Source organism: Candidatus Frankia nodulisporulans, from assembly GCF_902806475.1.
In the GTDB taxonomy this organism is placed as follows: Bacteria; Actinomycetota; Actinomycetes; order Frankiales; family Frankiaceae; genus Frankia; species Frankia umida.
The window spans coordinates 1-57,671 of the sequence record NZ_CADCWS010000003.1; the positions used below are offsets into that span (position 1 = coordinate 1).

At 71.8% G+C, this 57,671-nt stretch carries 47 protein-coding genes and 3 pseudogenes (1 of these 50 running past the window's edge); 18 read left to right on the plus strand and 32 right to left on the minus strand.

What is annotated here, in order from left to right; translation table 11 throughout:
- The 7 genes from G6R24_RS00700 to hisD all read right to left on the minus strand — a co-directional run.
- The coding region (locus G6R24_RS00700) for an ATP-binding cassette domain-containing protein (RefSeq protein ID WP_338084398.1) at positions 1–1,686 on the minus strand (1,686 nt) is incomplete at its 3' end.
- 248 nt (positions 1,687–1,934) lie between these two features.
- Entirely contained in the window at positions 1,935–2,699 is a 765-nt protein-coding gene (gene hisF, locus G6R24_RS00705; protein ID WP_163547211.1) for an imidazole glycerol phosphate synthase subunit HisF, read from the minus strand.
- A complete protein-coding gene (gene priA, locus G6R24_RS00710) occupies positions 2,696–3,493 on the minus strand; it encodes a bifunctional 1-(5-phosphoribosyl)-5-((5-phosphoribosylamino)methylideneamino)imidazole-4-carboxamide isomerase/phosphoribosylanthranilate isomerase PriA (RefSeq protein WP_225437931.1) in 798 nt (265 codons plus the stop codon). Before priA ends, hisF begins: the two co-directional genes overlap by 4 nt.
- A gap of 89 nt (positions 3,494–3,582) precedes the next feature.
- On the minus strand, positions 3,583–4,182 hold the full coding sequence (gene hisH / locus G6R24_RS00715) for an imidazole glycerol phosphate synthase subunit HisH (RefSeq protein ID WP_163547262.1): 600 nt from the start codon (positions 4,180–4,182) through the stop codon (positions 3,583–3,585).
- Between the two features lie 5 nt (positions 4,183–4,187).
- Positions 4,188–4,775: an imidazoleglycerol-phosphate dehydratase HisB gene (gene hisB, locus G6R24_RS00720; RefSeq protein WP_163547213.1), complete on the minus strand. Its 588-nt coding sequence runs from the start codon at positions 4,773–4,775 to the stop codon at positions 4,188–4,190.
- A 33-nt stretch (positions 4,776–4,808) separates the two neighbouring features.
- Positions 4,809–6,035, minus strand: a complete 1,227-nt coding sequence (locus G6R24_RS00725) for a histidinol-phosphate transaminase (protein ID WP_163547215.1) — start codon at positions 6,033–6,035, stop codon at positions 4,809–4,811.
- Positions 6,032–7,327: a histidinol dehydrogenase gene (hisD, locus tag G6R24_RS00730; protein WP_163547217.1), complete on the minus strand. Its 1,296-nt coding sequence runs from the start codon at positions 7,325–7,327 to the stop codon at positions 6,032–6,034. Before hisD ends, G6R24_RS00725 begins: the two co-directional genes overlap by 4 nt.
- 70 nt (positions 7,328–7,397) lie before the next feature.
- Here hisD and G6R24_RS00735 point away from each other — a divergent pair, with 70 nt between their 5' ends.
- The 3 genes from G6R24_RS00735 to G6R24_RS00745 all read left to right on the plus strand — a co-directional run bounded on the left by G6R24_RS00735 (position 7,398) and on the right by G6R24_RS00745 (position 11,463).
- Positions 7,398–9,410, plus strand: coding sequence for a bis-aminopropyl spermidine synthase family protein (locus tag G6R24_RS00735; RefSeq protein ID WP_225437933.1), 2,013 nt, complete (start codon positions 7,398–7,400; stop codon positions 9,408–9,410).
- Positions 9,411–9,563: 153 nt separating this feature from the next.
- The gene (locus G6R24_RS00740; RefSeq protein WP_163547219.1) at positions 9,564–10,007 is read left to right on the plus strand and encodes a carboxymuconolactone decarboxylase family protein; all 444 of its coding nucleotides are present in this window, start codon (positions 9,564–9,566) and stop codon (positions 10,005–10,007) included.
- Between the two features lie 268 nt (positions 10,008–10,275).
- Positions 10,276–11,463, plus strand: a complete 1,188-nt coding sequence (locus tag G6R24_RS00745; RefSeq protein WP_163547221.1) for a globin domain-containing protein — start codon at positions 10,276–10,278, stop codon at positions 11,461–11,463.
- Positions 11,464–11,648: 185 nt separating this feature from the next.
- Here the strand turns inward: G6R24_RS00745 and G6R24_RS00750 are convergent, their stop codons facing one another.
- The gene (locus tag G6R24_RS00750; protein WP_163547223.1) at positions 11,649–12,707 is read right to left on the minus strand and encodes an aldo/keto reductase; all 1,059 of its coding nucleotides are present in this window, start codon (positions 12,705–12,707) and stop codon (positions 11,649–11,651) included.
- Positions 12,708–12,953: 246 nt separating this feature from the next.
- Here G6R24_RS00750 and G6R24_RS00755 point away from each other — a divergent pair, with 246 nt between their 5' ends.
- Entirely contained in the window at positions 12,954–13,655 is a 702-nt protein-coding gene (locus tag G6R24_RS00755; RefSeq protein ID WP_163547264.1) for a TetR/AcrR family transcriptional regulator, read from the plus strand.
- Positions 13,656–13,683: 28 nt separating this feature from the next.
- Positions 13,684–14,397, plus strand: coding sequence for a VIT1/CCC1 transporter family protein (locus G6R24_RS00760; protein ID WP_225437936.1), 714 nt, complete (start codon positions 13,684–13,686; stop codon positions 14,395–14,397).
- Positions 14,398–14,426: 29 nt separating this feature from the next.
- Here the strand turns inward: G6R24_RS00760 and G6R24_RS00765 are convergent, their stop codons facing one another.
- From G6R24_RS00765 to G6R24_RS00775, 3 genes and pseudogenes are all read right to left on the minus strand, one after another.
- Entirely contained in the window at positions 14,427–16,112 is a 1,686-nt protein-coding gene (locus G6R24_RS00765) for a thiolase C-terminal domain-containing protein (RefSeq protein ID WP_163547225.1), read from the minus strand.
- 1 nt (position 16,113) lies between these two features.
- Positions 16,114–17,321, minus strand: a pseudogene (locus tag G6R24_RS00770) (thiolase family protein).
- Positions 17,322–17,409: 88 nt separating this feature from the next.
- On the minus strand, positions 17,410–17,805 hold the full coding sequence (locus G6R24_RS00775; protein WP_163547227.1) for a Zn-ribbon domain-containing OB-fold protein: 396 nt from the start codon (positions 17,803–17,805) through the stop codon (positions 17,410–17,412).
- 447 nt (positions 17,806–18,252) lie between these two features.
- On the opposite strand from G6R24_RS00775, the gene G6R24_RS00780 reads away from it, so the two are divergent.
- A complete protein-coding gene (locus G6R24_RS00780) occupies positions 18,253–19,452 on the plus strand; it encodes a cytochrome P450 (protein WP_163547229.1) in 1,200 nt (399 codons plus the stop codon).
- A gap of 348 nt (positions 19,453–19,800) precedes the next feature.
- Complete coding sequence (locus G6R24_RS00785) at positions 19,801–20,487, plus strand: TetR/AcrR family transcriptional regulator (protein ID WP_163547230.1); 687 nt, start codon at positions 19,801–19,803, stop codon at positions 20,485–20,487.
- A 38-nt stretch (positions 20,488–20,525) separates the two neighbouring features.
- Here G6R24_RS00785 and G6R24_RS00790 read toward each other — a convergent pair whose 3' ends face one another.
- From G6R24_RS00790 to G6R24_RS00810, 5 genes are all read right to left on the minus strand, one after another.
- Complete coding sequence (locus tag G6R24_RS00790) at positions 20,526–21,164, minus strand: TetR/AcrR family transcriptional regulator (protein WP_163547232.1); 639 nt, start codon at positions 21,162–21,164, stop codon at positions 20,526–20,528.
- Between the two features lie 5 nt (positions 21,165–21,169).
- On the minus strand, positions 21,170–21,589 hold the full coding sequence (locus G6R24_RS00795) for a nuclear transport factor 2 family protein (protein ID WP_163547266.1): 420 nt from the start codon (positions 21,587–21,589) through the stop codon (positions 21,170–21,172).
- 82 nt (positions 21,590–21,671) lie between these two features.
- Positions 21,672–22,067, minus strand: coding sequence for a nuclear transport factor 2 family protein (locus G6R24_RS00800; protein WP_163547233.1), 396 nt, complete (start codon positions 22,065–22,067; stop codon positions 21,672–21,674).
- Between the two features lie 210 nt (positions 22,068–22,277).
- Positions 22,278–23,561 carry an acyl-CoA dehydrogenase family protein gene (locus G6R24_RS00805; RefSeq protein ID WP_163547234.1) on the minus strand — a complete coding sequence of 428 codons (1,284 nt, stop codon included), beginning with the start codon at positions 23,559–23,561 and terminating at the stop codon, positions 22,278–22,280.
- Entirely contained in the window at positions 23,558–24,709 is a 1,152-nt protein-coding gene (locus G6R24_RS00810) for an acyl-CoA dehydrogenase family protein (protein WP_163547235.1), read from the minus strand. Before G6R24_RS00810 ends, G6R24_RS00805 begins: the two co-directional genes overlap by 4 nt.
- Before the next feature lie 440 nt (positions 24,710–25,149).
- On the opposite strand from G6R24_RS00810, the gene G6R24_RS00815 reads away from it, so the two are divergent.
- The gene (locus G6R24_RS00815; protein ID WP_163547236.1) at positions 25,150–26,364 is read left to right on the plus strand and encodes a CaiB/BaiF CoA transferase family protein; all 1,215 of its coding nucleotides are present in this window, start codon (positions 25,150–25,152) and stop codon (positions 26,362–26,364) included.
- 73 nt (positions 26,365–26,437) lie between these two features.
- Complete coding sequence (locus G6R24_RS00820) at positions 26,438–27,919, plus strand: aldehyde dehydrogenase family protein (RefSeq protein WP_163547237.1); 1,482 nt, start codon at positions 26,438–26,440, stop codon at positions 27,917–27,919.
- A gap of 150 nt (positions 27,920–28,069) precedes the next feature.
- Here G6R24_RS00820 and G6R24_RS00825 read toward each other — a convergent pair whose 3' ends face one another.
- On the minus strand, positions 28,070–29,269 hold the full coding sequence (locus G6R24_RS00825) for an amidohydrolase family protein (protein WP_225437938.1): 1,200 nt from the start codon (positions 29,267–29,269) through the stop codon (positions 28,070–28,072).
- A gap of 100 nt (positions 29,270–29,369) precedes the next feature.
- Here G6R24_RS00825 and G6R24_RS00830 point away from each other — a divergent pair, with 100 nt between their 5' ends.
- Entirely contained in the window at positions 29,370–30,578 is a 1,209-nt protein-coding gene (locus G6R24_RS00830) for an acyl-CoA dehydrogenase family protein (RefSeq protein ID WP_163547239.1), read from the plus strand.
- On the plus strand, positions 30,568–31,776 hold the full coding sequence (locus G6R24_RS00835) for an acyl-CoA dehydrogenase family protein (protein ID WP_163547240.1): 1,209 nt from the start codon (positions 30,568–30,570) through the stop codon (positions 31,774–31,776). Before G6R24_RS00830 ends, G6R24_RS00835 begins: the two co-directional genes overlap by 11 nt.
- Before the next feature lie 37 nt (positions 31,777–31,813).
- Here G6R24_RS00835 and G6R24_RS00840 read toward each other — a convergent pair whose 3' ends face one another.
- Together G6R24_RS00840 and G6R24_RS00845 are read right to left on the minus strand one after the other, a co-directional pair.
- Entirely contained in the window at positions 31,814–32,914 is a 1,101-nt protein-coding gene (locus tag G6R24_RS00840) for a TIGR03857 family LLM class F420-dependent oxidoreductase (protein ID WP_163547241.1), read from the minus strand.
- Between the two features lie 49 nt (positions 32,915–32,963).
- Positions 32,964–34,532, minus strand: a pseudogene (locus tag G6R24_RS00845) (acyl-CoA synthetase); the annotation flags it as partial.
- 306 nt (positions 34,533–34,838) lie between these two features.
- Here G6R24_RS00845 and G6R24_RS00850 point away from each other — a divergent pair.
- The 3 genes from G6R24_RS00850 to G6R24_RS00860 are packed head-to-tail and all read left to right on the plus strand — an operon-like array spanning position 34,839 to position 38,140.
- Positions 34,839–35,747, plus strand: a complete 909-nt coding sequence (locus G6R24_RS00850; protein WP_163547242.1) for an amidohydrolase family protein — start codon at positions 34,839–34,841, stop codon at positions 35,745–35,747.
- Positions 35,748–35,757: 10 nt separating this feature from the next.
- On the plus strand, positions 35,758–36,888 hold the full coding sequence (locus G6R24_RS00855; protein WP_163547243.1) for an acyl-CoA dehydrogenase family protein: 1,131 nt from the start codon (positions 35,758–35,760) through the stop codon (positions 36,886–36,888).
- A 43-nt stretch (positions 36,889–36,931) separates the two neighbouring features.
- Positions 36,932–38,140, plus strand: a complete 1,209-nt coding sequence (locus G6R24_RS00860; RefSeq protein WP_163547244.1) for an acyl-CoA dehydrogenase family protein — start codon at positions 36,932–36,934, stop codon at positions 38,138–38,140.
- Positions 38,141–38,248: 108 nt separating this feature from the next.
- On the opposite strand, the gene G6R24_RS00865 is transcribed toward G6R24_RS00860, so the two are convergent.
- The 3 genes from G6R24_RS00865 to G6R24_RS00875 all read right to left on the minus strand — a co-directional run bounded on the left by G6R24_RS00865 (position 38,249) and on the right by G6R24_RS00875 (position 42,142).
- Positions 38,249–39,133 carry a TIGR03620 family F420-dependent LLM class oxidoreductase gene (locus tag G6R24_RS00865; RefSeq protein ID WP_163547245.1) on the minus strand — a complete coding sequence of 295 codons (885 nt, stop codon included), beginning with the start codon at positions 39,131–39,133 and terminating at the stop codon, positions 38,249–38,251.
- A gap of 240 nt (positions 39,134–39,373) precedes the next feature.
- Positions 39,374–40,810, minus strand: a complete 1,437-nt coding sequence (locus G6R24_RS00870) for an AMP-binding protein (RefSeq protein WP_263864005.1) — start codon at positions 40,808–40,810, stop codon at positions 39,374–39,376.
- Between the two features lie 321 nt (positions 40,811–41,131).
- The gene (locus G6R24_RS00875; protein WP_163547246.1) at positions 41,132–42,142 is read right to left on the minus strand and encodes an LLM class F420-dependent oxidoreductase; all 1,011 of its coding nucleotides are present in this window, start codon (positions 42,140–42,142) and stop codon (positions 41,132–41,134) included.
- Positions 42,143–42,500: 358 nt separating this feature from the next.
- Between G6R24_RS00875 and G6R24_RS00880 the strand changes: the two genes are divergently transcribed.
- Together G6R24_RS00880 and G6R24_RS00885 are read left to right on the plus strand one after the other, a co-directional pair.
- Entirely contained in the window at positions 42,501–43,268 is a 768-nt protein-coding gene (locus G6R24_RS00880) for an SDR family NAD(P)-dependent oxidoreductase (RefSeq protein ID WP_163547247.1), read from the plus strand.
- 256 nt (positions 43,269–43,524) lie between these two features.
- Positions 43,525–44,697, plus strand: coding sequence for a thiolase family protein (locus G6R24_RS00885; RefSeq protein WP_163547248.1), 1,173 nt, complete (start codon positions 43,525–43,527; stop codon positions 44,695–44,697).
- A 173-nt stretch (positions 44,698–44,870) separates the two neighbouring features.
- Here the strand turns inward: G6R24_RS00885 and G6R24_RS00890 are convergent, their stop codons facing one another.
- The 8 genes and pseudogenes from G6R24_RS00890 to G6R24_RS00920 form a co-directional block, all read right to left on the minus strand.
- Positions 44,871–46,016 carry a thiolase family protein gene (locus G6R24_RS00890; protein ID WP_163547249.1) on the minus strand — a complete coding sequence of 382 codons (1,146 nt, stop codon included), beginning with the start codon at positions 46,014–46,016 and terminating at the stop codon, positions 44,871–44,873.
- Between the two features lie 55 nt (positions 46,017–46,071).
- On the minus strand, positions 46,072–46,497 hold the full coding sequence (locus G6R24_RS00895; protein ID WP_163547250.1) for a Zn-ribbon domain-containing OB-fold protein: 426 nt from the start codon (positions 46,495–46,497) through the stop codon (positions 46,072–46,074).
- 59 nt (positions 46,498–46,556) lie between these two features.
- Entirely contained in the window at positions 46,557–47,354 is a 798-nt protein-coding gene (locus G6R24_RS00900; RefSeq protein WP_163547251.1) for an enoyl-CoA hydratase, read from the minus strand.
- A gap of 126 nt (positions 47,355–47,480) precedes the next feature.
- Positions 47,481–48,659, minus strand: coding sequence for a class I adenylate-forming enzyme family protein (locus tag G6R24_RS00905; protein WP_225437944.1), 1,179 nt, complete (start codon positions 48,657–48,659; stop codon positions 47,481–47,483).
- 110 nt (positions 48,660–48,769) lie between these two features.
- Positions 48,770–48,928, minus strand: a pseudogene (locus G6R24_RS24350) (AMP-binding protein); the annotation flags it as partial.
- A 79-nt stretch (positions 48,929–49,007) separates the two neighbouring features.
- Entirely contained in the window at positions 49,008–50,186 is a 1,179-nt protein-coding gene (locus tag G6R24_RS00910) for an amidohydrolase family protein (RefSeq protein WP_163547252.1), read from the minus strand.
- Positions 50,187–50,237: 51 nt separating this feature from the next.
- On the minus strand, positions 50,238–51,230 hold the full coding sequence (locus G6R24_RS00915) for an acyl-CoA dehydrogenase family protein (protein ID WP_163547253.1): 993 nt from the start codon (positions 51,228–51,230) through the stop codon (positions 50,238–50,240).
- Positions 51,227–52,387, minus strand: coding sequence for an acyl-CoA dehydrogenase family protein (locus G6R24_RS00920; protein WP_163547254.1), 1,161 nt, complete (start codon positions 52,385–52,387; stop codon positions 51,227–51,229). The genes G6R24_RS00915 and G6R24_RS00920 overlap by 4 nt, the downstream gene beginning before the upstream one ends.
- Before the next feature lie 71 nt (positions 52,388–52,458).
- Between G6R24_RS00920 and G6R24_RS00925 the strand changes: the two genes are divergently transcribed.
- Together G6R24_RS00925 and G6R24_RS00930 are read left to right on the plus strand one after the other, a co-directional pair.
- Positions 52,459–53,247: an enoyl-CoA hydratase/isomerase family protein gene (locus tag G6R24_RS00925; RefSeq protein ID WP_163547255.1), complete on the plus strand. Its 789-nt coding sequence runs from the start codon at positions 52,459–52,461 to the stop codon at positions 53,245–53,247.
- Positions 53,248–53,249: 2 nt separating this feature from the next.
- Entirely contained in the window at positions 53,250–54,902 is a 1,653-nt protein-coding gene (locus G6R24_RS00930) for a class I adenylate-forming enzyme family protein (RefSeq protein WP_225437946.1), read from the plus strand.
- Between the two features lie 49 nt (positions 54,903–54,951).
- Here G6R24_RS00930 and G6R24_RS00935 read toward each other — a convergent pair whose 3' ends face one another.
- Both G6R24_RS00935 and G6R24_RS00940 read right to left on the minus strand, forming a co-directional pair.
- Positions 54,952–56,736, minus strand: coding sequence for a GGDEF domain-containing protein (locus G6R24_RS00935; RefSeq protein ID WP_163547256.1), 1,785 nt, complete (start codon positions 56,734–56,736; stop codon positions 54,952–54,954).
- A gap of 139 nt (positions 56,737–56,875) precedes the next feature.
- Positions 56,876–57,671: the 3' portion of a DUF427 domain-containing protein gene (locus G6R24_RS00940; RefSeq protein WP_163547257.1), read on the minus strand. It continues 536 nt past the right edge of the window; only the last 796 of its 1,332 coding nucleotides appear in the window; its start codon lies off the right edge, out of view — the gene reads right to left on this strand; its stop codon occupies positions 56,876–56,878.

Below are 57,671 nucleotides of genomic sequence, written 5' to 3' on the forward strand. Positions count from 1 at the left end.
GTCCAGGTCCAGGTCGACGGTGGGCTCGGCGTCGAGGGCCGCCGCCTGCGCGGCCTGCTCGTAGGCGGTGAGCAGAGCCGCGTAGCGGGGTGAGGTCGCGAGCAGGTGCTCGTGGCTGCCACGGCCGATCACCTGGCCGCCCTCGAGGTGCACCACCTCGTCGGCCAGGGCGATCGTGGAACGGCGTTGGGCGACGACCACCACCGTGGCCGCGCCGGCGCGAGCCCGCAGATCGGCCAGGATCGCGGCGTCGACCCGCGGGTCGACGCTGGCGGTCGCGTCGTCGAGAACGAGCAGGCGGGGCTCGCGCAGCAGGGCACGGGCCAGGCAGATCCGTTGGCGTTGGCCACCGGACAGGCTGGTGCCGCGTTCGCCGACCATGGTGTCGAGGCCAGCCGGGAGCCTGGCGACGAAGCGGTCGGCCTGCGCCCGACGCAGCGCCGTCCACACCGCGTCGTCGGTGGCGGCCAGGCCCAGGGTGATGTTGGCGCGCACGCTGTCGTCGAACAGGAACGCCTGCTGCGCCACGACGGCCACCGCCCGGCTCACCTCGCCGACGGCGAGGTCCCGCAGGTCGATCCCGTCGACTCGGACCTCGCCGTCGTCCGGGTCGACGAGCCGGGCGAGCAGCCCCACCAGGGTCGACTTGCCCGCGCCGGTGCGTCCGGTGATCGCGACGACGCTGCCGGGTGCCACCTCGACACCCACGTCGAGCAGGGTCGGCCGGGCGGCCATGGCGTCGGGGGCGCCAACCGGTACGGGCTCGCCGTCGGGTGCGGAGCGCGGGTAGGTGTAGGTGACCTGGTGCAGGGACAGCGCCGCGGGGCCGGCGGCGCTCAGCGTGCGGGGGCCGTGCTGCTCGTCCGAGCGGGCCTGGGTGACCGCGTCCACCCGCTGGCGGCCGGCGACGGAGCGCGGGAGTTCGCCGAACACCCAGCCGAACACCCAGCCGAACGCGCGCAGCGGGAAGGCCAGCAGCGTGAACAGGTAGGCGACCCGGACGAGCTGCCCCACGTCGATCGCCCCGGTGCGGATGCGCACGGCGCCGACGAGCAGCACGACCAGGATGCCGAGGTTGGGCAGTGCCTCCATCAGCGGGTCGAACATGCCACGTAGCCGACCGGCGCTGATCATCGCGTCCCGGAGCCGTTCGGCCCGGTCGGCGAACCGGGCGGTCTCCTCTTCCTCCCGGCCGAGGGCCTTCACTACGAGAGCGCCGTCGAACGACTCGTGGGCCACCGCGCTCACCTCACCGCGCAGCTGCTGGGCCTGCGCGTACAACGGCGACGCCCGGCGGGCGTACCAGATGTTGAGCAGACCGAAGGTCGGGAAGACCGCGAGTCCGATCAGCGCCAGCACCGGATCGGTGAGCACGAGCAGCACCAGCGCGGCCGCCAGCATCATCAGGGCCCCGAGGGCGAACGGCAACGGCATCAGCGGAGACCACATCGCCTCGACGTCCGCGTTGGCGTTGGACAGCAGAGCGCCGGTCGAATGGCTCTGATGGCCAGGACAACGGCAGCCGCAGGTACTGACGGGTGACCTCATGGCGGTAACGGGCCTGGAGCCGGAACACCACCGCGCCGCCGGCGAGCCGGCGCAGGTACATGCCGAACGCCCGCACGCAGCCGACGGCCACGAACGCCACGCCGACGGCGGCGAGCGCGGACGCGTCCGCGTGGCCATCGTCGATCGCCGGGATCACGACCCGGTCCGTCGCCTCACCGAGGACGAGGGAGCTCGCCACCCCGGTGAGGGTGAACAGGCTGCCGCCGAGGGTCGCCAACGCGAACTGCCGTGGTTCGTGGCGCGCGCCGAGGCGCATCGTCGCCAGGCCACGCGCGATGATCCCCGAACGCCGCCCGCCGCCGGTGCGGTCGCCGGCCCGGTCGTCGGTACAGTCCCCGGGCTCGGATGCGGTCATCGGCGGCCGATCAGCGGACGGGGACGGCGGCGTCCCGCAGAGCGGTCTTCACCTCGCCGATGCGTAGCTGCCCGAAGTGGAACACGCTCGCGGCGAGCACGGCGTCGGCGCCCGCGGCCACCGCCGGGGCGAAATGCGCCAGGTCACCGGCGCCGCCGCTGGCGATCACCGGGACGTCGACCTCGGCCCGCACGGCGGTGAGCATCTCGAGGTCGTAGCCGTCGCGGGTGCCGTCGGCGTCCATGGAGTTCAGCAGGATCTCACCGGAACCGAGTTCGGTGACCCGCGCCGCCCAGGCGACCGCGTCGATGCCGGTGCCGCGCCGTCCGCCGTGCGTGGTGACCTCGAAGCGGGGGCCGTCCGGGTCGGGGCAGCGGCGGGCGTCGATCGAGATCACGATGCACTGGTTGCCGAACCGGTGCGCGCACTCGCGGACCAGTTCCGGACGGGCGACCGCCGCGGTGTTGATGCCGACCTTGTCCGCGCCGGCGCGCAGCAGACGGTCGACGTCCTCGGTGGAACGCACGCCGCCGCCGACGGTGAGCGGGATGAAGACCTGCTCGGCGGTGCGCCGCACGATGTCGTAGGTGGTCGCGCGGTCCCCGGAGGACGCGGTGATGTCGAGGAAGGTCAGTTCGTCGGCGCCTTCGGCGTCGTAGAGCCGGGCCATCTCCACCGGGTCGCCGGCGTCACGCAGATCGGTGAAGTTGACGCCCTTGACGACCCGGCCGCCGTCGACGTCCAGACAGGGAATGACCCGCACGGCGACGCTCACCGGGCCGCCCCGCCGCCGACCGAACCGGCCGCGTTCTGACCCAGGCCGCCCGTGGCCTGGGTGGGGCTGCCGGCGGCGAGGCTCGCGGTGAGGGCCAGCGCCTGCGGCAGGGTGAACGCGCCGGCGTAGAGGGCCTTGCCGATGATGGCGCCCTCGACGCCCGCGATCGCGGCGATCTCGGTGAGGTCCTCGAGCGTGGAGACGCCGCCGCTGGCCACCACCGGACGGTCCGTCGCGGCGGTCACCGAACGCAGCAGTTCGACGTTCGGGCCGGTCAGCGTCCCGTCCCTGCGGACGTCGGTGAGCACGTAACGGGCGCAGCCGTCGGCGTCGAGGCGCGCGAGGACGTCGTAGAGCTCCCCGCCCTCGCGTGTCCAGCCGCGGGCGGCGAGGGTGGTGCCGCGCACGTCCAAGCCGACGGCGATGCGGTCGCCGACCCGGGCGATCGCGCGGCGCACCCAGTCGGGGTTCTCCAGCGCGGCGGTGCCGATGTTCACCCGGGCCGCCCCGGTCGCCAGCGCCGCGTCGAGCGACTCGTCGTCGCGAATGCCGCCGGAGACCTCCACGGCGACGTCCACCGAACGCACGACCTTGGCGATCAGTTCACGGTTGGAACCCCGACCGAACGCGGCGTCCAGGTCGACCAGATGAATCCACTCGGCGCCGTCCCGCTGCCAGGTGAGTGCCGCCTCCAACGGGTCACCATAGGACGTCTCGGAACCGGCCTCGCCCTGGACGAGACGCACGGCGAGACCGTCGGCCACATCGACGGCGGGCAGCAGAGTCAGAGCCATGCCGACACCCTACGGGCTGCCCGACCTGGACGGATCGGTCAGCGGGCCGCCGGTTGTCCGGGCTGTGGGAGCGCAACTCCGACCGGACGTCAGGTCAGGGTGGCGAGCCAGTTGGTGAGCAGGTGGGCGCCGGCGTCGCCGGACTTCTCCGGATGGAACTGGGTGGCGGCCAGCGCGCCGCGTTCGACGGCGGCGGCGAACGGTTCGCCGTGCTCGCCGACGGTGTCGCCGGCGGACGGGTCGGCCTTCGCCGCGTACGAGTGGACGAAGTAGAACCGGGTGTCACCCGCAAGCCCCGCGAACAGGACCGAGTCGGCCGGCGGGCGCACCGTGTTCCAGCCCATGTGCGGCAGGATCGGCGCGGCCAGGCGGCGCACCTCGCCGGCCAGCACTCCGATACCCGGCGTCCGCACGCCGTGCTCCTCGCCGAGTTCGTACAGCACCTGCATGCCGACGCAGATGCCGAGCACCGGGCGTCCGGCGGCGACCCGCGCGCGCACGACCTCGCCGGCTCCGAGCGCGTCGATCCCGGCCATGCACGCCGCGTAGGCGCCGACCCCGGGGACGACCAGACCGTCGGCGTCGCGGGCGGCGGCGAGATCGGCGGTCACGGTGACGTCCGCGCCGACCCGGACTAGGGCCCGCTCGGCCGAACGCAGGTTGCCCGACCCGTAGTCGAGCACGACCACCCGGCTCACAGCACGCCCTTGGTGGACGGGATGCCGGCGACCCGGGCGTCGAGTGCGACCGCGTCGCGCAGGGCCCGGGCGACCGCCTTGAACTGGGCCTCGACCACATGGTGGGCGTTGCGCCCGGACAGCACCCGCACGTGCAGGGCGATCCGGGCCGAGCTGGTGATCGACTCGAAGATGTGCCGGGTGAGGGTCGTGTCGTAGGTGCCGATCAGACCGACGAGGTCCGGTTCGACGTGCACGCAGTACGGCCGGCCGGACAGGTCGACGACGGCCTGGGCGAGCGCCTCGTCCAACGGGACGGTGGCATCGCCGAACCGGCGGATGCCGACCTTGTCGCCGAGGGCCTCGCGCAGCGCCGTGCCGAACGCGATCGAGGTGTCCTCGACCGTGTGGTGGGCGTCGATGTGCAGGTCACCGCGGGTGCGCACGTTCAGGTCGAAGCCGGCGTGCTTGCCGATCTGGGACAGCATGTGGTCGTAGAACGGCACACCGGTGTCGACGGTGGCCACTCCCGTGCCGTCGAGGTCGAGCTCGACGAGGACGTCCGACTCCAGGGTCTTGCGGGCGATACGAGCGGTGCGGGCCATCGGGACTGTCCTCGGTGTCTTTCGCGAAGGTTCTCAGCGGGAGGCGAGCGTGATCAGACCGGTCTCGTCGGTGCGCGCGTCGACGAGCACCTGGGAGAGCGCGGCGAGGAAGGCGTCGATCTCGCCGGGCAGGCCGGCGGTGACCCGCAGCCAGCCGTCGGGGCCGACGTCGCGCACGAGCACTCCGCGTTCCAGCAGGCGACGCCAGACGTTCTGCTCGTCGGCGAACCGGCCGAAGTACACGAAGTTGGCGTCGCTGGGGGCCAGCGCCAGGCCGAGGCCGGGCAGTTCCCGCACGATCCGGTCCCGCTGCGCCTTGACCGCCTCGACCGTGCTGAGCAGCTCGTCGGCGTGGGCGAGCGCGGTGCGCGCCACCGCCTGGGTGAAGGTCGACAGGTGGTAGGGCAGCCGGACCAGCGCCAGCGCGTCGACGACGGCGGGATGGGCGGCGAGGTAGCCGACCCGCGCGCCGGCGAGCGCGAACGCCTTGCTCATCGTGCGGGTGACCACCAGCCGCGGGTTGGCCGGCAGCAGGGTGACGGCGCTGGGCACCCCGGCGCGGCGGAACTCCGCGTACGCCTCGTCGACGACGACGATCCCGCTGCCAACAGCCGCCATCGCCGCGGCGGCGGCGGTGATGACCTCCGGTGGCAGCGCGGTGCCGGTCGGGTTGTTCGGCGAGCACAGGAACACCAGCGCCGGGCGGTGCCGTTCGATCGCGGCCGTCACCTGCTCGGCGGACAGTGTGAAGTCGTCCGCGCGCTGCTCGGCGACCCATTCGGTGGCGGTGGCCAGCGCGATCAGCCGGTGCATCGAGTAGGACGGTTCGAACCCGATGGCGATCCGGCCCGGGCCGCCGAACGCCTGGCACAGCTGCTGCAGGATCTCGTTGGACCCGTTGGCCGCCCACACCTGGGCGGTGTGCACACCGAAGCCGGCGTCGGAGGTCAGGTAGTAGGCGAGGTCGGCGCGCAACGCCTCGGCGTCGCGGTCCGGGTAGCGGTTCGCCTCGGTCGCGGCCAGGGTCGCGGCCTTGCCGAGCGCGTCCACCAGCCCGATCGACGGCGGATGCGGATTCTCGTTGGTGTTCAGGCGCACCGGGACGTCGAGCTGCGGGGCGCCGTACGGGGACATCCCGCGCAGGCTGTCGCGCAGGGGCAGCTCGTCGAGCCCCAGGGGCTGCCAGGGCCGGTCGTCGGAGGCCGAACCGGCCTCGGCGAAGCCGGCGAACGACGGCTGGCCGGTCGTCGACGGGGTCATCGGAATCGAACCTCCACGGCGTCACGGTGTGCGGTGAGGTCCTCGGCTCCGGCGAGTGCGCCGAGACGCCCGGAGACGGCGTGCAGCGCGTCCCGGGTGCTCTCGACGATGTGGACCTGCCGCTGGAAGGTGGCGACGGACAGGCCCCCGGAGTGGCGCGCGGTCGCGCCGGTGGGCAGGACGTGGTTGGAGCCGGCCAGGTAGTCACCGAGCGGCACCGGGGCGTACGCCCCGACGAACACCGCCCCGGCGTGGCGGACCCGGGCGGCCACCGCGGCGGCGTCCGCGGTCTGGATCTCCAGGTGCTCGGCGGCCCAGCCGTCGGCGACGGCGAGCCCGGCGTCGAGGTCGGCGACGAGCGCGATCGCCCCCTGGCCGGCGAGGGCCTGCTCGACCCGCTCGCGGTGACGGGTGGCGGGCACCCGCTTGCCGAGTTCGACGTCGACGGCGTCGGCGAGCTCCGCCGACGTGGTGACGAGCAGGCAGGCGGCCATCGGGTCGTGTTCGGCCTGGGCGATCAGGTCGGCGGCGACGTGCGCCGGGTCGGCCGTGTCGTCGGCGAGGATCGCGACCTCGGTCGGACCGGCCTCCGCGTCCACCCCGACGACGCCGCGCACCAGCCGCTTGGCCGCCGTCACGTAGACGTTGCCCGGCCCGGTGATCACATCGACCGGCGGGCAGCTCTCGGTGCCGTAGGCGGCCATCGCGATCGCCTGGGCGCCGCCGGCGGCGTACACCTCGTCGATACCGAGCAGCGCGCACGCGCCGAGGACGACCGGATGCGGCAGGCCGCCGTTGTCCTTCCGCGGCGGGGAGAACACCGCGAGCGAGCTCACCCCGGCCTCCTGGGCGGGGACGACGTTCATGACGACGCTGCTCGGGTAGGCGACCCGCCCGCCCGGCACGTACAGCCCGACCCGTTCGACCGGCACCCAGCGCTCGGTCACCGCGAGGCCCGGGGCGACGTCCACGGTCACCGGTGCGCGCCGCTGCGCCCCATGGACCAGCCGGCAGCGCCGGATCGCCTCGGCCAGCGCGTCGCGCACCTCCGGATCGAGGCGTTCGGCGGCGGCCGCCAGCTGCGCGGCGGACACCCGCAGCTGGGGGGGACGGACCCCGTCGAACCGCTCGGCCGCGTCGAGAACAGCGGCGTCACCACGGTCACGGACGTCCGCGCATACCGGCCGCACGGCCTCGACGGCGACGTCCACGTCGAGGGCGGCGCGGGGCAGCAGACGCCGCACCTGCGCCCCGGTGAGGGTCGAGCCACGCAGATCCAGCCTTCTGAGCACCTCCCGAGGGTAGCCGCCGAACCCGCGACCGGTGAAATCACGTACCGGCGTGGGGTGACACGCTGGGACGGTGACCGATCCCCAGCCATCCGCCGCCCCAGCGCACACCGCCCCACCGCACGCCACGCCACCGCAGGTCGCCCGGCCGGACGCCGCGCCGCTGGAGGCCGCGACGTCCGATTCGCCGGTGGCCGGGGCGACATCCGACCAGCCGGCGGCCGCGGCGGCGGGTGAGTCGCTGGCGACGTTGCTGCACGGCTACGGGGTGCACGCGCTGGCGCCGCGCCGGGTGGTGGCGGCGCTGACCGAGCAGCCCCAGACGCTGCGTGGGCTGGTGCAGGGCTCCGGGCTGCCCCGCCGCTCGGTGGAGATCATCCTGCGGACACTCGACGGGGACCTGCACACCGCCGCCGACGGCCGGCTGGTGCTGCGCGCCCCGACGGTCGACCGCTACCGCTCCCTGATCCGCTACGCGGAACTGCGTTCGTCCGCCCCTGTGGACCCGCTGGCCGCCGAGGTCCGCCGGCACAGCGCCCTGATCACCACCATGCACGGCCTGATCGCGGCCGCCCCCCGCCCCCGCGCCGACCTGGACCATGTCCCGGCCACCGCGGCGACGGTCGTGCGCCGGGCGGTCTGGCTGGCCACGCACTACGACCTGCGCGAGGCCGAGCTGCTCTGCGTCGGCGACCACGATCTCACCTCGCTGGCCCTGCTCCTGCTCGCCGCCCGCGCCAGCCGATCCGCCCACGGGACGGACAGCCCGTCGTCCGCCGGGACGGACGGCCGAGCACCGGGTGGGACGGCTGGTGGGTTGCGGGTCACCGTGGTCGACATCGACGAGGAGTTGCTGGCGTTCCTCGACCGTTCCGCGCACGCACACGGGGTGGCCCTGCGCTGCCTGTACGCGGACCTGCGCCTTGGCCTGCCGCCGTCGGTCGCCGGCCACGCCGACCTGGTGTTCACCGACCCGCCGTACACCCCGTCCGGTGTGTCGCTGTTCGCCGCCCGGGGCGCGCAGGGCCTCGCCGACCGGGAGCGCGGCCGGGTCCTCGTCGCCTACGGCTACAGCGAGCGGACGCCCGCGCTCGGTGCCCGGGTCCAGAAGGCCCTGCTGGACCAGGGGTTCGCCTTCGAGGCGATCTGGCCGGGTTTCCACATCTACGACGGTGCCGAAGCGGTGGGCGCCCGCGCCGACATGTACAGCTGCCAACCGACCGCCGCCACCTGGAAACGCCTCGACCGCTCGGATCGCTCGGGTGGCTCGGGTGGCGAGTGGGAGTCCGGTGGCTCGTCCACACCGCCGCGTTCCATCTACACCCGGGGGCGGCACGCCGAGGAGAGCCAGGCCGACGAGCTGGCCGCCGGCGCCATCACCGCGGCCCAGCGGTTCCTCGCGGCCGTGCCCGGTCGGGGCGTGTTCGTCGGCGATCGGCCGCTGCCCCAGGCCGCCGCGCACACCCGACTGCCCACCGTGCTCGATCGCGGCCTGCCGCCGTCCACCACCGGCCCGTCCGGCGGGGACACCCGCAGCGTGGTGGTCGACCTGACCGACGATCCCGGTCCGTGGCTGCTGCGGCTGCTGCTGGCCGCCAACGCCGACCGGCTCGCCGTCCTGGTCGACGCCGACCATCCTGACCTGCGCTCCGGGCAGCCCTTCGACCTCGTCCGGGCCAAGTGGACGCGCACACCCGAACACGACGAGACCCCCACCGGCGCCGGACGAACCCGGCTGCTGTCCCTCACCGCGACCGACCAGACCGCCGGGGCCGCACCGGAACGTCTCACCCGCTGGCTGCTGGAGCGCGCCCACGGCCGTCTCGGCAACGTCTGGCGCGACGGTCTGATCCGTGTCTCCCGCGACCAGCCCGGTGCGCCGCTGGCCCAGCGGGCGGCTCTGACCACGGTCCACGCGGCCCTGACCACCGGCCGCGAGGGCGGCCGGGACGCCGGCGCCGACGCGACCGTTATCCCCGCGGATCCGCTCACCGCCCGCCTGATCGACCTGCCCCGGCACACCCTCGCGGACGTGCTGGACGCCGCGTCCACCAGCGTCGGTCTCCTGCCCACCGCCACCGCGTAGGCGGGTAGGCCTGTCACATGTCGGCTGGCAGGCCCGTCCATCTGGGTGGAGGGTCGCCGCGAGGGCGGCTCCCGGGAGCGCCACGGGAGGCGCTCCCGCCGGCCGGGCCCTGCCGCGGCCGGCCCGGAGACGTTCGACCGAAGGAGGCGCACGATGACACAGCGGATGAACATCGCCGAGGTGGCACCGGAGGGGTACAAGGCGGTCCTGGGGCTGGAGGCCTACGTCCGGCGGCATGTGGACGCGACCGTGCTGGAGCTGGTGAAGCTGCGCGCGTCGGTGCTCAACGGCTGCGCGTTCTGCGTGGACATGCACAGCCGGGACGCCCTGGCCGCCGGTGAGTCCGCCCGGCGGCTGTTCGCGGTCGCCGCCTGGCATGACGCGCCGTTCTTCGACGAGCGGGAACGGGCCGCGCTGGCGCTGACCGACGAGGTGACCCGGCTCAGCCCGGACGGTGTCAGCGACGACACCTGGGCGGCTGTCACCAAGCACTGGTCGGAGGAGGAGACCGCCAACCTGATCCTCGCCATCGTCACGATCAACGCCTGGAACCGCATCGCCATCCCGACCCGCGCCCAACCGCCCCTGGACGTCTGATCCCGTCCGGCGCGGCGCCGCCCCTCGACGCCGTGACGCCGTGACGCCGGCACCCGCGAGCACCGGCACCTGCGAGCGCGGGCAAGGTCACCGATGGGTGGTTGACCGGCGGGGTCAGCCGGGGTGCGGGTCCGTGAACGTGCAGGTGGCGGCGATGGGACCGCCCGTGCGAGCGAGCAGGTGCGGCCAGGCGGGGGCAGGGGCGATCGGGCGTCACTACGGTGAAGCGGTTTGCTACTACGACGTGTAGAAGCGGAGCTGAGGCCGGATGAGCGCCGTCCCGACGGAACAGTCCGCCGCGGTCCTGCGGGCGACGGCCGGCGTGGTCGCCGAGCATGCCGAACAGATCAGCGCCGTGTTCTACCGGCGACTGCTCTCGACGCATCCGCGGGTCGCGCCGATGTTCTCCCGCAGCGGTCAGGCCAGCGGCGCCCAGCAGCGGGCGCTGGCCGCCGCACTAGTCGCCTTCACGGAACACCTGCTCGGCGAGCCGCGAAGCCCGTTCGACGCGGTGGTGCGCCGCATCGCGCATCGGCACGCCTCTCTGGGTGTCGCGCCGGAGCAGTACCCGCTGGTGGGACGGCAGTTGCTGGCCGCGGTCGCCGAGGTGCTCGGGGACGCGGTCACACCGCGGGTCCATGACGCCTGGGATGAGGCCTACTGGCTGTTCGCCACGGCGCTCGTCGCCGAGGAGGCACGTGCCTACCAGCGGATGGGCACCGATCCGGCGCGGCCGTGGCGACCCTGGCGGGTCACGGCCCGTACGGTCGCGGCCCCGGAGGTGGTGTCCTTCGACCTGCTGCCGACCGGGCTCGACCCACTGCCGACCTTCCGACCCGGCCAGTACGTGACGGTCGCGGTGGACCTGCCCGACGGTGGCCGCCAGGCCCGCCCCTACAGCCTGTCGCGGGCACCGGGTTCGGGCAGTCTGCGGATCACCGTGCGCCGGGTACCCGCGGTCGGCACCGCCCCGCAGGGTGTCGTCTCCGCCTATCTGCACGAGCAGGTCAAGGTCGGCGACGTGCTGGACGTCAGCCCGCCGGCCGGCGACGTGACACTGACCCCCGGCACCGACCCGCTCGTGCTGGTCAGCGCCGGTATCGGCATCACACCGATGATCGCGATGATGGGTCACACCGCTCGGCTGCGCCCGCAGCGCACGGTGGTCGCGGCGCACGCCGACCGCTCCCCCGAGCACCATCCGCTGCGGGCGGAGATGCTGGAGATCGGCGCCCTGCTGCGGGACTTCCAGCTGCACACCCGTTACGAACCGCACAGCCCGGTCCAGATCGACGTCGACGCCCTGCCGCTGCCCGAGGGCGCCCGCGTCTACCTGTGCGGCCCGCTGCCGTTCATGCGGGACGTCCGCGCCGGCCTGCTGCGCCGCGGCCTGTCCCCCGACCACATCCGCTACGAGATCTTCGGCCCCGACCCGTGGGCGGGCAACCCGACCTGAGCGCCCGCCGAGGCCACCGCGACCTCGCAGGCACGGGGCAGCCGGTTCATCGCCGCACCGCGTCGCCGACGACCGCACCGTCGATGGCCGCGGCGAACAGCGCCGGCCTACGGCCGACCGCGGCGTAGACGGTCTCCACCGACACTCCGGCCACCCCGGGGATCTCCCGAACCCCGGCGCCGACCTCAGGCGACCGGGAGGTAGGTGCGGAAGGACCTCGCGGCCTCGGCACCACCGAGCGTGACCGGATGCTGGGAGGCGGAGACGGTGTGGGGCTGGCCGAGGTCGACGCGGCTGACCTCCTCGAGTCGTTGGTACTGCTTGTCCTCCAAGTGCACCTCGAGGGCGGCCAGGTAGTCGTCGAGCTGGGCGACCGAACGCGGGCCGATGATCGGGACGAGCGCGGTCGACGAGCGCGCGGCCCGCTCCCGGACCCAGGCCGTGGCGACCTGCGCCGGCGGGACGGCGAGCTCCGCGGCGACGGCGAGCACGGCGTCGACCACCGCGGTCTTGCGGGGCTCGTCCTCGGTGTGGATCACGCGGCCGAGGTCGGTGAGGCGCCCGGCGTTGCTGGTGCGGTACTTGCCGGTGAGCAGGCCGCCGCCCAGCGGTGACCACAGCGCCGCACCCAGGCCCAGCGCCTCGGCCATCGGCAGGACCTCACGGTCGGCGCTGCGTTCCACCAGGCTGTACTCGAACTGCACGGCCGTGACGGGAGCCAGGCCGCGCAGGTCGGCCAGGGTGGCCGCGCGGGCGGTACGCCAGGCCGGGAAGTTCGACAGGCCCGCATAGAGGATCTTGCCGGAACGGACCAGATCATCGAGGCCGCGCATGATCTCCTCCACCGGCGTCACCGGGTCGGGAAAATGCACCCACAGCAGGTCGAGATAGTCGGTGCCGAGCCGGGTGAGGCTGCCCTCGACCGCACCGATCAGCGCACGCCGCCCGTTGCCGGTGGCGAGCACGCCGGCATCGGGCGCACGGCCCACGCCGAACTTGGTGGCCAGGGTGAAGTGCGCCCGCTGGCCGGTGAGCAGATGCCCGAGGATCTGTTCGGACTCGCCGAACTGATAGCTCTCGGCGGTATCGAGAAACGTGCCACCCGCCTCGGCGAAGCGCTCGAGGATGCGCCGGGCCTCCTCCGGCTCGGCGCCGGCACCCCACCCGGTGCCGAAGTTCGCGGCGCCGAGCGCCAGCTCGCTGACCCGCAGGCCCGTGGCCCGGCCGAACGTCGTGTGCTTCATCGCTACCTCCCGACAGCAGCCGGCGGCGCCAGCCGGCGCCATCCAGCGCAGTAGAACGATCGGTTTACCTCGAGGACGACTTCACCGTAACACCGGGCTGGACGCGAGTACAACGGTCGGTCTACTTTCGATGTCATGCCCACCGACGAGGTCGCCCCCCTGCCGGTTCCCGCCGCCGGCCGGCCGGCGGCGCTCCGGTCCGGCGGTTCCGCGGAACCCCGGGGTTCCGCGGAACCGCCGGTGGACATGCAGGCGGTGAAGGTCCTGGCGCCGTCGTCGGCCACGGCGGCTGGCGTCGTCCGCGGTGGCGAACGGCGCGGTGGCGAACGGCGCGGTGGGCGTGGCGCGCGGGAGCGCATCCTGCGGGCGGCGGAGCAGCTGTTCTACGCCGAGGGCATCAACACCACCGGTATGGAGCGCCTCACCGAGGTCGCCCAGGTGTCGAAACGGACCTTCTACCAGCACTTCCCCAGCAAGAACGCGCTGGTGGAGGAGTATCTGCGCCGGCTCGACACCCAGACCGTCCCCCGGGAACGCGTCCTGCGCCGCGAGGATCTCCCGCCCCGCGCCCGGCTGATCACTCTCTTCTGCGAGGACCCGGTCGGCGGGGCGGCTGGCGAGTCGGGCGGCGAACCAGACGATCGGGATGGGGCCCGCCGCGTCCGGGCCCGTGGGTGCCCGTTCCACAACGCGGCGGTGGAGCTGGCGGGCACGGTACCGGCCGTCGAGAAGGCCGTGCTGGACCACAAGGAGGGCTTCACCCAGCTGCTGATCGACACCGCCCGCGCGGCCGGTGCCACCGACCCCACCTCGCTCGGGCGCCAGCTCACCGTGCTGTTCGAGGGTGCGACCGCCCTGTCGACCACCCTGAACGACGCGGCTCCGATGGCCGACGCCCGATCGGTCGCCCTTGTCCTGTTGGAGGCGGCCCTCGGAACCGAGGCATAGCGGTGCCGGCCATGCTGTAATGGCGGGCGTGGCGGCACCGGGGATCAGAACACGCCACCGGGAACGGCACGGCGCCGGGCGAGCCGGTTGGCTGCGGGCAGCCGTGCTCGGGGCGAACGACGGGCTGGTGTCGACGTCGAGCCTGATGGTCGGCGTCGCCGCGAGTGGCGCGTCCAGCGGGGCGCTGCTCACCGCGGGCCTGGCCGGGCTCACCGCCGGGGCACTGTCGATGGCGGCTGGCGAGTACGTGTCGGTCAGCGCCCAGGCCGACGTCGAGCGGGCCGACCTGGTGGCGGAGCGGGCCGAGCTGACCAACAGCCCCCGCGCGGAGCTCCACGAACTCGCCGGCATCTACGAACGCCGGGGCCTGCCCCCGGAACTGGCGCAGCAGGTCGCCGCGACGCTGACCGAGCGGGACGCGCTCGGTGCGCATCTGCGTGACGAACTCGGCCACAACGAGCAGAACCAGGCCCGCCCGCTGCAGGCGTGCGCCGCCTCGGCGAGCAGCTTCGCCGCCGGCGCGCTGGTGCCCTTCCTGGGCATGGCCGCACCCTCCGGATCCGCACGCATCGCGCTGATCGTCGCGGCCACCGTGGTCGGGCTGGCGGTCGCCGGGGCGCTCGGGGCGCGTACCGCCGGCACACCGCTGGCCCGTCCCACCCTGCGGGTCGTGGTCGGCGGCTGCGTGGCGATGGCGGTGACAGCGCTCGTCGGCGCCCTGGTCAACACCACTGGCGTCTGACTCCGAGCGTGCCCGGACGGCCGCCCGGGTCAGGCGTCCCGGGTGAGCAGGAAGGCGCCGCCGGGGGCGCCGCCGCCGGTGGAGACGACCGCGACCTCGGCGCCGGTGACCTGACGTTCCCCGGCCACACCACGCAGCTGGGTGATCGCCTCGTGCAGGAAGCCGAACCCGTGCAGGCGTCCGGCGGAGAGCTGGCCGCCGTGCGGGTTCAGCGGCAGGGAGCCGCCGAGACCGATCGTCGTACCGTCACCGATGAAGTCGCTGGCCTCACCGAAGCCGCAGAAGCCGAGCGCCTCGAGCCACGACAGGCAGTTGAACGAGAAACCGTCGTAGAGCAAAGCGACATCCACGTCGGACGGCGTGAGGTCGGTGCGGGTCCACAGGTGCGCGGCGGGGCCGAGCACCATCGGTTCGTGGGTGAGGGTGCCCTGGTCCCAGGACGGACGCTCGGCGATCTGGGTGCCGACGGCGTTGATCCGCACGACGCCGTTCGGGGCGTCGGCGGCGGTCTCCGCGGCGGAGACGATGACGGCGACCGAGCCGTCGCAGGGCACGTCACAGTCGTACAGACCGAACGGGGTCGAGATCATCCGGGCGGCGAAGTAGTCGTCCAGGGTCAGCGGGTCGCGGTAGACCGCGTACGGGTTGCGGGCGGCGCCGGCCCGGGCGTTCACCGCGATCCGGCCGAGCACCTCCCGGTCCGCCTTGTACCGGTGCAGGTACTGGGAGGCGGCCAGGCCGATCCAGGTGCCGGCGGAGGCGGCGCCGTAGGGCAGCCGCCACTGGATGTCCCCCTCGAGCCGGCCACCGCCGCCGCCGACCAGGCCACGGCGCTGGTAGTCGGTGTAGGTCGCCTCCCAGACGGTGCGCACGCACAGGACGTGCCGGCACAGCCCGGCGGCGACGGCGAGCATCGCGGCGACGATCGCCCCCGACTGGCCGGGCTGGTCGAGCCCGCCGTGGAACCAGGTCGGACGCACCCCGAGGGCTTCCTCCAGTGCCGCGACGCCACCCTCGGACATCCCGGCGCCCAGCGGACCCGGGTAGGTGGCGATGCCGTCGATGTCGTCGCGGGTGAGCCCGGCGTCGGCGATCGCGGCGAGGCTCGACTCGACCGCGAGGCTCACCGGTGTGCGCCCGAGTCGCCGCCCGACCGCGGAGATCCCCAGGCCCGACAGCACGCTGCGCCGCTCGAACCGCTCGTCGCTGACCGGCGCTCGCGGGACGACCCGGGCCTCGCGGACCAGGCCGGGCCGGTCCGGCTCGCCGGACGGGCGGAACACCGGCACCCACACGTCGTCCTGGTGGTCGAACACGACGGTGACCGCCAAGCCCACCCGGGCCACCGTCGCGATCTCGGCCGGATCGTCCACCAGCAGGTTGGACGTGAGCCGCACGCCCGGGGCGTCGTCGAGCTCGACGACGACCACGATGTAGGGCGGGGCGATCCCCGGCAGCCACATCTGGTGGTTCACGCTGACGGCGACGACGACACCCGCCGGGCCGACGGGAGCGTAGGTGAGCTCGGCACCCGGGCAGTCCGGGCAGACCGATTCGCCGGGATGGCGAAACCGCGCGCAGGTGCCGCAGCGGGGCAGCCGCAGCTCACCGTCCGCGCCGGCTGTCCAGAACGGTGCGACCTGCGGTAGCAGGGCGGGAAGGGGCCGGGTCAAGCCGGTGCTCACGACCGGGGCGGCCTGCGTGGAACCAGTCATCTCAGACAGCCGCCTTCTCCAGGATGTGCACGCCACAGGCGCTGCCGAGGCCGATGACGTGGGCGAGCCCGACGCGGGCGCCCTCGATCTGGCGGGGACCGGCCTCGCCCCGCAGATGGGTGGCGACCTCCCAGATGTTCGCGATACCGGTCGCGGACACCGGGTGGCCCTTGGATTCCAGTCCGCCGGAGACGTTCACCGGGGTGCTGCCGTCGCGCCAGGTGGCCCCCGAGTTGAAGAAGTCCACCGCGCCGCCGGGCGGGCACAGCCGCAGGTTGTCGTAGTGGACGAGTTCGGCGGTGGCGAAGCAGTCGTGCAGCTCGACGAGGTCCAGGTCGTCGGGGCCGACGCCGGCCTGCTCGTAGGCCTGGTTCGCGGCGGCCCGGGTGAGTGTGTTGACGTCGGGCAGCACCTGGCAGGCCTCCTGCCAGGGATCGCTGGTCAGCACCGAGGCGCTGATCTTGACGGCCCGGCGCTGCTGCTCGAGCGAGAGGGTGCGCAGCTTCGACTCGCTGACCACGACCGCCGCGGCGCCACCGTCACAGTTGGCCGAGCACATCGGCCGCGTGTTCGGGTAGGCGACCATGACCTCACCTCGTTCATGATCTGCTCGAGGCTGAACCGCTTCTGGTAGGACGCCAGCGGGTTCAACGTCGAGTGGGCATGGTTCTTCTCCGAGATCCGCGCGAACAGCTCGAAGTCGGCGCCACCGTACCGGTGGCCGTACTCCATGCCGATCTGCGCGAACACGCCGGGCATCGTCTCGGTGCCGATCCGCCCGTCGATCGGGGCGACCGCGCCGAACCGACCCTGCGGCGACCAGGTGTCCCCCTGCTGCTGGGCGGTTCCGCCGGCGAGCAGCCCCGCCCCGGACAGCTTCTCGACGCCGACCGCGAGGCCCACGTCGGTCTCGCCGGCCCGAATCGCCATGATCGCCACGCGCAGGGCGGTGGCCCCGGTGGCGCAGGCGTTGGCCACGTTGAACACCGGGATGCCGGTCTGCCCGATCTGCTTCTGCAGCTGCTGGCCGAAGCTCGCCGCGGCCCGCATCAGGTTGCCCGCCGCCAGCACACCCACGTCGCGCATGTGCAGGCCCGCATCGCTGAGCGCGCCGCGGGCCGCCTGCGCTCCCAGGTCCACGGTGTCAAGATCCGGGTGCTTGCCGAACTTCGTCATGTGGATGCCGAGGATCCACACGTTCTCCGCCATCGCCCTCTCCCGTCCCCACTGTTCCCACGCCGTCCGATGCCGCGAGCCCCCGGTGCGACCAGCTCCGGCCTGATCAGTCCCGGTGCCGTCAGCCGGCCGGTTCGAAACCGAACCCGACCGCTTCCGTGCCAGCGGCGTCCGTACCGAGCGGAACCGTCGTCAGCCGCAGCTTCATCCCGACCCGAACATGCTCCGGATCTGCCGACACGTTCACCACGTTGGCTCGCACGGACGTCCCGCCGCAGTCGACCACCCCGGCCACGAACGGCACCGGGATCCCCGGTGCCGCGTACGAGACGATCGTGAAGGCTCGAAGTTCACCCTCCGTCGGCACGTCGACGGTGTGGAACGTGTCCGCCTCGCAGGCGGCGCAGGCGTTGCGGCGGTCGAAGTAGCGGGCGCCGCATGCGGTGCACTCGTGCGCCGTGAGATGCGGTTGTCCGGTCAGGACGAGATAGTCGACGAGCGGGACGGGATCGCTCACGGGCCCTCCCTGCAGAGGCGGTGGAATCGGGGCGTGGCCGACATCTGGCGACGGGAACAGCAGACCATCGCGGCCCCCGAACGGCCAGGAAGCCGGGTCAGCCACGCATCCCGGGCAGGTGCACACTAGCGCACCGTCCACGTCGGCGCCGGTGTTGCCGGCCCTCATGATCCACAGGACGGAGAGGTCGCAGGACACCGGAAGCTGGACGGAGTATAGTTTCCTTAATGATCAGTTAAGCCGGTCTGTCACCGCAGCGCCGACCGTCCGACCAGGTCGTTTGTCGGCGACGGTGGGCTCGCGAGCCGGCAACTGTGACCTTTCCGCGCACAGATGGGCACGTCAGGTATTCGTGAGGATATCTGCCCGTGTCGCCGGACCTGGTCCAGCGCGATCCGGGCCACGCCGTGCACAGGCGCCATACCGGAAGTCCCAAGGAGCTCGCGCATGTCGGTGACCAGCCCCAGTGATGTCTACTACGACCCGTACGATTCCGAGATCGACACCGATCCGTACCCGGTGTGGAAGCGGATGCGGGACGAGGCGCCGCTTTACTACAACGAGAAGCACGACTTCTGGGCGCTCACCCGGTACGAGGACGTGGAGCCCGCGCTCGGCGACTGGAACACCTACCGTTCCGGCGAGGGAACGGTGCTGGAGTTCGTCAAGCAGGGCATCACCTTTCCCCCCGGCGCGATCCTCTTCGAGGACCCGCCGATTCACGACCTGCACCGCAAGCTCCTCATCCGGGTGTTCTCGCCGCGGGCGATGAACGCGCTCGAGGACAAGGTCCGCGGGTACTGCGCGCACACGCTCGATCCCCTCATCGGCGCCGACCGCTTCGACTTCATCGAGGATCTCGGCGCCCAGATGCCGATGCGGACCATCGGCTACCTGCTCGGTATTCCCGAGGAGGACCAGGTGGCGCTGCGCGACCAGATCGACGAGGGCCTGCGACTCAACGCCGACGGCTCGCTCAGCGAGTATCAACGTTCCGGGGACTTCAGCCCCGAGTCGTTCGGCGACTACGTCGACTGGCGGGCCAAGCACCCCTCGGACGACCTGATGACCCAGCTGCTCAACGCCGAGTTCGAGGACGAGAACGGCAAGGTGCGCAAGCTGACCCGGGAGCAGGTCGTCACCGTCGCCTTCCTGCTGGCCGGCGCCGGCAACGAGACCACCACCCGGCTGATCGGCTGGACCGGCAAGGTCCTCGGGGAGAACCCCGACCAGCTGCGCGAGCTGGCCGCGGACCGGTCGCTCATCCCGAACGCCATCGAGGAGCTGCTGCGCTACGAGGCGCCGAGCCCCGTGCAGGCCCGCAAACTGTCCCGCGACGTGACCCACCACGGTCAGACCGTCGAAGCCGGCCAGATCATGCTGCTGCTCAACGCCTCGGCGAACCGCGACGAGCGGCGTTTCCCCGATGCCGACCGGTTCGACATCCACCGCAGCGCGCGCCACCTCAGCTTCGGCTACGGCATCCACCACTGCCTGGGTGCCGCGCTCGCCCGTCTCGAGGGACGGGTCGCGCTCGACGAGGTTCTCAAGCGCTTCCCGAGCTGGGAGGTCGACTGGGACAACGCCGTTCAGGCCCGCACCTCGACCGTGCGCGGCTGGGAGAAGCTGCCGGTCTTCATCCGGTAGCGCACACCCGCCGGCACCGACAGGTCGCCCGCTCGCCACGACGGCCCGCTCCCCTCCGGAGCGGGCCGTTTGTCGTCCACGCGACGACGTAGTGGTGGCGACGACGTAGTGGTGGCTCTGTGTCATTCACCTGGCAAAAGGCCAGGAAGATGACCGACAATGAGTCGGACGACCAGGCAGCCGGCAGGCCATGGCCGACCACCAGGTGTCGGGTGTCACAGCGGCGACACCGGCCAGCAGCCCGACACCGGTACACCATGTCCCCGGACGACGTCCAGCGGGAGAACCCGCGCCGGAGAACATGGCGTGCGCCGGCCCAGCGGTGATACAGCGCCCGAGAGGACCAAGGTGCCCGAACGTACTGATCGCGGAGCCGCCCTGCCCAACGCGTCCCGCGCCCGGCGCGACGTCGGCGAGCTGAGCAAGCGCCGCGGCACCGGCCGCACCCGGCGTGGGCGGCAGACCCGCGGCCAGCTGGTCGACGCGGCCCGCACGGTCTTCGAACGCGACGGTTTCCTGCATGCCCGGGTCGCCGACATCTGCGATCTGGCCGGGCTCTCGCACGGCTCCTTCTACACGTACTTCCACTCGAAGGAGGAGGTCTTCCGGGAGGTCGTCGACTCGGTCGAACTCGATCTGCTCACCCCGGAACCGGTACCGGCAGGCACCGACGCGATCGCCCGCATCCGCGCGGCGAACCGCCACTACCTCGAGACCTACGCCGCCAACGCCAAGATCATGCGCGTGATCCAGCAGGTGTCCACCTTCGACGCGGACGTGCGGCGAATTCGGGTGCAGCGCCACGACGAGTTCGCTCTGGCCATCGAGCGGCGGACCCGATCCCTGCAGGCCGCCGAACTGGCCGACCAGCGGGTCGACGCCGCCTATGCCGCGCAGGCCCTCGGCGGCATGGTCGCCTACTTCGCCGAGCTGCTGTTCAACTCGGAGAACACCGTCGGATTCGACCTGGATGCCTCCGTCGACCAGCTCACCCTGCTGTGGCGCAACGCCCTGGGTATCAGCGCCGACGAGTGACCGCCCGGCCTCGGTTGATCCGCGGCCGCCGTCAGCTGTCAACGCACCGCATCAGGAATGTTGCGGGCGCCGACGATTACCAGCGCGGCACGTTGTCGAAGGACGACCGAGAGCTGGTCCGAGCCATCCTCCGACCACTGCCAGATGGCATCGATGGTGATCGCCTTCAACATGGTCGCCAGCGCCGTGATGCTGACCCGTTCGGGTAGCTGACCCGCTTCGAGAGCCGGTTGCAGAAGTGCGAGAAAAGCCTGCTCCAGCCCGAACGACTCGCCTTCGATCGCGGATCCCCGCGGCATGCTCATCTGAGCGTCCAGAATCCGGCGCAACGCCGCCCGCGGCACCCGTTGCACCCGGCGGCCGAGCCGGTTCATCATCCGGTCGACCGCGGCGTCCAGCTCCCGCCCGGCAGCGATCTCCGCGAGGGCATCCTCGTAGACCACCCCGGCCGTAATCCAGCCGGTGTGCAGGAGGATGTCCTCCTTACGCGCAAAATGCAGATAGAAGGTCGCCTTGGAGATGCCGGCCCGGGTCGCGATCTCCTCGGCCGTCGTTCGCTCGAAGCCGTTTTCATAGCCGCGCTGCGCCCACAGCTCCAACGCGGCCCGCAGAATCGCACGCCGGGTGTCTCGGGAACGTTCCTGGGCAAGCTGTGAACGCTTGGGAACCGCCCCCATCCGCGTCAGCGCGCGGGTCGGTCGGACAGCCCGTCCGCCGTGATGAACTGGCACCGGCACGAGCGGATACGCCAGCCGTCCGGGGTGCGCACAAGTTCGTCGGTGTAGACCGCGTTGCGGGGAACACCATCAGTGCGGTCGATGAACAACAGGTTGCGGGTGGTGCGGGCGGTGTCCGCGCCGAGTATCTCGATCACCGGCGGGCCGCCGAGGTGCAGGCCGCCGGGGGCGGCCGTCGCCATCCGGCGCAGACCAGCATGGCCGTCGAAGGTCCGCCCGTACACGTGGTAGACGGCGTCGGGAGTGAACAGGGCGACCCAGCCTTCGGCGTCGTCCAGGTCGAGGGCCAGGCAGTAGCGGGCCAGCAGCTGGCTGATCGCCACCTGGTCGGCCGGGCCGGGTAGCCGGGCCTCCGCACCGGACAGCGGCGACCTGGAGCCGTCGAGACCGGGTTCCGATGGGGTGGAAGCCGATGGGGTGGAGGATGCAACGGTCACGGCGAACTCCTCAGGACCTGCTGGCGAGCACGGCGTCGCGGCGGGCGATCCGCCAGCGGTTTCCGTCCCGGCTCAGGGTGTCGGTGTACCGACCGATCAGACGTGGCTCGGGTGCGGGGCTGCCGAGGCCGAAGTACAGAAAGTCCGAGACGGCCACGGCGCCGTCGCCGTCGATCTCCACGAGGGTGTTGACGGTGACGTGCCGGCCACGCTGCTCCGCCGTGCCCTGCGACTTCTCGAAGAACGCGGCGAGTGCGGCCGTGCCCTGGTGCTCCGCGCCGAAGGCGAACACGGCGTCGGGGGTGAACAGCGCGAGCAGTTCGTCCAGCTTCCCGTCGTCGAGCAGGTGGCAGTAACGGACCAGGGTGTCACGGATGGCGAGCTCGTCGGCCACGGCGTCGGACATGTCTTCTCCTCACGATCCCCCGCGGGCAGAGGTGCCCCGCAGCTGCGGATGCGCCCGGCGCCAGCCGGCTCCGGCACGAGGCCGGCCCGGGCCGGTCGCCGCAGCGCGCCGACGGCGGAGATCCCGCCCGGCGCAGGGCGACCGGCCCGAGATCGGCCTGGCTTTTCCTTGTTCGTTCTACCGGTCCCGGGCTACCGGCGTGGCACGGTTCTACCGACGCGCCCCGGACGAACCACCGGACGGCGCGGTGCGCACCTCCCGATAGGGGACGTTTCGGTCAAGTGCCAGTTCCCGGGGCATGCCAAGGACCCGCTCGCTGATGACGTTGCGGGCGATCTCCGTGGTGCCACCGCCGATCGAACCGGCCTGGCGCAGCAGGTAGCGCATGCCGAGATCGCCGAGCACGTCGTCGTCGACGTCACCGGCGATCGCGCTCTGCCCGGCGAGCTCGAAGGCGATCGTCGCCAGCTGCGCTCCGGCCACCCCGTGCATGAGCCGGCCGACCGCGGCGAGCTGGTCGGAGCCCTTGCCCGACAGGATCAGGGCGTGCAGCCGGCGGTCCAGCTCACTCGTCGCGATCTGCAGGGCGTAGGCCCGACCGATGTCCTCGCGGGCCGCCGGGTCGTCGACCCGCCCCGCGCTTTCCAGCAGGGTGAGCAGGTTGCCGGCCGGGTCGCCCTGGGCGGAGCCATAGGCGTTGGAACCGGTCGGGTGCAGCGCGTACGGCGAGGAGCTGAACGACCGCTCGTGCAGCAGCCAGCGGGTGCCCACCGTCCAGCCGTCGTCGATGCCGCCGATGCGGTCGCTGTCGGGCACCCGGACGTCGGTGAGGTACTCCTGGCAGAACTCGTTGCTGCCGTCGAGCATCTCGATGCGGGAGATCTCGATGCCGGCCTGGTGGATCGGCACCATGAACACCGTGAGCCCGCGGTGCTTGGGCACGTCCCAGTTGGTGCGGGCCAGGCACAGGCCCCAGTCGGACCACCAGGCACCGGTCGTCCAGATCTTGGAGCCGTTGAGCAGCCAGTCGTCGCCGTCGCGGGTCGCGCTGAGCTTGGCGCCGGCGACGTCCGAACCCGAACCCGGCTCGGACAGGAACTGCATCCACAGTTCCTCGCCGCGCAGGATCTTCGGCAGGTGGGTGCGCTTCTGCTCCTCGGTACCGAACTCGAGGATGACCGTCGCGCACGGCGTCATGTTCGGGACCTGCAGCCGCTCGGGGAAGGAGTAGCCGGCGAGCTCCTGGTCGAAGGCCTCGGCGTACTCGCGGGCCAGGCCCTGGCCGCCGTACTCCTTCGGGAAACAGATCCCGGCGAACCCGCCGTCGAACAGCAGCCGCTGGATACGCCGTTCCTCGGCGACCTCGGCGAGCTCCTCGTCGTCCGGGCGGACGAACGACCGGCCACGGTGGTCAGGGCCGATCCGCGGAACGTTCTCCGCGAGCCACGCGCGGGCCCGCGCCCGGAAGTCCTCGACAGATTCGATCTCGCTCACGCCTCGACCTTTCGCGCGCCCTTGCGGGCTTCCAACAGGGTGGTGATCCGCAGGCGGTGCTCCCGCGCGGTACCCAGCAGGGCGCTGCCGATGACCACGCGCCGCAGGTACAGGTGCAGGTCGTGCTCGTAGGTGACGCCGATGCCGCCGTGCAGCTGGACGCAGTCCTGGAGCAGCTCGGGGCCGTACTCGGCCAGGTAGGACTTGGCGACGCTGACCAGCTCACCGGCCTGCGGGTCGCCGTTCTGCACGGCGACGGCGGCCGCGTCCGCGAGGGCGTGCGAGGTCTCCAGCCACAGCTTCTGGTCGGCGACCCGGTGCTTGAGCGCCTGGTAGGACGCCAGCGGCCGGCCGAAGGAGTACCGGTCGGCCAGCCAGCCCAGCGTCAGCTCGAAGGCGCGGTCCATCGCGCCCACCATCTCGGCGGTCTGGATGACCAGCGCCGCCTGCAGCTGGAGCTCGACGTCGGCCGCCGCCGCACCCGCGACACCCACCAGCGCGGTGGCGGGCAGGCGCACGTCGCGCAGCGCCACCCGGGCGTACCGGCGCGACACGTCGATCGTGCGCTGCGCGGTGATGGTGACGCCAGGGGTGTCGGTCGGCACCAGCAGCTGGGTCAGGCCGTCCCCGGTGCGGGCGGTGACCAGCAGGTAGGTGGCCTGCGCCGCGTGCTCCACGGCGACCTTGTCGCCCGAGAGCACCCACTGCCCGTCGGATTCGACGGCGCTCGCCGCCACCTCACCGAGGCCGCCGTGCGGCACCGGTTCCGCATACGCCCAGGCCCCGACGGCCGTGCCGGAGACGAGCTGCTCCAGCTCCGACTCGAACGCCACGCCATCGGCCCGCGACAGCGCCCCGGCGACGATGTTCGTTCCCAGCAGCGGGCCTGGAGACGCCTGGCGGCCGAACTCGTAGGCGACCAGGGCCAGGTCCCGCAGGCCCTCACCGCTGACGCTGCCGCCGCCATGCTCCTCGGCGACCAGCAGCGCCGCCCAGCCCAGCTCCGCGCCGGTCGTCCAGTACTCCGACTCGTAGCCCTCGGGACGGTTGCGCAACCCGCGCAGAACGTCGCTGGGCACGCTGTCCTGCAGGTACTTGCGGGTAGTGCCGACCAGGAGTTCCTGGTCGGCACTCAGTCCCACCTTCATCAATGCCTCCGCCTCGCCGGGCTCCGGCGCCGCCGGCCCGGTTCGCCCGCTGTCAACCCGTCCGGTACGGCGATCCCGAACTCTGGCGACGTACGCAGAACAGCAGCTCGGAGGATCCCTCCAGCAGGGGCGACGGCGCGCCTGTACGGTCACAGTAGACCGGTAGTCTGGACTCGGTCCACATTTGCGGTGATCATCCGAAGGGACCGGTTCGCAACGCGTTGCCGGTCGTATCCCCCGCCGCTAGGGTCAACAAATATCGAGATCAATATAGATAGTTCCACCGGCGAGCCGCCACCTGAGCGGGCCGCGTGGTCCGGTGCCGATCCACCCGGATCCAGCCCCCACGGTCCATCCCGGACCGCGCACCCCACCCATGATTTCCATCCACCTGCGCAGCGTGTCACCGGCAGCAGCGCATCCACCGGCCGGAGGTCGGCATGACGGCAGTGATGAAGGGCGTCCGCATCCTCGAGGTCGCCGAGCACACGTTCGTACCGGCAGCCTCGGCGCTGCTCGCCGACTGGGGTGCGGAGGTCATCAAGATCGAGCACGTCGAGCGCGGGGACGCGATGCGCGGCCTCGCGCAGACCGGCGTCGCGATGGTCGGCGGCCCGGTACACGTGCTCCTCGAGCACTCCAACCGGCACAAGAAGAGCCTGGCGCTCGACCTGAAGACGGACGAGGGTCTGGAGATCCTCTACAAGCTGGCGGCGACCAGCGACGTGTTCCTGACGAACAAGCTGCCGAGCGTGCGGGCGAAACTCAAGATCGACGTCGAGGACATCCGCGCCCACAACCCCGCCATCATCTACGCCCGCGGCACCGGCCAGGGCGAGCGCGGGCCGGACGCCGACCGCGGCTCGTACGACTTCCTCTCCTTCTGGGCGCGTTCCGGCATCGGCAGCGCCATGACGACCAGCGACAGCGAGCGGACCTCGTTCCCCCCCGGCCCCGGTTTCGGCGACTCGATCGGCGGCCTGACCATCGCCGGCGGCATCATGGGCGCGCTGTTCCACCGGGAGCGCACCGGCGAGGCGACCGTGCTGGACGTGTCGCTGCTCGGCGTCGGCATGTGGGCGCAGGGCCAGGCCATCGCCATCTCCCAGCAGCACAAGATCCCGCTGCACCAGTCGACCACCGGGCGCACCAACAACCCGCTCGTCGGGATCTACCAGACCGCCGACGGCCGTTCCCTGGTCTTCTCCTGCCTGCAGGCGGCGCGGTACTGGGCGGAGTTCTGCCAGCTCATCGGCCGCCCCGAGCTCGCCACCGACCCGCGCTTCGTCGACCATGCGGCGCTCAGCGCGAACGCCAACGCCGCGGCCGACGAAGTCACCGCTGTCCTCGCCGCGGCCCCGCTCGCCGAGTGGCGCACGAAGCTCGCCACCTTCAGCGGGCAGTGGGCCGTCGCGCAGACCACCCTCGAGATCGGCGAGGATCCGCAGGCCCTGGAGAACAACTACCTCCAGGACGTCGTCTCCGCGAACGGCACCGCGTTCAAACTGGTCGGCGCGCCGATCCAGTACGACAGTGAGCCGCCGGTGGCCGGGCGCGCTCCCGAGCTCAACGAGCACGGGGACGGCCTGCTGCAGGCCCTGGGCCTCGACTGGGACACGATCATCAACCTGAAGATCAAGGGCGTCGTGGCCTGAGCCAGGTCCCCCTGCCGATGCACCAACCACGCGTGCGCACGTCACGCCGCGTGATCACTTCAAAGGAGATCCAATGCCGCTGACTGCCGACTCGTGGCATGAGGAACGACTGCTGATCGACGGCGAGCTCGTCAAGGCCGAGAACGGCGCGGTCTACGAGAACATCAACCCCGCCAACGAGTCGGTCATCGGCTCGGCCGCCGACGCCTCACGCGCCGACACCGAGCGGGCGATCGCCGCCGCCCGCCGCGCGTTCGACGAGTCCGACTGGGCGCACGACCTAGACCTGCGGGTCCGCGGTCTGCGCCAGCTGCACCAGGCGCTGCTCGACCACCGCGACCAGCTCGCCGACATCACCGTCGCCGAGGTGGGCGCGCCGCGGATGCTGCTGGGCGGGCCCCAGCTCGACGGCCCGATCGACTTCGTCTCCTACTACGCCGACCTCGCCGAGAAGTACTCCTGGACCGAGCAGCTCGGCGTCGCCCAGACGCTGGCGGGCCCGGCGAACCGCTGGGTGGAACGTGAGCCGGTCGGGGTCGTCGCCGCGATCACCCCGTGGAACTACCCGAACCAGATCAACATCGCCAAGGTGGCTCCGGCGCTGGCCGCCGGAGCCACGGTCGTGCTCAAGCCCGCCCCCGACACCCCGTGGACGGGCCTGGCCCTGGGCCGGCTCATCGCCGAGCACACCGACATCCCGGCAGGCGTCTTCAACGTCATCACCGCCGCCGACAAGACCATCGGCGAGGTGCTCACCACCAGCCGGGACGTCGACATGGTCAGCTTCACCGGCTCGACCGCGGTCGGCCGGCGGATCATGGAGGCCGGCGCGGCCACCATCAAGCGGGTCTTCCTGGAGCTCGGCGGCAAGTCGGCGCAGATCGTCCTCGACGACGTGGAGGACATCGCCGCCGCGTCGGCGCTGGCCGTGTTCGGGATCTGCACCCACGGCGGACAGGGCTGCGCCACCGCCACCCGGCTGCTGCTGCCCCGGTCCCGCTACGAGGAGGGCGTCGAGGCCGCCGCGGCCCTGATCGGCGCCATCTCCTACGGCGACCCGGAGGACCCGTCGAACATGACCGGTCCGATCGTCAACCGGGCGCAGCTGACCCGCATCGACGGCCTGGTCCGCCGGGGCATCGAGGAAGGGGCCCGGGTCGTCACCGGTGGCGGCATCGCCACCCAGTTCGACCGGGGTTTCTACTTCCAGCCGACGCTGCTCGCCGACGTCGAGAACTCGATGAACATCGCCCAGGAGGAGATCTTCGGGCCGGTTCTCGTCGCGATCCCCTACGACACCGACGACGACGCGATCCGGATCGCCAACGACTCGATCTTCGGCCTGTCCGGCGGGGTCTCGGGCGCCGACCGGGAGCGGGCACTGCGGATCGCCCGGCGGATCCGCACCGGCACGATGTCGGTCAACGGCGGCATGTGGTACGGCGCCGACGTTCCCTTCGGCGGCTACAAGCAGTCCGGGATCGGCCGTGAGATGGGCGTCGCCGGCTTCGAGGAGTACCTCGAGCAGAAGGCACTGGCCGAACCGTCCTCCTGAGCGGTCGCGGCGGTGGGGTGAACGGCCTGCCCCACCGCCTCCTCCGCTCGCGTACGACGTGTTCGCGTACGACGAACGGGGCCGGCGATCGCCGGCCCCGTTCTGACGTTCGGTGCTGGCCGCCGAGGAACCGGCGACGGCCAGGCAGGATCAGTCGATCGAGATGTTCAGGACCTCAAGGGCGTTGGTGCGGGCAACGCGCAGGATGTCGCTCTCGGACAGGCCGGACAGCGACTCGGTGAGGAAGTCGGCCGGCTCCCGGGTGCCCTCGGCGTGCGGCCAGTCGGAGCCGAGCAGCAGCCGGTCGACCCGCACCCCGTGGGAGACGAGGTGGTCGATGTCGTCCTCCCAGAACGGCGTGATCCACACGTGCTTGCCGAAGGTGTCGCTCGGCTTCTCCTTGAAGTAGCCCGGGTTGCGGTTGGCCGCGTCGTCGAGACGGTGCAGCAGCTCCGGGGCCCAGGACGCGCCGTTCTCGACACTGGCGAAACGCAGCGTCGGGAACCGCTCGAAGACCCGGTGGCAGACCGCGGCGGCGTAGAAGTCACTGACCGCGCGGCTCTTGGTCACGATGCCGCGCAGCGGCGAACGGAACAGTGACGTCTCCTCGCCGCCGGGCTCCCACATCTTCACCAGGACGTCGTAACCGTCGAGCCCGGCGTGGGTGGCCACCGGGATGCCCGCCTCGGCCGCGAGACCCCAGAACGCGTCGTACACCGGGTCGAACGGCGAGCGGTGGCCGCCCGGCGTCGGCACCGGGGCGTTACGCATGTTGACGGCCACCGCGCCGGCGTCCAGCACCCGGCGCAGTTCCCTCGCGGCGAACTCCGGGTCGAGCATGGGGATGTAGGGGACCGCGAACAGCCGGTTCTCGTACCGGAAGCCCCAGTCCTCGTCGAGCCACAGGTTGAACGCCCGGAACACCGAGTTGCTGGCCTCCGGGTCGGCACGGATGGCGTCCTCGACGCCGACCCCGAGGGTGGGGAACAGCAGGGTCGCGGCGAGGCCCTGCTCGTCCATCACCGCGAGACGCGCCTTGCGGTCGCGGTACTCGGGCCGCACCGGCTCGAGCTCCCCGAAGGCATCTTTGATCAACTGCTGGTGCGGGTTGCCCCGGTACCAGTCGAACAGGGCGCCGGGCTTGGCGACCGGATCGAACACCGGGTTCGCGATGTAGGAGTTGACCGTTCCGCCCACGAGGAGGCGCCGCCGGCCGTCCACCTCGGCCCACCGCACCCCGCGGTAGCGCAGCGAGCGGTCGGCGTGCCTGGTGAACGCGTCCTCCGACTCGTAGTAGTGGTTGTCGAAGTCGAAGATCCAAGGCTTCGACGCCTGGTCCGTCTCCGTCACCTGGTCCGTCACGATCCGCCTCATTCCCGATCACTGCCCACACGGCTTGACGCCGAACTCGGCGGCGCCGGAGTATTGATCCTGACATCGGTGTCAATCGATGTCAGGAAATACGCAGTCATCCCGACCGCCCGCCACAGGAGTTGACGCCGACCTGTCCAACACTTCTACTACTGAGATACAACAACTTACCCATTCGGTGCGAGCGGTACTCGGAGAGACGGCCAGACCAGCGGGCGCCCCGGTGGTCGATCCGTCGTGGCGCGACGGATGGCCGGAGCTGGCCGACATCGGCCTACCTGGCCTGTGTGTTCCCGAGGATCGCGGCGGAGTGGGACTACGGGTCGACGCCGCCGCGGCCTGCGCCACCGAGTGCGGCGCCGCCCTGCATGGCGGCCCGCTGGCCGGCCTGACAGCCAGCGCCCATGTACTTGCCCGCAGCAACGGCGACCCGGTGGTGGACGACCTGCTCGAGGGCATCCTTGTCGGTGAGCGCATCTGCGCCTTCGGCCGCCTCGCCCCTGCCGGTCAGCCCAGCCCCACCGGTCCGCACAGCACGGACAACGGTGTACGCGGTGCGGTCGGCGGCGAAGACGTCCGGCTCGCCCGTCGGGTCGACGGTGCCCCGCAGGCCGACGCCTTCCTGCTGCTCGACCCGACGCGCCAGTGCGCCGTCCTGCTCACCGAGCCGGACACCTGGCAGCTCACCACGGGCCCCGACGGCTTCGACGTCTCCCGAGGATGCGCCGACGTCGCCGTACGGGCCGACGCGCTGGCAACCGGGCACCGGCTCACCGACCTGGGCCAGGCCGTCGACCTGTATGAACTGCTGCTCGCCGCCGATGCCCTGGGCAGCGTACGGCGCATGCTCGAACGCACCGTCGCCTATGCCGCGACGCGGCACACGTTCGGCCGGCCGATCGGCGCCACCCAGGCCGTCCAGCACCGCCTGGCCGACCACGCGGTGCGCGCCCGCGGCATGAACCTGGTCGTCGCCGAGGCCGTCCGACGGCTCGGGACGGACGCATCGCACGACACGGACGCCGCCGGCGGGACTCCGGGAACCAGCGGGACCTCGGCAGCCGGTGAGCGCAGCCGGTGGGTGGCGCTGGCCGGGGCGTCGGTCAGCTCCGGCGCGCCGCACCTGCTGCACGACCTCGTGCAGCTCACCGGGGGCATCGGCTTCACCTGGGAGTACGGGCTGCACCTGCACGAGCGACGGGTTCACCAGGACGCCCGGCTGGCCGCGAACCCACGAGCGGCGCTGCGCTCGCTCGTCCACGGTGCGGGATGGGCCGATGCCCGCTGACGTCGACACCGGCCGACAGGCCGAGGCCCGCGACGAGATCGACGCCTATCGCCGCGAGGTCCGCGCGTTCATCGCCGAGCACGGTGTGCGCATGCCGGCCGAGGGTGTGCGCGTCCCCCGCGATGCCGACCACGAGAAGCGGATCCGGGCCTGGCTCGCCGCGCTGTACGCGGCCGGCCATCTCGGTGCCGGCTGGCCGGTGCGATGGGGCGGGCGGGCCGGGCATCTGCCCGTCCACGACCTGGTGCTGATGGAGGAGCTGATCCGCGGGGACGCCTACCGCCCCATCGACCAGGTGATGCTCGCCGCCCACTCGCTGCTCGAGTTCGGCAGCGAGGCACAGCGGCGCGAGCTGCTGCCGAAGATCCGCAGTGCCGAGCACGTCTGGTGCCAGCTGTTCAGCGAACCGGAGGCCGGTAGCGACCTCGCCGCCCTGCGCACGCGGGCCCGGCCCGCGCCCGACGGCAACGGCTGGCTCGTCTCGGGGCAGAAGATCTGGAGCACCGACGCGCAGTGGGCCGACATGGGCACCCTGCTGGCCCGCACCGACCCCGACGTCGCCCGGCACGCCGGCATCACCGCGTTCGTCATCCCGATGACCCTGGCCGGTCTGGACATCCGCCCCATCCGGGAGATGACCGGGCATGCCGAGTTCTGCGAGGTGTTCCTCGACGAGGTGCGGGTCGGCCCCGAACACGTTCTCGGCGAGGTGGGTGGGGGCTGGCAGGTCGTCACCTCGGGGCTGGCGTCCGAGCGGGCGTTCGTCGGCGCCAACTCGGTACAGCTCGAGCGCATGTTCACCGACCTGGTCGCGCTCGCCCGCGCGGCCCGGTTCGCCGACGGCACCGCGGCGATCACCCACGAGGACATCCAGGCGAAGCTCGCCGGGGCGCTGGTCCGCGTCGAGGAGGTCCGCCTGATCGTCCGCGACGCCGTCGACCGCATCCTCGTCGACGAGGAGCATCCCAGTGACGGCCCGGTCGGCAAGCTGGCCTACACCGAGCTGAACGTCGCGCTGACCGAACTCGCGATGGAGATCATCGACTCGGCCGTCGTCGTCGACGACATCGCCGCCGATGTCGTCGCCCGTTGGCACCACAACTTCCTGTGGGGCCGGGCCCTGACCATCTCCGGCGGCGCCTCGGAGATCATCCGGGGCCTGATCGGCCGCCAGCTTCTCGGTCTCCCCCGCGCCTGACTCCGCCGCGAGGCCCGGCAGCGGACCGGACCGCCGTTCATGACGGCGCCGCCCAGCCCGGGTTCGCCGGCAGGTCACGCACGGTGCTCGGACGGATGTGGCGATAGGCGTCCACCACGGGAACGAGTTCGGTGGGGGTGGCGCCGTGCAGGATCACGCCGGTCACACCCAGGTCGAACTGGTCGACGACGGCCTGCGCGCACTGGCTCGGCGAGCCGGTGGCACTGGTCGCGAGCCACTGCGCCGGGATGAGGGTGGCGATGTGCTCGAGCTGGGCGGTGGTGGCCTTGCCGTCGATCGCCCCCTGGAACCCCTTGACCAGCGGATCCTCGCGGAAACGGGTGAGCACCGCCGGGTCCCAGTCGTTGACCCGGACCATCAGGTCGCCGTAGCCACGCAGGTAGGAGGCGAGCCGCCCGACGGTCTTGCGCAGCCGCAGATCCTCGGGGATCTCGTCGGAGACGGTGGCCAGCACCGACCATACCCGCACACTCGCCGGGTCGCGCCCGGCCGCCTGTGCGCCCCGGGCGATCGCGGCCAGCGCCCGGCTGACCGCCTCCTCCGAGTAGTAGGTGTGCAGCACCACGGCGTCCATGCAGCGCCCGGCGAGCTCGAGTGACTTCTCCCCGAGCGCGACGAGCAGCAGCGGGATGTTCTCGTCGAAGTCGCGGTCCTGGGCCAGGTACGGGTAGCGGCCGGCGGGGCCGTCGTGGCGCAGCACCGTCTCGCCATGCCAGAGCCGGCGGAGCAGCCCGGCGATGTCCTCCAGCTGGGCGGAGGTGATCGGGTCGAGGCCGAGCCCGCGGAACATCGCGTCGAAGCCCCGGCCGAGGCCGAGCGCGAACCGCCCACCGGTGAGCCGGTGCATGGTGGTGGCCACCGTGGCGGTCACGATCGGGTGGCGGGTGTTGTGGTTCGTCGCCGCGGTCGCGATGCCGATGGACTCACTCACCGCACCCGCCGCGCCGGAGAGGGTGGCCGCCTCCTTGGTGTTGAACCGCTCGGAGACGAACGCGGCGCCGAGGCCGATCCGTTCGGCCACGCGTACCTCGTCGACCAGGTCGCGCGGGCTGTCGCTGTGCCCGGCCAGGGTGTAGAAGCCCAGCTCGTTGAGCTGGTGCCTCGCAGATGTGGTCACTGGGTGTCTCCTGCTGTGCCCTGCGGCGCCGCGGGCGCCGCAGGCGGTCGAGGTACTCCTGTCGGAGCGGGACCTTGTAGAGCTTGCCGGTGGGCAGCCGGGGCAGCTGGTCACGGAAGTCGACCACCCGCGGCACCTTCGGTCCGGACAACTGGCGCCGCACATGCGCCCGCAGCTGTTCGGCCAGCTCCGCGGACGGCCGGGCCTGGTCCGCCACCTGGACGACGGCCTGCACGAACTCGCCCATCTCCGGGTCGGGCAGGCCGAACACCGCCACGTCCGCCACGTCCGGATGGGTGATCAGGGCACCCTCGATCTCGGCCGGGTAGATGTTCACCCCACCCGAGATGATCGTGAACGCGGCGCGGTCGGTCAGGTACAGGTAGCCGTCCTCGTCCAGGTAGCCCAGGTCACCGAGGGACAGCCAGGTGTCGTGGTCGGGATGGCGGGCGTCGCGGGTCTGATCCGGATCGTTGTGGTACTCGAACACGGAGGTGTCGCGCTCGAAGTAGATCGAGCCGGTGCGTCCCGCGGGCAGCAACGCGCCGTCCGGGCCGCAGACCCGGATCGTGCCGACGACGGCCCGACCGACCGAGCCGGGGTGGGCCAGCCACTCGTCCGAGTCGATGCGGGTCATGCCGATGCCCTCGGTACCCGAGTAGTACTCGGTGACGATCGGCCCGAACCAGTCGATGATGTCCCGTTTCACCGCGACCGGGCATGGGGCGCCCGCGTGGATGATCCGCCGCAGGGACGACAGGTCGTAGGCGCCGCGGACCTCCGCCGGTAGCTTCAGCAGCCGGACGAGCATGGTCGGCACGGCCTGCAGGTGGGTGACCCGCTCGCGCTCGATCAGCTCGAGCACCTCCCGGGCGTCGAACTTCTCCATGACGACGACGGTGGCACCGATCTCGTGCGCACCACGAACCCAGCCGAGCGGGGCCGCGTGATAAAGCGGGGCCGGGCACAGGTAGACGGAGTTCTCGTCCATGGCGCCGACGGTGCGGCACAGGGTGGCGCCCGGCGAGTCACCGGGCGCGTCGATCTCGGCGTCGGCCAGCGGCCTTTTGATCCCCTTCGGCCGCCCGGTCGTCCCCGACGAGTAGAGCAGGATGTCCCCGCGCGGCTGGTGGGCCAACGGCTGCGCCGGACAGGCCGCGATCGCCGGTTCGTACGACTCGAACCCCGCGGGCCATCCGTTGCCAGGGGTGTCGGGATGCGCCGGGTCGGTCGGCCCCGCGAGGACCAGGCGGGTCGCGCAGCCGGGCGAGTCCGCGACCGCCTCGGCCGCGACCTCGACCAGCGACGACGTCGTGACGAGTGCACGGGCGTCCGAATCCGTCAGGATGTGGGCGACCTCCGGCGCGGTGCCATAGCGAGTGATCGCCGTCAGGTACAGGCCGGAGCGCATCGCGGCCCACAGCACCTCGAGGAACCGGGGATGGTTCTCCGCGAGCAGGGCGAGGGCGTCGCCCCGGCGCAGACCGCGCTCCCGCAGCAGCCGGGCCAGTTGCCGGGAGCGCAGCTCCAGGTCCTGGTACGTGACGACCGTTCGGGAACGGGCCATCACGATCGCTGGCTTGTCGGGCGTGAGCTCGGCGATACTCCCGGGATACATGCTGCCTCCAGGCGTCGTTTCCGCGGCGTGGCACGCAGGCATCAACCGGTCGCGCAGGGCAGTGGCCGACGATGCCGGTTCCGCTCCCCCTCCCCGAACACAGCTGGCCCGGCCCGCGGGCGACACTCTGTGCCACCGGAACCACGTGCCACCGGAGCCATGTGCGGCCGGTGCGGCGAGCAGTCCGCAGGGTGCGAGGACGGCCGTCAGGTTAGCGCATGTCAATGTTGATGTCGACATCAAGGTTAAATCCAGGCTACTGTGGCCGCACGGCCGGACCAGCAGCGACGTACGAAGGGCAGCTAGGTGGCTTCCACGTTCTCACCCCCCGCCGCGGGCGGGCGGCCCTGGCCCGCGGATCTAGGCATCATCGACACCCTGGTGGGGATTCCGCAGGATCCGGATTCGTTGTACCGGTCGATCCGGGCGGCGGCCCGCGACCGGGAGTCCCGCGAAGAGTTCGTGATGCCGGCGTCCTACATGTTTCATGACGTTCCGGATGCGCACGGCCAGGATGTCGACCCCATCGCGTTCCTGCTCGACGAGATGGACCGGCACGGCGTCGAGGTCGGGCTGATCAGCCTGACCGCGAACCCCGAGGTCGCCGAGCGGGCGTTGGCCAAGCATCCCGACCGGTTCGTCGGTTCGATCACCTGCGACCCGAACCGGGGAATGGAAGGCATCCGAGCCCTGGTCCGGGCGCACGAGCAGTTCGGCGTCCGCGGGGTGAACATCGCCCCGCACCAGTGGGTTCCGCAGGTCGCCATCGACGCGCCGCTGATGTACCCGATCTACGCCAAGTGCGTGGAGCTCGGCATCCCGGTGTTCGTCACCGTGGGAATCGCCGGCCCCCGGGTACCGTCGAGGGTGCAGCACGTCGAGCTCGTCGACCAGGTGATGTACGACTTCCCCGAGCTCGTCTTCGTGATGCGCCACGGCGCGGAACCCTGGACCGAACTCGCGGTCAAGTTGATGATCAAATGGCCGAACCTCTATTATTCGACCAGTGCCTTCGCCCCGAAGCACTACCCGAAGGAAATTCTGGACTACGCCAACTCCCGCGGCGCCGACAAGATTCTCTACGCCGGCTACTTCCCCATGGGCCTTTCCCTCGACCGCATCATCCGCGAACTCGCGGATCTGCCGCTCAAGGAAAGCGTCTGGCCGAAGTTCCTGCGCGGGAACGCCGCCCGCATCCTCGGTATCTCCGGATGAGGAAGGTCTCGTGAACTTCGCTTTCACCGATGAGCAGAACGAGCTGCGCCGTATGGTGCACGACTTCCTCGACGAGACCTCACCGGAGACCGAGGTCCGGCGGCTGGCCGAAACCTCCCTGGGTTACGACCCCGACATCTGGCTGCGGTTCGCCGGCGAGCTCGGCCTTGCCGGCCTGGCGATCCCGGAGGAGTACGGCGGCGCGGGCTACGGGTTCGTCGAGCTCGGCATCGTGCTGGAGGAGGCCGGGCGCACGCTGTTCGGCGCCCCGCTGCTGTCCAGCGTGGTCCTGGCCGCCTCGACCCTGCTCGCGCTCGGCGACAAGTCGGCGAACGCCGACTACCTGCCCGCCATCGCGGCCGGCACGACCACCGCCACGCTCGCTTTCGCCCCGCCGTCGGCACGCCTCGTCGACACGGACGCCGTGCGGGTCGACGCAACCCGCGACGCGCGCGGCTGGACGCTGACCGGCACCACCTCGTACGTCCTGGACGGTCACACCGCCGACCTGCTGCTCGTCGTCGCCCGCACCGGGGCGGGGCTGTCGGTGTTCGCCGTGGACGGGGCCGCACCCGGGGTGGCGCGCACCCCGCAGCAGACCGTCGACCAGACCCGCCGGCAGGCCACCATCGTCCTTGACGCGGCGGCGGCCCGGCTGGTCGGCGACGAGGGCGAGGCCTGCGCGGCGCTGGCCGGGGTGTTCGATCTGGCGACCGTCGCCCTCGGCGCCGAGCAGGTCGGCGGGGCGGCCCGCGTGCTCGAGCAGGCGGTCGAGTACGCGAAGATCCGCGTGCAGTTCGGCCGGCCCATCGGCTCGTTCCAGTCCATCAAGCACAAGCTGGCGGACCTGCACCTCACCGTCGAGTCCGCCCGCTCGGCCGCCTACCACGCGCTGTGGGTCGCCGCCGAGAGTCCGGACGAGCTGCCCGAGGCGGCGAGTCTCGTCGGTGGCTGCTGCGGCGACGCGTTCGTCACCACCGCCCGGGAGAACATCCAGGTGCACGGTGGGATCGGCTTCACCTGGGAGCATCCGGCGCACCTGTACTTCAAGCGGGCACACAGCTCGCGGCTGCTGTTCGGCACGCCCGCGCAGCACCGCCAGCGCCTCGCCCGCCTGGTCCTGGCCGCGTCGACCGACTGACCATTATCTGACCGCCAGTACGGCGGGTGGAGGCAGAGACCTGATGTCGATCTCGTCCGCCGCGGGCTCCGAAGCGGGCTCCGAGGACTTCGAGGACCGCGCCACGTTCACCGCGCGTGTGCGGGCCTGGTTCGAGGCCAACGCGCCCCGGCGCGGTTCGGCCGAGGACTTCTCCGCCGTCCACGTCGTGTCCGGCCAGACCGTCGAGGAGTTCAACGAGCGCGAGGAACACGCCGTCGAGGTCACCCGGAACTGGCAGCGCAAGCTGTACGAGGCCGGGCTCGCCTCGCCCTCCTGGCCGACCGAGTGTGGCGGGCAGGGCGCGCCCGAGTGGGCGGACGAGGTCGTCCTGGCCGAACAGTCCCGCTGGGGCGTGTCGACGAAGATGTTCGCCGTCGGCCTGGAGATGGCCCCGGCCGTGCTGTTCGGGCACGGCAGCGCCGAGCAGCGCGCCCACTACCTGCCGCCGATCGTGCGCGGCGAGCAGACCTGGTGCCAGCTGCTGTCCGAACCCGGCGCCGGTTCCGACCTCGCGAACGTCCAGACCAGGGCCACCCCGGTCGAGGGCGGTTGGTCGGTCAGCGGCCAGAAGGTGTGGACCTCGCACGCCGGCGGCGCCGAGTACGCGCTGCTCATCGCGCGCACCGGCACCCGCGAGGAGGGCCGCAAGGGGCTGTCCTGCTTCGCGCTGCGGATGACGCAGCCCGGCATCGACATCCGCCCCCTGCGGCAGATGTCCGGTGGATACCACTTCAACGAGGTCTTCATCGACGGCGCGTTCATCCCCGAGATCGGCCTGATCGGTGGCCTCGGCGACGGCTGGCTGGTGCTGCGCACCATGCTCGCCAGTGAGCGCGCCGCGATCGGCGGCGGCACCGGTGCCCGTTCGTCCACCCAGCTCATCGGTCTGGTGCGCCGGCTCGGCCTGCAGGACGACGAGGGCGTCCGCGAGATCGTCGCCGCCGCCGTCATCCGGGAGCGCACCCTGGACTTCACCCGTTTCCGGATCGCCGCCGGTCATCGCGTCGCGGCGGCGGGCTCGGTCACGAAGCTGCTCTACTCCGAGCACGCCCGGCTCAGTTCCGAGGCGGCGATGACCGTCCTGGGTCTGGCCGGCACCGTGGCCGACGACCCCGAGTCCGCACCCTGGATCGAACGGCTGCTGTTCGCCCCCGGTCTGCGCCTCGGCGGCGGCACCGACGAGATCCAGCGCAACACGATCGCCGAACGCGGCCTCGGCCTGCCCCGCTGACTGACCGGCTGACAGACCTGCCCGGCCAACGCTGACCGCCACGGCGTTCACCGGACGGGGGTGCCGCGGCCACGCCGCCGCGCGACGATCGCCGCGCGGCGGCCCAGGTCAGCCGCGGGTGAGGCTGGTCAGCTCACCGGCGACCAGGCGGCCGCGGATGACGTCGGCGTGCGGCGGCGGGATGAACTGCAGGACGACCTGGTCGGCGCCGGCCTTGAGGTGCGCGCTGACCCGCTCGCCGAGCAGGTCCGGGTCGTCCGCGACGACGAGGGCGTCCACGAGCGGGTCGCTGACCGCGGTGAAGTCCTCCTCGGTGAAGCCGTAGCGCGCCAGGTTGGCGGTGTAGTTGGGCAGGCTCAGGCAGAAGCGCAGGTACTGGCGGACCGCGTCCTGGTCGACCGCGCCGTCCGCGTCGGTCAGCGCCACCATCTGGGCGGGGGCGAGAAAACGGCCCGGTCCCAGTGCCGCGCGGATCGCGGCGGTGTGCGGGACCGGGGCGAAGTAGGTGTGCGCGCCGTCGGCGGCCGTACCGGCGAGCGTCATCATCTTCGGCCCGAGGGCCCCGAGCACCGTCGGTGGGCGCCGACGCTGCCCGGCCGCGGCGCCCATCGCGGCGAGATACGCCCGCATGGTGGCCAGCGGGGGGCCGAACGTGTGGCCGCGGGCCTCGACCATGCTGCGGTGGCTCACCCCGAGGCCGAGGATGAACCGGCCGGGGAACGCCTCCTCGAGGGTGCTCGACACGGCCACCATCGCCTCGGGATCCCGGGCGTAGATCGTGGCGACGCCCAAGGCGACCGTGAGGTGCGTGGTCGCCGACAGGTACAGCGCGGCGCGGACGAACGGGTCGACGCCGCTGTGCTCGGGCAGCCACAGGCTCGCCACCCCGGCGGCCTCGACCTCCCGCACCGCCTCGACGGCCTGCGCCGCCGGCAGCCGGTCCAGGAACCCGCCCCACAGTCCGACCGGACCGGGCAGCGCCGCGGGACTCATCTGATCTCCTCCGTCGTTGGGGTGTCGCCGTCGTCGGGGTGGCGCCGTCGTCAGGGCCGGACCGCGGCCCAGGTCTCCTGGTTCGCCGGCACCGACTCCATGATCGGCCGCCACCGCCGCGGAATCCGGTCGATGACCTTCATATCGAGCTCGGGTTTCAGTGTGCGGGCAACCACCTGCCGGAAGCCAGCAGAAGCCCGCGGACGCCCACGAAGGCCGGGGCCCGAACCCGGCAGGCGGTCAGCCGAACAGGGCATCGAGGCGGGCCCGCTCGGCGGGTTCGAGCGTACGCAGCGCCGCGCCCCGCTCCGGGCGCCACACCACCCCGTCGACCTGCCAGGCCTCCCGCCGCAGCCGCATCTTGTCGATCTTCATGCTGGCGAGTTTGGGGAGCTCCGCCGTGACCCGGACGAACGACGGCAGCCACTTGGGCCCCAGGTCGGGCTGCTCGGCGAGGAACGCGTCGAACGCGGCGGCGTCGAAGCGGGCGTCGGCGCGCAGTTCGAGGGCGACCATGACCCGGTCGCCCACCGGATCGTCGGGCACGGCGTAGACGGCGACCGAGCGCACGTCCGCGAACCGTCCGATGATCGCCTCCACCGGGGCGGCGGCGAAGTTCTCCCCGTCGACCCGCAGCCACTCGTTGGACCGGCCGGCGAAGTACAGCCAGCCGTCGTCGTCGCGGTAGGCGAGGTCCCCCGACCAGTAGGCGCCCGCGCGGAACCGGGCCGAGGTGGCCTCGGAGTTGTTGTAGTAGCCCTCGAAGCCCTCCGTCGGCGCGGTCTCGACGATCTCGCCGACGGCGACGTCCAGGTTGGTGGGCCGCCCGTCCGGACCGAAGGTGACCCGCGGGCACTCCTGGCCGGTGGTCGCGTCGAGCACCCGGACGGTCGGGTCGGGCTTGCCGAGCGCGCCGTCGGGCATGGACGCGTCCCGGCGGATGATGATGATGCCCTCGGTGGAGCCGTAGCTGTCGCGCACGGTGGCGTCGAAGCGGCGGGCGAACTCGCGGATGTCGCGCAGCGACGCCTCGTTACCGACCGCGACCCGCAGCGGGCTGTCCGCGTCGTCGGGTCGCTCGGGGGTGGCGAGGATGTAGTTGAGTACCTTGCCGGTGTAGGTCATCACCGTGGCGCCGGTGCGGCGCAGGTCCGGCAGGGTGTTCGAGGCGGAGAACCTCGGCCGCGTCGCGATCGGGACGGCGGCGTTCAGTGCCGAGGACCAGCCGGTGAACAGCGAGCTGGAATGGAAGAACGGCAACGGCGAGTACACCAGGTCCCGACCACGCCGCAGCTCAGTGACCTTCGCGACGTGCCCGCCGGTGCGGGCGAAGCGGCCGTTGGTGCAGCGCACCGCCTTGGGCAGGCCGGTCGAACCGGACGTGAAGATCAGCAGGAACAGGTCCTCGGGACCGACCTCGACGGCCGGCAGCGTGGCCGGAGCCGCCTCGAGCAGCGCGGCGTACTCCGGGGTGTCGACGACGAGGACGCGCTCGGCCGGCACCGCCGTGTCCACCCCCTCGAGCAGCGGCGCGTAACCGGCGGAGGTCACCAGCAGCTGGCAGTCGGTGTGCCGGACGAGCTGGCCGAGCTGCTCGCCCCGGTAGGTCGCGTTGATGCCCACCACGGTCGCCCCCGACAGCGCGGCCGCGCCCAGCCAGAACACGTAGTCGGCCACGTTCTCCAGCAGGACACCGATGTGCGGGGGCGCCGCGGATCGCGCACCGACGCGAAGTGGTTCGCCCGGCGGGCGGCCTGCGCGACCAGCTCGCGGTAGCTCCACCGGTCATCGCCGATGATCAGGCCGGGGCTATCGTCCGCGGCCCGCGCCCGCAGCAGCTGTGCGGCTGTCGTCCCTGTTTGCGCACCCTGTGCCAAGGCCGTACTCCCACTTTCCACATCGACTTCGGATCCGGTCCCACCGTCACGTTGCCTCACCACCAGCCGGCGGCGCCACCAGATACCGGCGTCTCGACCGTCCGGCCGACCACTGGCGGTCTCACCAGATGCCGGCGATGGCCTCCAGCATGGTGTGGTCGGTCGGCTCGACGATCACGGTGCTCAGCGGGCCGTCCCGCCAGGCGGCGAGCTGGTCGGCGATCCGCGCCGGCGGACCCACCAGGGCCAGGTCGTCGACCAGGTCGTCGGGGACGGCCGCGCACGCCCCGGCCCGGTCGCCGCCAAGGAACAGGTCCTGGATCCGGTTCGCCTCCTCGACATACCCGTAGCGGGCGACGAGATTGGCATAGAAGTTCTTCGTCTTCGACCCCATGCCGCCGATGTGCAACGCGATCCGCGGGCGGACCTCGTCGCGGCAGGCCTCGACGTCGTCACCGACGCAGGCGAGCACCGTCGGCGCGATCTGGAAGCCCGCGGGGGCGGCGGCGAGCGCCTCACCCCAGGCGTTCTTCCAGTGCCGCGGGCTCCACAGGTACGGCAGCAGACCATCGGCCTCGGCGACCGTCATCGCGACGTTCTTCGGCCCGAGCGCGGCGATGAGAATCGGCGTCTGCGGCGCACCCGGCAGCTGCGAACGCAGCGCCCGCCCCTGGCCGGTGGACCCGGGGCCGGTGTAGGGCACCTGGTAGACGGATCCCTCGAAGGCGACCTTGGCGGTGCCGGCGAGGGCCTGACGCAGGATGGCCAGGTACTCGCGGGTCATCTGCACCGGCGGGCGGTACGGCACGCCATGCCAGCCCTCCACCACCTGCGGCCCGGACGCGCCAAGGCCGAGGATGAGCCGGCCCCCGGACAGCTGCTGCAGGGTGAGGGCCGTCATCGCGGTGGCGGCCGGGGTCCGGGCCGGCATCTGCGCGATCGCGGTGCCCAGTCGCAGCCGGGTGGTGATGCCGGCGATGAAGGCGAGCGGTGTGAAGGCGTCGGCACCCCATGCCTCGCCGGTCCACACCGAGTCATAGCCGGCCTGTTCGGCCCGGCGTGCCACCTCGGCGAGCGAGGCGCCCTTACCGCGGATTCCAGCCAGGCTCAGGCCAAGCGTTACCTCTGTCACGTATTCGACGCTAGCCCGACGCAAAACTCGATGTCAATGTCAACGTCTGGCACCGGAGCATGCCTGCCCACCTCCGCCGCCCACGAGCGCTGCCCACGAGGACCTGCCGCACCGCGGCCGGCTCGGCGGTGGGCGGGCGCCGTGGCGGCCGGGCGGACGCCGCGTCCGTTGTCCCGTCAGGACCGGACCCGTTATGGTCACGCTGTCCATGATGGCCTGGGTTCGCGGCCGGGATTGGACGTCCGCGGTCGCCCCTACCGGCGGCTGCCCACAGCAGGCAGGGCATAGGTCCCGATTTCGGGACACGCACGGACGCGGGTTCCCGGCTGGGAACGGCGTCCCTGGGCAGGAGGACACTGTGGATCTGACAGGACGTTCGGCGATCGTCACCGGAGGTGCCGGCGGTCTCGGCGCCGCGACCGTGCGGCATCTCGTCGGCCTCGGCGTGAAGACCGTGGTCTTCGACCTGCACGACGGCGGTACCAAGGAGGTCGCCGACAGCATCGGGCCGGACGCCCTCGCGGTCAGCGGTGACATCAACGACGACGACGTGGTGCGGTCCGCGATCAGCGCGGCCCAGTCGCTGGGCACCTTCTCGATCGTCGTGAACGTCGCCGGCGGCGGCATCGCCGCCCGCACCCTCAACCGCGACGGAACCCCGCACGACAAGGACTCGTTCGTCCGCGTCCTGCAGCTCAACGCGGTCGGCACGTTCAACGTCACCCGGCTGTCCGCCGCGGCGATAGCCCACAACACCCCGACCGAGGACGGCGAGCGGGGCGTGATCGTCAACACCGCCTCCATCGCCGGCCTGGAGGGCCAGGTCGGTCAGCTGGCCTACGCCGCGGCCAAGGCCGCCATCCTCGGCATGTCGCTGCCGTTGGCCCGTGACCTCGCCCCGTCCGGCATCCGGGTGAACGCGATCGCGCCCGGCACCATGGGCACCCCGATCATGCTCTCCGCGCCCGAGGGGTTGAAGGAGAAGCTGACCTCGAACATCCAGTTCCCCAAGCGGATGGGCCGGCCGGAGGAGTTCGCCCTTCTGGTCGAGTCGATCGTGCGCAACCCCTACCTCAACGGCGAGAACATCCGTCTCGACGGCGCGCTGCGCTTCCCCCCGAAGTAGGACCTCCCCCGGCCCGGGGCCTTCCTCGCTGCCGCCGGTCTCCCCGTGCAGACATGGAGACCGGCGCGGACGGCCCGGCGACAGCTGGACCTGCGGCGTTACGGGAACGCCCGGGGTCGGCCGCGGGTCGGTTGCGAGTGGCAGGGGCGCTGGCTAGTGTCGATATCAATATCGACATCTGCGCGGATGGGCGGCGTGTCGCGCCGCGGCGGTGCCGTCGGCGGGCGCGCGGCCGGTTCCCCCAGGGAGGATCCCCGTGACCGAAGCAGTGATCGTTTCGACCGGCCGCACGGCCATCGGCCGAACCCGCAAGGGCACCCTCGTCGGCCTCGACGCCTTCGACCTCGCCGAGGCGGTCATCCCGGTTGTGCTTGAGCGCAGCGGGATCCCGGCGCAGGACGTCGACGACATCGTCCTCGCCGAGTCGATGCAGGGCGGCGGGGTGATCGCCCGCAACGTCGCCGTCCGGCTCGGTCTGAACGATGTGCCGGGCCTGGCCGACAACCGACACTGCGCGGCCGGCCTGTCCGCGGTCTCGATCGCCGCCGGCAGCATCCGCGCCGGGATGGACCAGGTCGTCATCGCCGGCGGCACCGAAAGCCTCACCAACGCCGCTCCCAGCGTGAAGTTCGACGCCGAGGGCAACCAGACGCTGTGGCGCCCCCCGTCGCACCCCGAAACCCCCGACGCCCCCGCGTTCGACATGTCCATCACCGTCGGCGAGAACACCGCCCGCGAGATGGGCCTGACCCGTACCGACGTCGACGAGTGGGCGGTCTACAGCCACGCCCGCGCGATCGCCTCCATCGACGCGGGCGCGTTCACCGAAGAGATCATCCCGTTGGACGTCACCCGGCCCGACGGCAGCGTCGTGCGCTTCGACACCGACGAGCACCCGCGGCGTGGCACGACGCTGGAGCGGCTCGCCTCGCTCAAGCTCATCCACCCGGAACTCGGGGAGGCCGGCACCGTCACCGCGGGCAACGCCGCCGGGCTCAACGACGCCGCCGCGGCCGTCACCGTGACCAGCGACGCCTACGCCGCCGCCCACGGCATCACCCCGCTGGCCCGGATCCGCTCGTGGTCGGCCGTCGGCATCGAGCCCGCCCGCACCGGCATGTCCCCCACCCTGGCCATCCCGAAGGCACTTGACCGGGCCGGTCTCACCCTCGCCGACATCGACCTGTTCGAGATCAACGAGGCGTTCTGCTCGGTGCCGGTCGCGGCGGTGCGCAAGCTCGGGATCAACCCGGAGATCGTCAACGTCAACGGCAGTGGCGCGAGCCTCGGCCACCCGATCGCCGCCACCGGCGCCCGGATGATCGTCACCATGCTCGGCGAGCTACGCCGCCGCGGCGCGACGCTGGGTGTCGTGTCGATGTGCGCCGGCGGCGGCATGGGCGCCGCCATGGTCCTCGAGCTCCTCTGATCCTGGGCCCGCGCCGGCTCCTGTGTGTCGGCGCGGGATCGCCGGTCTTGTTCCGCCGGGGGCGCGATACGCGTTCTGCCTCCGCGGGCAGGCCACACGGGAGGCCGGCCAGGAACCGGAAAGGGCGTCCCGCCCAAGGCGGGACGCCCTTTCGCGTCAGGGGGACGTCCCCGTCAGGTGGTGAGGATGGAGACGGCGGCGGTGCCGGGGGCGCCGTAGAGCTGGGCGTAGCCGACCCGGGGGTTGCCGGGGACCTGGCGGTCGCCGGCCTGGCCGCGCAGCTGGCGGACCAGTTCGTGGATCTGGCGCAGACCGGAGGCGCCGATCGGCTCGCCGTTGGCGATCAGGCCGCCGTCGGTGTTGACCGGCAGCCGGCCGCCGATCTCGGTGGCGCCCTCGGCGAGCAGCTTCTCCTGCTCACCGTCGGCGCAGAAACCGTTCTCGGCCATGTGGATGATCTCGGCACCGGCGTCGGTGTCCTGCAGCTGGATGACGTCGACGTCCTGCGGGCCGATCCCGGCGGCCTCGTAGGCGGCCCGGCTGGCGTAGACGGTCGGCGCGACGTCCTCCTCGACCGCGGCCCACGAGCTGTGCACCTCGTACGCGCCGTAGCGCCGGGTGCGCAGCGCGGTGGCCCGCAGGTAGATCGGGTTCGAGGTGTAGCGGTGGGCGATGTCGGCCCGGCACAGCACCACGGCCGCCGCGCCCTCGTCCGGCGAGCAGAACATGTACTGGGTCAGCGGGTAGTTGAGCATCCGCGCCCCGAGGATGGTCGCCTCGTCCAGCGGCTTGCGGCGGAACGCGTTGGGGTTGAGCACCCCGTTGCGCAGGCTCTTGTTCACGACCTTCGCCAGGGTCGCGTGCGAGATGCCGTGGTCGTGCATGTAACGGTTGATCTTGATGCCGAAGAACTTGGTGGTGAGGAACTGGCCGGCCTCGCCGTACCAGGACGGCGCGCTGTAGTACTCCGGGTCGGCGGTGAACGCGCCCGGCAGGTGCTTGTCCATGCCGACGGCGACGCCGAGCTCGTACTTGCCGTAGCGGATCGCGTCGGCGGTGAGCTCGAGGGCGGTGCCGGCGGTGGCGCAGCCGTTGTAGACATCCATGAACGGGATGCCGGTGAGGCCGAGCAGGCTGATCACCGCGTCCGGGTTGTCCACCTCGTTGCTGCCACCGAACGCGAACTGCACATCCGACCAGCTGATTCCGGCATCGGCGCAGGCGGCCCGCACCGCCTGCGCACCCATCTCGATCGCCGACTTCGGCCCGAACCGGCCGAACGGGTGAATGCCCACCCCGACGATGGCGACGTCGTGCATGTCAATCTCCTCGATCCAGGGCTGGGACGACTCGTGCGCTGGGACGGTTCTTGGGTCAGGACTCGGTCGGCGCGAAGGCGTGGATCACGACCTCGGTACCGTCCGCGTCCGTACGGAACGGCACGACCACCAGTTCCAGCTCCATGCCGAAACGCAGCTTCTCCGGGTCGGCCTCGGTCAGCCGCGTCTCGACCCGAACCTCGTCGCCGAGCTGGACGAGCCCCACCCCGTAGGGACGGAACGTCTCCTCGGTCTCCCCGCCCGCGTACGGCGCCTTGGGCAGGAAACCCTGGATGGTCCAGGCCACCAGCGTCCCGCGCCGGGGCAGCAGACGCTCGGCCATGTCGGGGTTGCCACAGCGCGGGCACGACGGCTTACGCGGAAACGTCACCGCCTGGCAGACCGAGCAGCGGCTGCCGATCAGCTGTGGCTCCTCGGCCGGCCAGGTGAACACGTCGGGGGCGAACGCTACCTTGGTCACGCCATTCTCTCCTCGCCTCGGCGACCGTCCGGCTCCCGCCGTGGCGCCGTTCGCCTGTCCTACAGTTCGGACTTGACCTTGGTCTTCATCTGCTCGAGGTTCACCAGGATCGGGTAACCGGAGACGCTGAGCGCGTTGCCGTGGCCGGTCTGGTGGACGTCGAACACCGACTGGATCGCCGCGTAGAAGCCCTGCACGTCCAAGGTCTGGTTGACCGCACGCTTGGCCTGGCGCAGGCCGAAGGGCGGCATCTTCGCGATGCTGGCGGCCAGCTCCCGGGTCGCGGTGTCCAGCTCGGCGCGGGGCACGACCCGGTTGACCATGCCGACCTTCTCCGCCTCCTCGGCGGTGATCGCCCGGCCGGTGAACAGGATCTCCTTGGCCTTGCGCGGCCCGAGCTCCCAGGTGTGCCCGTGGTATTCGACCCCTCCGATGCCCATCGCCACCACCGGGTCGGAGAACTTCGCGTCGTCCGCGGCGATGATGAGGTCACACGGCCAGCACAGCAGCAGCCCGCCCGCGATGCAGCGGCCCTGCACGGCCGCGATCGACGGCTTCGGGGTGTTGCGCCAGCGCAGTGTGTACTCCAGGTAGCGGCGCGACTCGTACTGGATGATCTCCTCGAGGGTCATCTTCCCGTGCCCGTCCGCGCTGCCCGAGCCCTTGATGTCGTGCCCGGAGGAGAAGTGCTTGCCCTCCCCGCGCAGAATGATGACGGCGACGTCATCGTCGGCGGCGGCGGCACGCCACGCCTCGTCGAGCTCGTCGAGCAGCTCGGGATTCTGGGCGTTGGCGGCCTCGGGCCGGTTGAGCGAGATGGTCGCGATCTTGTCGGCGACCTCGTAGCGAATGAACACCTGCAGCTCCTCAGCCGCGCGTCGGGCCGACCAGCTCGATACCCGCATCGCGATGTTGCCCCTGGTAGGCACTGCCCGTAGCGGACGTTGCCCCTTGTGATCTTCTACTGGTCCGTGTCTGTGGCTCTACTGTTCTTCATAGCGTGCCCGTAGCACCCGACGCAGCACCTTCCCGGACGGTAACCGGGGGATCTCGTCGGTGAACATGACGCGGCGGGGCCGCTTGTACGACGCGAGCCGCCCGCCGACCAGCGCGATCAGCTCGTCCGCGGTGACCGGCGCCCGGGTGCTGACGGCGGCGATGACCGCCTCCCCGTCGGCGGCGTCCGGGATGCCGAACACGGCGCAGTCGGCCACGGCGGGGTGTCGGTGCAGCACCGCCTCCACCTCGGCCGGCGCCACCTGGAACGCCCGTACCTTGATCATCTCCTTGCGCCGGTCGGTGAGCCGCACCCAGCCGTCCGCGTCCACCTGGCCGAGGTCGCCGGTGCGGTACCAGCCGTCCACCATGACGTCCGCGGTCGCCGCGGCCGGCAGATAGCCGGCCATCACCGACGCCGACCGGGCCTGCAGCTCGCCGGTGGCGCCGACGGGCAGCACGACGCCGCTGTCGGGGTCCACCACCCGCAGTTCGACGCCGTCCACCACCTGGCCGACGCTGTCCAGCGGCGCGCCGGTGAGCGACGTGCGCCCGGGCGGCGTGCAGGTGAACAGCGGCACCTCGCTGGCCCCGTAGGCCGTCACCCACCCAACCCCGGTGCGCGCCGTCACCGACTCGGCGACACTCGGGGTGACCGGGGTGGCGCACCACATGATGTAGCGCAGCGACGACAGGTCGAACGACTCCAGTGTCGGATGCCCGGCGATCGCCAGGGCGATCGGCGCCACCGCCATCTCGATGGTGACCCGGTCCGCCTCGATGGCGTGCAGGACCCGGTCGAGGTCGAACCGGCGGTGCAGACGCATCCAGGCACCGGCCGCCCACACCGTGGCGATGTTGAGAATGCCAAGGATGTGCGACGGCGGCGTGGCGATCTGCATCCGGTCGGCGCCGGTCATTCCCAGCGCACGCCGCCAGTGCCCGACCGCCGCGTCGAAGGACGCGTGGGTGTGCCGCACCGCCTTGGGCAGCCCGGTCGTCCCGGAGCTGAACACCAGCAGCGCCTCGGCGTCCGGGCGCGGCACCGGCCAACGGGGTGAACCCGTGGCCGACCCCGCCGCCGGCCGACCCGGTGTGACCGCCTCGATCGGCTCGTCCAGGTGCAGCATCGGCATGGCGGCGGCGAGCGCGGGGTGGTCGCCCACGGCGTGGCGCGGTTCGGTGAGGGCGAGGGCGTCCTCGCCCTCACCGAACCGCGCCACGCCGGACTGAACAGCACCGCCGCCGCACCGACCCGCCACAGCGCCCGCACCGCGACGACGAACTCGGGCCGGTTCGACGACATCAACGCCACCCGGTCACCGGGGCGCACCCCGCGGGCGACCAGCCGACGGGCCAGCCCCTCGGTCAGCGCCTCGAGCTCGGCCCGGCCGTAGCCGCGCTCGCCGAAGGCAAGGACCACGCGATCTGTCACCAGAGCCCCCTTCGCCTGCGCGCCAGGGCGCCGACCGGGCTGCCCGTCGACCCACCGGGCCGACGGGCTAACGGACCGGTCAGACCGGGATGAGCCGGGACATGTTCCCGCCGAGGATCTTGGCCTTGACCTCCTCGCTGACGTTGGTCAGCTCGGCGGCGAAGCTCGCGGGCTCCGCCAGGCCCTCGGGGTGCGGGTAGTCGGAGCCGTAGAGCACCCGGTCCTCGCCCAGGAGATCGACCAGCTTCGACATGTCATCCTCCCAGAACGGGCTGATGTGGACGTTGCGGCGAAGGACCGTGATCGGGTCCTCCTCGAACATCTGCGGACCCTTCTTGTACACGTTCTTCAGGCTCGCGATCAGCGGCTCGACCCAGGAGGCGCCGTTCTCGACGAAGGCGATCTTGAGCTGGGGGAACCGGGTCAGCGTGCCGTGGCAGATCAGCGAGGAGACGGTGTCCTCGATCGGGCGCCACTGGTTGACCAGGCGGAACGCCTCCGGCTTGAAGGGCAGGTACTCCTTGTTCGCGCCCTCCCAGTCGTCGGTGTAACGGTTGTAGCCGCTGTCCGACGAGTGGAACCCGACCAGGATGTCGGCCTCGACGACCTTCTTCCAGAACGGGTCGAACTCGGGCAGACCGAAGGAGCGCGAGTAGCCGTAGGTCGGCACCGGCGCCGGGCGGATGAGGATGGCGCGGGCTCCACGCTCCACCACCCACTCCAGCTCCTCGATCGCCTTGTCCACGATCGGCAGGGTGATGACCGGGGTGGCGAAGATCCGGTTCTCGTAGTCGAACGACCAGGTCTCGTGCATCCACTGGTTCAGCGCGTGGATGACGACGTGGGTCAGCTGCGGGTCGTCCCGCATGCGCTCCTCGAGCAGGCTCGCGAGCGTCGGGAACATCAGGGTGCGCTCGACGCCCTGCTCGTCGAGCAGCTTCAGGCGCGCCTCGGGCTCGCGGAACGCCGGGATCGAGCGCATCGGCTTGCCGACGAGCTCCCGGTAGGACTTGCCCTCCGGGTTGCCTCTGCGGAAGTAGTCCTCCTGCGCGCCGGGGCGCGCGACGACGCTGAACGTCGGGTTCGGAATGTACTCGCTGATCTGACCCTTGATGGCGATCTTGGTGCGGCCGTCGACCTCGACGTAGCGCACCGCGCTGCGGTACTGCTCGGGCAGGAACTTGGTGAACGCGTCCTCGGTCTCGTACATGTGGTTGTCGGCGTCAAAGATCGGATAGGGCGACGGACTCGACGTCATGTGGGCCTCTCCTTGCTGATCAGATGGTGGACGTGGGAACCGCGGGCGCTGTCACGAGCCGGTCTCGGCCAGCAGCGCGCGCACGGATGCACTGGGGTCGGCGCGGGACTCGCGCCACCACGCGCCGAGCGTGTGGGTCAGCTCCGCGGACGTGCCGAGCAGCGCGTCGAGGGCCAGCACCCGGCTGTGGAAGTGATGGTGGTCGTGCTCGGCGGTGAATCCGATGCCGCCGAACACCTGCATGGCCCGTTCGCAGATGCGCCGGCCGTTGCGCCCCGCCAGCGCCTTGACGACCTCGTCGTGACGCTGCGGTGCCGCGGCGTCGAGCGCCACGGCGTCGAGCGCCACGGCGGTCGTCACGACGCTTTCCAGGGCCACGCTGTCGGTCTGTGCCCAGGCCAGCAGATGACGGACCGCCTGGAACGTGCCGATCGGCCGGCCGAACTGCTCCCGGGAGGCGGCGTAGGACACGGCGAGCGCGAGGGTCCCCTCGGCGGCGCCGAGGATCTCCAGCGACGCGCCGATCCGGCCGAGATACACCGCCCGGGCCCGCACCGCCGCGGCCTCGGCCTCGGCTATCGCCGGGGTGAGCGCCGCGTCGTCCACCCGGACCTCGTGCAGGGTGAGGCGACCGGGCACGGTCACCGGCACGAGCTCGGTCTTCTCGGCGGCGATGACCGACGCGCCCTGACCCGGCCGGTCGACGAGCAGCGTGCGCCCGGCGACATCACCGACGGCGAGCAGTCGCTCACCACGGGCCGAACGGCGGACGATCACGGCGACGAGGGTGCCGGGTTCCGCCCCGGCCGCCGCCAGATACGGCTGGGCGATCAGGGCGCCGAGCGCCGCGGTGTCCGCGAGCTCGCGGCCCTGGGCGCGAAACAGCGCCAGGGCGGCCCCGCGGGCGTCGCGGTCGTCGAACTCGGCCAGCAGATCCCACCAGCCGAGCGCCTCGAGCGGATCCTCACCGGGCCCGGTGCCGCGCAGCGCGGCACCGGCCGCCTCGAGGAACTCGCGGTCCGGTGACTCCACGACCGACGTCATGGCAGCCGCAGAATCTGCTTGGCGATGGTGTCGAGCTGCATCTGCTGCGACCCTCCGTAGACGGTGACGATGCGCGAGAACAGATAGTCCTGGCGGTTCACCGCCACATGGTCGTCCTGCACGCCAACAGCAAGATCCGGATCGCTGGCGAGCACCCAGTCGTTCACGGCCTGCTCGCTGGCGGCCAGCATCAGCTTCACGAACGCGGCCCGAGGACCGAGCACCGTGTCCGCCGCGTGCGCCCGCACACCACCGAAACTGCTGGCGCGGACGGCGGCCAGATCAAGCAGAGCGTTGCCCAGCAGCGTATCGCCCGCCGGTCGGCCCAGCGAGAGATTGTCAAGCACCTCCCGCGTCAGGAAGTTGTGTCGGAACCAGCCGAACGTCCCGCGCTCGTGGGCGAGGATGTGCATCGCCACCCGCCAGCCGCCGCCGATCTCCCCGACCAGGCGCTCCGGGCCGACCAGCACCTCGTCGAAGGTCACCTCGGCGAGTTCGTCGGTGCCGTTGGCCTGTTCGATCGCCCGCACCTCGACGCCGGGATCCTGCAGGTCGACGATGAAGGCGGACAGCCCGCGGTGGCGTGACTCGGTCGTCCCGGTCCGGGCGAGCACCAGACACCAGCGGGCGTAGCGCGCCCAGCTCGTCCAGATCTTGCGCCCGGTGATGGCGTACCCACCGCCGTCGCGTTCGACGGCCCGGGTGCGGGCGCTGGCCAGGTCCGAACCCGCCTCGGGTTCGGAGAAGCCCTGGGACCAGACCTGTTCGCCGCGCAGGAACCGGGGCAGCGCCTCGGCCATGAAGGTCGGGTTACCGAGTGCCACGAGTGTGGGCAGGAGCACCTCGAGATGCTCGTAGAGCGCCATCGCCGGCAGCCCATGCCGCGCCAGCGCGTCCCACATGACGGCCCGGTGCACGATGTCACCACCGAAGCCGCCCAGCTGCTCGGGCCACCCGTAACGGGCCCAACCCTCGTCGTACAGAACACCCATGAGCGCGGAAGTCACGGCTACCCGCTGGTCGTACGCGGCGATCGGACGCGAAGCAGCCTCCAACGCCGCCGGCCGGGTGGCCAGCCAGTCGTCGAGGGCAGCGGCGTACGAGCACGCATCGTCACGAAGCGGACCGCTTCCACTGCTGGCAGTTATATGCAACATTGACGTCAATATAGGAACCCGCGAACCTCGAAGCAACGTCGAAGTTCCCGGGTCGTCTTTCAAGGAGTGACGTGGTCGAGCACGAGGAGCCGGAAGCCCCGGTACTCATTGAGGATCGGGGCCCGGTCCGGGTTGTCACCCTGAACCGTCCCGCCACCCTGAACGCCTCCGACGAGGGGCTGCACACCGCCCTCGCCGAGGTGTGGCCGGCCATCGACGCGGCGAGCGAGGTACGGGCCGTCGTCCTCACCGGCGCCGGCAAGGCGTTCTCCGCCGGTGGTGATCTCGCCCTGCTCGACCGGATGGTCGCCGACCCCGGGCTGCGCGCCAAGGTGATGGCCGAGGCCGCGGCGATCGTGCGCGGGATGACCTCGGTGCGGGTGCCGATCATCGCCGCCGTCAACGGCCCGGCCGTGGGCCTGGGCTGCAGCCTGGCCGCGATGAGCGACCTGGTCGTGATCGAGGAGCAGGCGTTCCTCGCCGACCCGCACGTCCTGCTCGGCCTCACCGCGGCCGACGGCGGCGCCCTGGTCTGGCCGCTGCTGATCAGCCTGCAGCGGGCCAAGGAGTACATCCTGCTCGGCGATCGGATTCCCGCGGCCGAGGCGCTGAACCTGGGCCTGGTCAACCGGGTGGTGCCCCGCGGCGAGTCGGTGACCACCGCGGTCGAGCTCGCCAACCGTCTCGCCGCCCTGCCGCCCCAGGCGGTCGTCGAGTCGAAAAAGCTCATCAACAGCGGCTTGCGCCAAGCAGTGGCATCCTTGTTGTCCGGTGGGCTCGACAGCGAATCGGAGTCCTTCGACGAGCCGGCCTTCCAGAAGAACCTGGCCCGGATGTTGAGCAGGACGGGAGCGGCCTGATCGTGGCGGACGGCAACGACAACGGCCCTGGCGACAGCGCTGGGACGGGCACCGGCGGCAGTAGCGGTGCCCGCACCGCGCGCTACCCGCGGTTGTCGGGGGTGCGGGCCGAGCTCGGTGAGCGTTACCGGGCCGAGGGCCAGTGGGACGAGCGCCGCCTCGCCGACGGCATCGAGGCCGCGGCGGCCAGCACTCCGGACGCGCTCGCCGTCGTCGACAACGAGGTGCGCCTGAGCTACGCGCAGCTCGCCGCCGCGGTCGCCGGCGGGGTGTCCACGCTGGCCGCCCGCGGGGTCCGCCCCGGCGACGCCGCGATCCTGGTCACCGGCAACACCCATCAGGGCGTCATCGCCTACCAGTCCCTGCTGCGGGCCAGGACGACCGTGGTCGGACTGGACCGGCGCAGCGGTGCGGCGGAGGTGCGCTTCGCGCTGGAGGCACTCCCGACCGATCCGTGGATCCTCGTGCCCGACCGGGAGGCAGAACGACTCGGCGAGGCCCTGGCCCTGGCGGGGGACCGGGTGCTGTCGCTGGAGCTGTTCGGCGCCGAGATCGACCCGTCGGTGCCGGCGGCCACCTGGACCGAACCGAACCGCGACCGTGCCACGATCATCATGTTCAGCTCGGGTACCACCGGCCGACCCAAGGGTGTCGTCCACTCGCTGAACACCCTCACCGCGGGCCTGTTCAACCTCGAACGCTCCGTCGCCCACGACCACGTGGCGACGTTCCTGGTCAGCCCGCTGACCAGCATCACCGGCCTGATGCAGCTGCAGCTCGCGGCCGATCGGCACGGCACCCTGCTGCTGGAGGACCACTTCAGTCCGACGGCCACCCTCGCGCGGATCAACGCCGAGGAACCGACTCTGCTCGGCGGTGCCCCGGTCATCCCGCAGCGGCTGCTGACCGCCGCGGCCGAGGCCGGGCCGGACGTGCCGGTGCGGCTGCGCCGGCTCACCCTCGGCGGCTCGATGCTGCCCCGCCCGCTGCTCGAGCTCGCCACCGACCGCTATGGCATCGAGATCGTGCGCATGTACGGCTCGTCCGAGGCACCGGTGTTCTCCGGCAGTCTGCCCGACGACCCGCGTGAGCGGCGGCTGGCCGACGACGGCGTGCCCATCCGCGGCGGTGAGGTGCGCATCGGCTCGTCGGAGCACCCGCAGGAGGGCCTGCTGCGTGGTCCGAACCTGTTCCTGGGCTACCTCGACCCGGCCGATGACAAGGGTGCCTTCGAGGACGACTGGTACCGCACCGGCGACCAGATCGATGTCACCGACGGCCGGCTGACCGTCGTCGGACGACTCAAGGAGATCGTCAACCGCAACGGGTTGAAGATCTCGCTGAGCGAGCTCGACGAGGCGTTGCTCGGACTGCCGGGCTCGACCGAACACGCCACGTTCGGCCTGCCGGACCCGGCCACCGGCGAACGCCTCGTGGTCGCCGTCGCGGTCGCCGACGGCGCGAACGTCACCCTGCAGGACGCGATCTCGCATCTGCTGGAGCTGGGTATCGCCAAGCGCAAACTGCCCGAGCAGCTGGTGCGCTGGAAGGGTCCGCTGCCCCGCACCGCCTCAGGCAAGATCGTCCGTTCCCGTCTGGTGATGGACGCCCCGGCGATGGACAGCGATCTGGCCGAACGTCTGCGCGAGGCCTGACCCGCGCGGGAGCCGACCCACCCGTGGCCCGGATCACCGGGGTCACGGGTCACATGGGTCTCGGGATCACGGGGTCGCCGTCCGTCATGGCGCCACCATGACCGGTCGGCGGCGCGGGCCACAGGGCGGCCCCCGACCCGGTCGCGGGCGCCGCCACCGGGTCGGGGGCCGCTGCTGGGCGGCGGCGCCGGCCGCTCTTCGCCGCGTACATCGCCCGATCGGCACGCCGCAGCAGCTCCTCCGGACCCTCCAGCGGACCGGCCGCGGCCACCACCGCGAGCCCGACGCTCACGGACACCCGACGGTCGTGTCCGTGGACCCGCAGCGGGTTGTACATGGCCTCGCGGACCCGCTGTGCCGTGAGCTCCCCGACCGCCCGCGGGTCGTTTCCGAGATCGCGCAGCAGCACGGCGAACTCGTCCCCACCGATGCGGGCGGCGAGATCCCCCCGGCGCACCGCGCCCCGTATCCGGCCGGCGACCGCGCGCAGCAGCTCGTCACCGGCGGCATGGCCCAGGGTGTCGTTGACCGCCTTGAACTCGTCCAGGTCGCAGTACAGCAGCCCCACCGGCGTTCCGTGCGCCCGGTGGTCCTGGACCGCGTCGGCGACCTCCGCGTCGAACAGCATCCGGTTTCCCAGTCCCGTCAGCGGGTCGTGCAGCACCTGGTAACGCAGCTCCTGCTGGGCGACGCGCACGCTGACCAGGAGCCGGGTGTTCTGGGCGACGGTCACCATCTGCCGGATCAGCACGAGCGCCACCAGCGTGATGAACAGGGTCAGGGTGACTCCGCGCAGGGCGTCGCCCCGTGCCGCGGTCGCCACCACCAGCCCGGCGACGGCGCTCAGTGGCAGGTACGGCAGGTAGACGTGCGCCCACACCGCGAGCTGGTCGCCCCATGACCGGCAGGGCGTGCCCGGCGCGGACGTCAGGCCCGGGCCGGGCCGCCTGCGCCCGGGCGGGACCAGCATGGCCAGCCCGAGCAGCGGCGGACCGAGCGCCAGCCCCACCCAGGCACTCGTGGTCTGGTTGATCTCCACCCGCTGGATCAGCGCCCACTGGACGCTCGCGCCGGTGGCGACCGTGGTGCACAGCGCGCCGGCCGCGTACAGCGCGACCGCCCGGGGACTGCGGGGACGGCCGAAGGTGAGCAGCAGCAGCAGGGCGAACAGCTCGGCGGCGCTGCCGAGGATGGTCCCGAGCCCCAGCCAGTACTGGGCGGCGGACAGTCCGCTGCTGTGCAGGTCGCCGAGCACCTCCACCCACAGCAGCAGAAGGACGGACCCGGCGATGAGCAGTCCGTCGAGGAGCATCAGCAGGTAGCGACCCAGGTCGGGCTTCGCCCGGCACGGGTCGGCCGCGTCGCGCCGGGGCTCTCCCGGCAGCGCCAGCACCGCCAGGAACGCCAGCCCCACCGGCACCAGGTGCACCGCGTTCAGGCTGGCGTAGTGCACCCGCCGGTCGTGGTCCACGCCGAAGACCACGATCCACTGGATCGCCCCGACCACGACGAAGACCAGCACTCCGGTCAGCAGCGCCCGCCAGCGCCGCTCCTCCCGGCGTGTGCGCAGCACCGCGACCACGCCCAACAGCAGCGACCATCCGCTCAGGACCAGCGGCCCGAAGATCTCGAAGGGACGCCGATTCCCGCCGTCGAGCGCGGCCTGGGGGATGAGGACGGCGGCGACCAGCACCGCGGTGGCGAACGCGAGCAGGCCGAAGGCCCGACCGCCCAGTGGCGCCGCGGGCAGGAGAGCCGCGGCGACCCCTGACGTGGACGGCGCGCCGGGCGAGGCCCCCGGGTCGGTCGCGAGCGGAACACCAGCACGACGCATGGACGGCGTCCTCCCTCCCCGCCCAGCATCACCCGGCACAACGGCCCGCGCATGCCAAAACCCTGCGATACGCGATCACATGGTGACGCCCTGACGCCAGACGCCCGGCCCACCATCGATGATCAGCCTGGCCGCCCGCTCACATCGCCGTCCGATGGTCGCCGGTACCGGGGCGCACGGGCATCGGCCGGACCATCGCGTCCACCGTGAACGACGCGACTAGCGCCCCGTCCTCGGTGTACACCCGGCACTCGCTGTGGGTCATTCCCCCGTTCGCGACAGTCGAGTGATGGTGATAGCGCAGCCACTGGTCGGCGCGGATATCGGCGTGCAGCGACAGTGCGATCGCGTTGATACCGGTGGACAGGCTGCGGTGGGCCTGCCACTGGCCGACGCCGGCGTGCGGGCGCATCGCCGCCGAGATCGAGATGTGCCCGGTGAACTGGGCGAGCAGTGCCGCATGCAGCGGCTGGTCGGCCGGCACCGCGCGAAAGCGCACCCAGGTGTCGATGGTCGGCGGCCCGACCGGTGCCGCCGGATCGTCGTCGTACTCCCCGGCCGGGATCCGCAGATCCCGGCCGATGACCGCCATGTCGAGCGGCTCGGACTCGTAGGGCCCCGGGGCCGGCGGTGCCGGCGCCGCGTGGCGGAACACGTCCTCCCCGGTGACGTCGAGCAGCAGCGTCCCGGACGCGCGCCGCCGGCCACCCTGGTCGACGTGCGCGATGACGGAGGTGAAGCTGCGACCGTTGTTGAGCTCCTCGAGCTCGAACGCCAACGGCTCGCGGGCGTCGGCGGCCCGGTAGAACACCATGTGCGCCGACACGACGCGGCGGCCCGGCGCATGCCGGCTCGCGGCGACGATCGCCTGGCCGAGCATCTGGCTGGCCTCGACCACGGGCCGCCCCGGGCTCGACAGGAACCCGCTGACGTAT

What these genes read in the sequence shown, in the direction of transcription:
- G6R24_RS00740 (WP_163547219.1), top strand. Translation starts at nt 9,564, where the DNA reads ATGACACAGCGGATGAACATCGCCGAGGTGGCACCGGAGGGGTACAAG.
- G6R24_RS00750 (WP_163547223.1), bottom strand. Translation starts at nt 12,707, where the DNA reads ATGAAGCACACGACGTTCGGCCGGGCCACGGGCCTGCGGGTCAGCGAG.
- G6R24_RS00935 (WP_163547256.1), bottom strand. Translation starts at nt 56,736, where the DNA reads ATGCGTCGTGCTGGTGTTCCGCTCGCGACCGACCCGGGGGCCTCGCCC.
- G6R24_RS00815 (WP_163547236.1), top strand. Translation starts at nt 25,150, where the DNA reads ATGACGGCAGTGATGAAGGGCGTCCGCATCCTCGAGGTCGCCGAGCAC.
- hisB (WP_163547213.1), bottom strand. Translation starts at nt 4,775, where the DNA reads ATGGCCCGCACCGCTCGTATCGCCCGCAAGACCCTGGAGTCGGACGTC.
- G6R24_RS00860 (WP_163547244.1), top strand. Translation starts at nt 36,932, where the DNA reads ATGTCGATCTCGTCCGCCGCGGGCTCCGAAGCGGGCTCCGAGGACTTC.
- G6R24_RS00835 (WP_163547240.1), top strand. Translation starts at nt 30,568, where the DNA reads ATGCCCGCTGACGTCGACACCGGCCGACAGGCCGAGGCCCGCGACGAG.
- G6R24_RS00725 (WP_163547215.1), bottom strand. Translation starts at nt 6,035, where the DNA reads ATGACCCCGTCGACGACCGGCCAGCCGTCGTTCGCCGGCTTCGCCGAG.
- G6R24_RS00890 (WP_163547249.1), bottom strand. Translation starts at nt 46,016, where the DNA reads ATGCACGACGTCGCCATCGTCGGGGTGGGCATTCACCCGTTCGGCCGG.
- G6R24_RS00800 (WP_163547233.1), bottom strand. Translation starts at nt 22,067, where the DNA reads ATGTCCGACGCCGTGGCCGACGAGCTCGCCATCCGTGACACCCTGGTC.
- G6R24_RS00745 (WP_163547221.1), top strand. Translation starts at nt 10,276, where the DNA reads ATGAGCGCCGTCCCGACGGAACAGTCCGCCGCGGTCCTGCGGGCGACG.
- G6R24_RS00920 (WP_163547254.1), bottom strand. Translation starts at nt 52,387, where the DNA reads ATGTTGCATATAACTGCCAGCAGTGGAAGCGGTCCGCTTCGTGACGAT.
- G6R24_RS00915 (WP_163547253.1), bottom strand. Translation starts at nt 51,230, where the DNA reads ATGACGTCGGTCGTGGAGTCACCGGACCGCGAGTTCCTCGAGGCGGCC.
- priA (WP_225437931.1), bottom strand. Translation starts at nt 3,493, where the DNA reads ATGGCTCTGACTCTGCTGCCCGCCGTCGATGTGGCCGACGGTCTCGCC.
- G6R24_RS00780 (WP_163547229.1), top strand. Translation starts at nt 18,253, where the DNA reads ATGTCGGTGACCAGCCCCAGTGATGTCTACTACGACCCGTACGATTCC.
- G6R24_RS00765 (WP_163547225.1), bottom strand. Translation starts at nt 16,112, where the DNA reads ATGACTGGTTCCACGCAGGCCGCCCCGGTCGTGAGCACCGGCTTGACC.
- G6R24_RS00790 (WP_163547232.1), bottom strand. Translation starts at nt 21,164, where the DNA reads ATGGGGGCGGTTCCCAAGCGTTCACAGCTTGCCCAGGAACGTTCCCGA.
- G6R24_RS00910 (WP_163547252.1), bottom strand. Translation starts at nt 50,186, where the DNA reads ATGACGTCGAGTCCGTCGCCCTATCCGATCTTTGACGCCGACAACCAC.
- G6R24_RS00755 (WP_163547264.1), top strand. Translation starts at nt 12,954, where the DNA reads ATGCAGGCGGTGAAGGTCCTGGCGCCGTCGTCGGCCACGGCGGCTGGC.
- G6R24_RS00810 (WP_163547235.1), bottom strand. Translation starts at nt 24,709, where the DNA reads ATGAAGGTGGGACTGAGTGCCGACCAGGAACTCCTGGTCGGCACTACC.
- G6R24_RS00830 (WP_163547239.1), top strand. Translation starts at nt 29,370, where the DNA reads ATGTCAGGAAATACGCAGTCATCCCGACCGCCCGCCACAGGAGTTGAC.
- G6R24_RS00820 (WP_163547237.1), top strand. Translation starts at nt 26,438, where the DNA reads ATGCCGCTGACTGCCGACTCGTGGCATGAGGAACGACTGCTGATCGAC.
- G6R24_RS00865 (WP_163547245.1), bottom strand. Translation starts at nt 39,133, where the DNA reads ATGAGTCCCGCGGCGCTGCCCGGTCCGGTCGGACTGTGGGGCGGGTTC.